Genomic DNA, 56,545 nt, shown 5'->3' with positions numbered 1-56,545 from the left:
TCGGCAGTTCGAGACTGCCACGGCTCATTACAATTGAATATTATTATGCGCATAATATTTATATGCCGACTTAGCTCAGCTGGCAGAGCACCTGTCTTGTAAACAGGGGGTCGGAAGTTCGAATCTTCTAGTCGGCATTTTTGCGGAAGTAGTTCAGTGGTAGAACATCACCTTGCCATGGTGGGGGTCGCGGGTTCGAATCCCGTCTTCCGCTTGTTATGCCGGGGTGGCGGAATTGGCAGACGCACAGGACTTAAAATCCTGCGGTCAGTGATGACCGTACCGGTTCGATCCCGGTCCTCGGCATATTATGCACCCATAGCGCAATTGGATAGAGTGTCTGACTACGAATCAGAAGGTTGTAGGTTCGACTCCTACTGGGTGCATTGTTTTAACGGGAAGTAGCTCAGCTTGGTAGAGCACCTGGTTTGGGACCAGGGGGTCGCAGGTTCGAATCCTGTCTTCCCGATTGGTAGATTTATGACTATCATATTTTCATCGCGGTGTAGCTCAGCTGGCTAGAGCGTCCGGTTCATACCCGGGAGGTCGAGGGTTCGATCCCCCCTGCCGCGATTATAGGTCTTGGACCTTTAGCTCAGTTGGTTAGAGCAAACGGCTCATAACCGTTCGGTCGTAGGTTCGAGTCCTACAAGGTCCATCGACTCATTTTATATTTTTTTATACAGCTTTTATGGAGGATTACCCAAGTGGCTGAAGGGGGCGGTCTTGAAAACCGCTAGGTGGGTCAAACCACGCGAGAGTTCGAATCTCTCATCCTCCTTATTATCGCGGGATGGAGCAGTCTGGTAGCTCGTCGGGCTCATAACCCGAAGGTCGTTGGTTCAAACCCAGCTCCCGCAATTTTGGTCCGTTGGTCCAGTTGGTTAGGACGCCTGCCTGTCACGCAGGAGATCACGAGTTCGAGTCTCGTACGGACCGGTTTGGCTCGGTAGCTCAGTCGGTAGAGCAATGCATTGAAGCTGCATGTGTCGGCAGTTCGATTCTGTCCCGCGCCACTTAATTTAATAGATCATGCGGGTGTAGTTTAGTGGTAAAACCACAGCCTTCCAAGCTGTTGTCGCGAGTCCGATTCTCGTCACCCGCTTTTTCACAAATGGGCCTATAGCTCAGCTGGTTAGAGCGCACGCCTGATAAGCGTGAGGTCGATGGTTCGAGTCCATTTAGGCCCATAATTTTGGAGAAGTACTCAAGTGGCTGAAGAGGCGCCCCTGCTAAGGGTGTAGGTCGCGTAAGCGGCGCGAGAGTTCGAATCTCTCCTTCTCCGTTTTAAATGACCCGTTGGTCAAGTGGTTAAGACACCGCCCTTTCACGGCGGTAACATGGGTTCAAATCCCGTACGGGTCATTCAAACAATGATTTCTTTCTTATATTATCGCGGGATGGAGCAGTCTGGTAGCTCGTCGGGCTCATAACCCGAAGGTCGTTGGTTCAAACCCAGCTCCCGCAATTTTGGTCCGTTGGTCTAGCTGGTTAGGACGCCTGCCTGTCACGCAGGAGATCACGAGTTCGAGTCTCGTACGGACCGGTGGATATCGACAGTATGCAAGCTAATTGATAGCTTGTTTTTTTTATATCTTCATTTATAGCGGTCGGGATTGACCAATTCATTCGAATGAATTAGAAATGAAAACCGCTATGCTAACGAATTATGTATAAATGCATTCGTTAGCATAGCGGTAATGGATAAGCCTTTAGTGAGTTTCTTTTTCCTTGGCCGGAGTGTAGTAAGCTTCATGTGAATAAAAGTTTGGCGAATCACGGTACTCTTTTGGAATAAAATCATCTGAACTGTTTTTCCAGAGCTCGTAATCTGAATAAGCATTCCAAGTTCCTAAAATGATGCGTTGACTAATATCTTTGTGATAATTCAACGAATACATTGAGTGCATACCATCAGGGAGCCCATTGGTACGAAGTCGATTGATTCGGGCGTCGAAGACTTTTTGCTCTTCAAAATTTAAGTCGAGCGTTGAAAAACTAATGAACCCATTCCAATTATCAGTTCCGGCATGGCTCAAAATATCATAGTAAACAGGGGATTTAAAAACCGTTTCCTGACCAGAATGATCAAGTAACATAAATTCACCTTGCTGACTTAATGCTTGGTATAACACCAGGTCACGTTCAGGATGAGCAGCTTTTATTTCTGATAAAATCTTTTCATCACCAAATGTAATGACGATCTGTTCTTTCATATGACCCACCTCCTATATACAAACTTATTATACTTTTTTTCATTAAGAGAACCAAACATTTACTTTTTAGTATTAGTAAATTATACTTTAGACAAAATAAGAGGAGGCAACGTTTTGGAGCTAACAGTTATTGGGTATTTAGGCGGTTATCCGGCACACGGTAACGCAACCAGTAGTTATTTATTGCAGTCTGGCGACTTTAATTTGTTAATTGATTGTGGCAGCGGAGCATTGTTAAGTTTGGAAGAAGTCATTGACCCACTCAAGCTTAATGGCTTAATTTTAACCCACTATCATCATGATCACACAGCTGACGTTGGCGTTCTGCAGTACTATTGGCAATTACATGAAAAACGTTACACAGAGCCTGTACTGCCCATTTATGGGCATCGACTCGACAAGGCAAACTTTGCCGGACTTGATTGGCCAAATTCCACCAAGGCAGTTGCATACGATCCCGAGAAATCCCTAAGTGTCGGGCCATTTGAAATCAGCTTGCTCAAAACACAGCATCCGGTTCCGGCATTTGCACTGCGCATCAAGGAACGGGATACTGGCAAAATCTTAGTCTTTACGGCGGATACGAAATATTTTCCAGAGCTGACTGATTTTGTGAAAGGGGCAGACCTCTTAATGACCGACACGAACTTCTTTGCCGACAAGACCGGTCAAAAATGGCACATGACTTCAACTGAGTCGGGGAAACTCGCTCATGATGGTGGGGTTCATCAACTACTGCTGACCCACTTGCCTGCGGATGGGGATTTGCGGCAACTCAAAGATGAAGCCCAGCATAGTGCGGGCGAGGACCTTCCTGTTATGGTCGCCCAGCAACACCTGACAATCAATATTTAGTTTAAATGTGATGAAAGTTAGCAGAATGTTAGTCCATTCTGTGAATCTTATGATTTTTATAACTATTTCCGATATAATCAAGTCATCAAAGATTATTAGGAGGTAGCAATCATGACTGTAAACTTACTTACAACACCCAGCTGTACTTCTTGTCGCAAAGCAAAGAAATGGCTCGTCGATCACAAGGTAGACTTTGTAGAACGAAATCTTTTTGCAAATCCGCTTTCTGAAACCGAGCTGAAAGAAATCTTTATGTTATCTGAAGGTGGAACTGACGATGTGATTTCGACACGCTCATACCTCTACGACCAATATAAGCCTCAGATTCACTCGATGACGATAGGTGAGGTCATCTCACTACTGGCTGCCCATCCTGAGTTAATTCGTCGGCCGATTCTCATGGATTCCAAACGGATTGAGTTTGGCTACAATGAAGATGAAATTCGCTGCTTCATGCCACGGGGAACCCGTAAGTGTGAACTCGAAAAAATGGTTCGCAGGGCCTTATGAGCTTGAAATCTTAATTGCTTGTTAATATCCATCTTTAGCCGTATTATTTACTTAGACAATAATATGATACAATGTTATTATTAATTACCCTCAGATATTGAAAGGGGTGGCTAAATATGGAAATGGAACGAATTAACGAGAATACAATTCGTGTACTGATTGGTAATGACGATCTTGATAAGCGTGGGATTACCGTTTTAGATTTACTTGGTAATCACAAGCAGATCGAAAGCTTCTTCTATAGTATTCTGGAAGAGGTTGACAAGGATCACCAATTTCAAAATAACGATGCCGTCACTTTCCAAGTTCTTCCAAACCAAAATGGATTGGAATTATTTATCAGTAAGGATGTTGATATGTCCGATAACGACATGTTTGATTCAGGTAGTGGGGATCATTCCGACCAGCCTGAAAAGCGTGATCGCGTTTCTAAATATATCGAAGAACATACCGGTAATAATCAACCACAACATGTAAGTGATAAGAAGACAAACGATGAGTTTGGTCATCAGAAGCGAACCGTTATCCTTGAGTTCGACCAACTGGATGACTTCACCTCATTAGCGAAGGCATTACGATTGGAAAATGGAACATCTGATTTGTACCTGTATGAAGGTAAGTATTACCTGAAATTGCAGCTTTACAGCAACGACCCGGTTGATATGGTCGTCAGTGATGAAGTTGCAATTGCCAACGAATATGGTAAGAAAACCACTGTTACTGAGGAAGTTCTTAACGAGTACGGCCAACAGTTAATGGAAAATAGCGCGTTGGAACTCAGCAGGTATTACTTTAAGTAAATTGAATGTCATTTCATGAGCTTACAACAAAAGGAGCAGCCGATTTTGGCTGCTCCTTTTAGTGTGGCTTCTTTTTATTGGAATGCCCGTCCTCTGATTGTGGTTTGGTAGTAGGTCTTTGGATGATCAGTTTCTTGTGAGCGAAACCCCGACGTATTTGCGACAATGTATAATGGGCGTCGTCTTGATGCATCGAAGATCCGGTACAAATATGACCCAATTGTTCCAACGGCCAGCAAGGTGATGCCAACCATTAAGAAGACTGCGAACACCGCAAAGCGAATCGTATTCATTGTTGTCAACAATGAGGTAATCAGGTAGCCGATTCCAAAAATGATTGAAAAGCTCCCGACCCAGTTCGCAATTTGAAGCGGGAAGGATGAAAATGAGGTGATGCCATCCATTGCCAGTCGGATCATTTTCCGCAGCGGATACTTGGTTGTTCCAGCGACGCGTTCCTGTCGCTCATAAGTGACGTCGGTTTGCTTGAAGCCGACCCAGCTGACCATGCCGCGGACAAACGGGTCTGGTTCATTCATCCGCTTGAGTTGGTTGACAACTTTAACGTCCATGAGCCGAAAGTCGCCGGTGTCGACAGGAATGTGAACACTTGTGATGTGCTTTAAGGTCCGGTAGAAGGCCGCGGCCGTTATTTTCTTAAATAGGCTTTCACCATCGCGCGAGATCCGTTTTCCGTATACGACGTCATAGCCGTCATGCCATTTTTTGATCATGTCGACGATGACCTCAGGAGGATCCTGCAAATCAGCATCCATCACAACGACTGCATCGCCGTTGGTGTAACGAATTCCGGCAGTAATTGCCAACTGATGGCCAAAGTTTCTTGAAAATTGAACCAGCTTGATGTTTGAGTACTGTGCCTGTTGCTGTTGAATCAAGTCCGCGCTCTTATCCTTTGAACCATCGTCCACAAAGATAAGTTCAAAATTTTGCGGCTGATTAGAAATGAACTTTTCAAGTGTGTCAATCGTACTCGTAATGCCGTCTTCCTCATTAAAAACGGGAAGAACGATTGAAATTAATTCGTCTTTGTTAGTCATTTGAAAGCCTCCTTTTATTTATAAATTGATGAAAGGTCATAGAGAACACCGGATGAGCCCATTCCGCCCATTCCGCCGCCCATACCACCTGGTTGCTGCATGGTCGTTTGTTTCTTCTTGGTGGTCCTAGTGCTTGGCTTTGCCGTTGGTTTCATCTTGGAATTCTTCTTGCCAGGGGTTGGCTTTGCACCATTGCCGCTTGGTTTCTGCTTGCCAGTTGGGGCAGTTGGCTTTTGACCCATTGTCTTAGATTTGCCCGTTGGGGTTCCTTGACCCATTCCGGCAGCCGAAGCTCTTGAACTCGAGCTTTGATATAAGCTTGATTTCACCTTTGTGGCGTGTTTCTTAATCCAATTAATGATCGCCGTATTACCTGATTTGCCAGAGTAATAGAAGTACTTTAATTCACCGTTTTTGACAAGCTTTTTAAACTGGGTCAACGTGATCGCCGGGTCGGTTCCGTTAAAGCCACCCATGGCCATGACGGCCTTCCCAGTTTTAATGATATACGGAGCGGCAGTTGTTGAATCACTGGTTGCAAACAGGTATTTGGCATTTCCTTGATGTTTTTCAAGGTAACTTAACAGTTTCTTGTTGACTGAACTGTTTCCCATACCGCCACCACCGCCAGGCATGCCACTACTGGATGATTCAAGCAGGGAAGGGCCTGCGGTTGGAATCATTGCCGACTCAGCCGCAATTGTCGGGGTTAACGACCACCAGGTTGGCGCAGCCATGATTGAAAGCAGCCCCCCAACCAGCAATGCTTGAAGCGCCCGACCACGTGGAATCACGATCAGGCCAATGGAAAAGCCAATCGCCGCAATCAAAATGATCCAGGTCAACCATGGATAGTAACTGTAAACATACCAGGATTGAAGTGCTGCTGTTGCTGTAATCGCAAGCGGAAGCAGGTAAAATTTCCAGTTCGTTCTCAGACTATTTTTGAACAGGCCAATTAAAGCAGTTAGCCCGGTTCCAAATAACGCTGCAATTGGCGGTGCCAGCATAATCATGTAGTAGGGATGAAAGAAGCTGGCAATGCTGAAGAATCCATAAACGGGGATCAGCCAACTTGTCCAAAGAATCAGTTGCTTTTGCTTAGTGGTTAAGTAGAACCAGCGACGTCGTTTATCGCGGAAGTAAGCCAGACCACCGATTAAGCCAAAGAGGGCAAATGGTAACAGCCAACTGACTTGTGGTCCCAATGCGGACTGGAACAACCTAAACGGTCCGATTGTGCCGATATTGAAAGCACCACCGCCACCGCCGCCGGCACCCATTTTACCTGGGCCACCTTTTTTACTACCACCAGGCGCTTGCATTTGCTTACCGCCAGCGGCGCCCTTCTTGGTTCCTTGTTTCATACCGGTAGGCGCTTTGCCGCCGGTTGGCATGCCGCCGCCCTTTTTGTTTTGGGTCTTACTGTTCATTCCGGCACCAAACGTTCCGCCGGTTCCAGTTGTTTGTCCAAGTAGGCGTTCACTTCCGTTATACCCAAACGCTAATTCCAGCAGGGAGTTGGTTTCTGAACCACCAACATATGGTCGGCTGCTTGCCGGGGTCATATCAACCGAAATTGGATAGGCTAAGGTGAAAACGAGAAGCGAAACGGTTGCAAAAATCAGTTTCTTAATTTTTTTCTTCCAAGATTCATTTGCGGCCAACCAGTAGAATAAGTACATCGCAGGCAGAATCATGAAGGCCTGAAGCATTTTGACGTTAAAGGCAATTCCGATCAGACCAAAACTGACCAGTAGTGGCCAAATTCGGCGACTTCCGATGGACTTTTCCAAGAAGAAAAGGCCTAACATTAGGAAGAAAACTAAAGTTGCGTCCATATTATTCGTTCGGGAATCCGCCACAACGATTGGCGTGATGGTCAGCGCCAATGCACTTAAGCGACCGGCATTTTTGCCGAAGTATGGCTGAATAATGCGATACATTAAGTAAACAGAACCGACACCGAAGAGGACGGATGGTAATACGATACTCCAGCCATGAAGGCCAAAAATTTTGGCACTGATGGCCATGAACCATAGTGCGACTGGCGGCTTATCAACCGTGATGTAGCCGGCTGGATCAAAACTGCCGTACCAGAAATTGTGAAAACTCATGGTCATACTTTTGATAGCTGCGGTATAAAATGCGTTGGCCGATCCGGCCTTCCAAGTTGCCCACCCGTAAAGAAACAGGGCGGCGATTAAGATGATTCCGAGGATCCAATCGAATTTGCCTCGACTTTTTGTTTCATCATTTCGGGTATTGCTTATATATTGACTATTGGCTGCCATATCGGCGGACCTCCTTTATGTGACGTTGATTGAATACCCAAAATTTTGATAACAAGAAATTGGTGGGTACGGTGATGATTAAACTGACTAGGGGAATGAGATGTGGATTCATCAGTGACCAGTTGCTGGCAAAGTGGGCGAATAAGACGCTGATCACCCAAGTGAACAGGTAGGTCGCATAGTATTTCCAGACAACGGATTTCAATGACGATCCGGTTTGAAAGACCCAATGGTTGTTCAGGGTCAGCCCCAGAAGTGAGGTGACACCATAGCCAACGCCCATCGCAAAGGTTGCGTTGGTCGGGTTGAGCAAGACTAAGTAAATGACATACGTTAAAATCGTGTTTAACAACCCGATGATGCCAAATTTAAATAATTGCTTTGTAAATTTGATGTGAGTCACTCCTTTCTTAAGCATTGAGATGAGTTTATCTTTTCAAGCATAAAACAAGCTTAAAAGATTTGGTTTATGATAAATTCCCCAAATTTTAGTTGACGATTGCCCCAAAAAACATTAATTTAATGGCAATAGATAAATCAACCACAAGGAGAATTTTGAATGAAAGAACTTCATATACTAATAATTGAAGATGATGAAGATTTGGCCAAGAGCCTGGAATTGTTCTTAGGTGAGATCGCGCAAACAACCGTTTCCTACGACGGTTTCGAAGGACAAATGCTTGGCCAGGAAGGCATTTATGATCTGGTCGTGCTGGATTTGATGCTGCCACAGGTGAACGGTTACGATGTTTTGAAGCATTGGCGGACCGAGGATCATTTGAGTATGCCGGTGTTAATTTTAACGGCTAAAGATACCTTGGATGATAAAGTGCACGGATTTGAGCTCGGCGCCGATGACTATCTGACAAAGCCGTTTCACCGTGAGGAGTTGTTGATGCGGGTCAAAGCACTACTCAAGCGCAGCGGCCGTCTGGGAGACGACAACACGCTGACAGTCGGGCCGTTTACCGTTAACCTCAGTAACCGGGTGGTCAATGTGGAAGGCAAGGAACTTGCCCTCAATGGTAAGGAATTTGACTTACTGGTCTACTTTGTCCAAAATCCCGACACAATCATTACCAAGGACCAGATTTTTGATCGTTTATGGGGATTTGAATCAGAGACGGCGATTTCTGTCGTTGAAGTTTATATGAGTAATTTACGGAAAAAGCTGAAGCAGGCAACGTCCCTTCAGCCAATTAAGACGTTAAGAAACGTTGGTTACATGTTTGAAACGGAGGCCCTTGATGAAAAAGCGTGATCCTCAGACAAAACAGCAACTCTCGCTGTTCGTGAAAGAGTTGATTGGTTTTGCCTTGCTGTTTGCGGTACTTGGGATTGTCATTAACTTTTTCTTTCATCAATCGATTTATAAAAATATTGATCAAGGATTAATGACCCAAAAGCAAAATGTGTTAAGCAACCGAAAGGCACCGCAATTTCGAACCGGCGGGAGCTCCAGCAGCTCACAAACGCCGCCATCTCCCAATCCGAGTGGCGACACACCGTTTAGAACCAATATTTTAGTGTTTAATCAAAAGGGGCAAATCATCAATGCACAGATGCTTGGCAACCGAATCTATAACCTGTTTATCAACACTGAGCTGGATAAAAGTGAGGTGAATAAGGTTCGTGAAGTGACCTTGATGTCGACGGATAATACCCTGCACTACTTTAGGACGTTATTGATCAAGGTTCCAAAATCCAATTCCAATCCAATCTACGCTGGAAATTATGTCTTGATTTTGGAGAATATTGATACCGATTTATTAGCAGTTAATAGTTTTAGACGATCGCTGTTAATAACATTGTTGTTCTTTTGGATTATCGCGATTGGGGTTGCTTATTACCTATCGCGATCGAGCATGAAGCCGATTATGGACGCCTGGAAACGCCAGCGACAATTTAGTGCCAACGCCGCTCATGAGCTGCGGACACCTCTGACCGTAATTCAAAATCAGATGGAGTATATGCTGACGAAGCCAAAGACCAAGGTGGTGGATCAGGTTGACGCAATTTCAACGACTCTGGATGAAGTTCGCCACTTGCAGACACTCACCAATCGTTTATTAATGTTGGCGCGGTCGGATGCCGGCAAAATTGAAATTCGGAAGCAAGAAGTTGATGTTAAGCCGTGGTTTGAACACGTTTTAAAACCCTATGATGATATTGCGGCTAGCCAGCACAAATCGCTGAATACCGTGTTAAAAGCAGACGGTAAGGGCCGATTTGATGAAGATCTGATTCGTCAACTATTGATTATTTTGTTGGACAACGCCATCAAATATACGCCGAAAGGGGGCACGGTCACGGTTGTCACCTTACTCAACCGCGACAAGCTCACCATTGAAGTCCGCGATACCGGAACTGGGATTCCTGACGCGGATAAGAAGCGCGTTTTTGACCGGTTCTACCGATCGGATAAATCACGAAATTCCAAAACTGGCGGTAACGGGCTGGGTTTGGCAATTGCCAAGTGGATTGTTAACCAGCATGCCGGCACGATTACTGTCAAGGACAACCATCCCAAAGGAACCGTATTTACAGTTGGGTTTAAAGTGTCTTAGGAAGCTCGACTATCATCAAAATCAAAGAAAGGCCCCGGTGAGCAAAACGTGCGTTTCGCTTACCGGGGCCTTTTTGTGGTTAATCATTAATGTTGATCCTGACGTGCGGCTTTCTTAATGCCGGGAAATAGGTCGTATAGATATTTTAACGGTTCGACTTTACCAACTTTATCGGTATAAATCACCTGGGTCACGTTATCGTAGGTCAAGGTAATCAGCGATGCACCATCCTCGTCCTTAACGACGTAATAGCGGATTCCCAACTGGATTGCGTGGAAAATTAATTCCTGGGCATCATATGAAGTGTTACCCATGGCGGGAAGCAACGTTGGGGCTTCAAGCCGTTTTTGACGCCATTGTTTAGCAACCCGCGTTCCAAATTCCATTAGACTGCCATTCTTGATGTGTGGCAGTAACATTGCCGAAGCTGTTAATTCCGGGTGGGTAATAACCTCACTAAAGTCATCAAGTGCTTGGAGTTGTTCTGAATGGGCATGAAGTGATTTGGCCATCTCAATCAGCTGATTAAAAATCTCGATGCCTTCCTTCATTTTGAAGGTTGGTTGATCCGGATTCTCCAGTGCAACTTGATTATTATCGGCAAACGACTGCTTTAAGTCATCGGTAATATTGTCATGATCAACAGGTGTGACCAAGAGGTACATTAAGAAGAATTTTAAAAAGTACATTGCGTGTCGGCTGATGCCATTCGGGGTGAAAGGCGTGTTGTCCAAAACGCGAAATTCCAGGTACGAAATGCCTTTGGTCCGGTAATTTTTGATTTCTTCTTGGCCCCGCAGCCGAACTGGGCCGTAAAATTCTGCCGTCGAGTAAAGCCGGTGGTCGGCAATCGACGCCGTAATTTGGTCAATGTAGTGATCCAAACTACTATAAATCGTGGCGTCGACTTGGTCCTCGGGTTCATTAACATAACCGTAAATGCTGTTTCGAATGCTGCGGACCGGATGGGGTAATTTTTGAGCGTCTTCGTCGGAGAAAAAGCCCTTTTCAGCGATTGGACTGGCACCAAATAAGTAGGTTAACAGCCAACGATGAAGGACAAAATTTTGCGCCAACTGGAAATAAAGGGCGTTCTTGAAGTCGACGAGCGTTGTGAACTGGTCTTGATAATGCATGTAGAGCCGATTAATGACTGGCTCGGGAATGCTGAAGTTGACGTGAACGCCGGTGATAATTTTGCGGGCGACGCCGTATTTTTTCGTCAAATAATCGCGATAATCGGCATATGCCGGTCGGCCGAAGTGCTGCTTGATGAACGTCTTATCATCGATATTCATTGCCGGTGGCATGCTTAACGGCCAGAATGCCTCTGATTTATGGATTGAACGGGCCAAAACGGTTTGAAGGGTGTCAAGCTGATCCAACACCCCACCAATGTTGGGATTAGGATCGGTAATCAGTTCGCTCATTGATTCGGAGAAATCGGATTGAAAATAGGGATGATACCGTCTCGAACCCAGGTGCTTCGGATACGGCAGCTGACTCAATTGGCCATGTTGATCAATGCGGTGTTCTTCAATCTCGATACCGATCAAGCTGTGATAAAGCTGTTCGGCCACATGTTCTTCTTGGATGTATTTTAATAAGTTTTTCAGCATATTATTCTCCCAGCCGGCAATATTTACTCATAATTATAAACAAAAATGGGCGAATTGGTAGTATTACCGTCGGCCGGTAAAAAAACGTAACCATTATTTTAACTTCTGGAAACAAACGAACACTTTTTGCGTATGTATATACTAGAAGGTGATGAAATGCTTATTGCAATGGCGGACAGCCAATTAGTTAACGCAACCGAGTTGATTAGACAAAAAACAATCCCAAAACAACTGGTTTGCCCCTGTTGTCAACAACCGGTCATCTATAAACACGGGGACCGTCGGATCGCTCATTTTAGCCACAAATCCAATGCAATTTGTGCGGGCTTTAGCGAAGGTGAAAGCCAAGCCCATTTAAAAGGTAAGCTGGCGTTCAAACAGCAATTGGAAAAGATGGGGCAGGCCGCTGTGTTGGAATATCATTTACCGACCATCGAACAACGGGCGGACGTGCTATTGCCGGATCAGCAACTGATTCTGGAGTACCAATGCAGCCCGATCTCGTATAGCGACATTTCAAGAAGAACGTCGAACTACAAGTCACTTGGCTACGATGTGTTATGGATTCTTGGTGATCGTCATTTGAATGCGGTCAACCGCTTGGATGGCGTTGCCAAGTTCGCCCGTTTTCAGCCGCGACTTGGATTCTTTATTGTTTACTATTCTGCCGATCGACGACAGTTGAAGCTCCATTACCACATTCAAGAAGTTGCTGGAAAAGTGGTCAGCAGCGTTCAGTTTTTCAAAAGTCTGTCCGACCTTAAACGTTTTATGGACGCCCATGAAACACCAAAGCAGCCGGTTAGTTCTCCCTTTCAAGCACGTCAATCGATGCTCAATCAGCTTCAACGAATCCATAGAAGCAACGTGTTACAGAACCCCACTTATCGCGATATGGTTACGGCTTGCTACGAACAAGGCAAACTGTTTATTGGCTGTCCCTTAATTTGCCACGGTAAATGGGGAGAGGGGATGCCAATCTTTAAACGAACCATTTTATGCTGGCGGGTATGGGTCGTCCTTCAGCTTTTTTCAGCCAGTCCGGCAGAGATTTCCAATCAGCGGCTCAATCAAATCTTTGTTGAATCCGTTCAGCAATTTGGTCAGCAGTTTGCCCAAGTTGACGATTACGTCCGTTTCTTTCAGATGGAATTCAAGAGCTTCATTTTCAGTCTCCGTGCAAACGGTTATCTCCGTCACACCATTTCTGGAATTCGAATCGTTCAATCACCAACTTGGTTTGAAAGCTATGATCAAAAAAGACGCATTATGATGACCATGAGGCCGGAGGTGTGCTAACCTGTTATTAACGATTTGTTTGAAGGAGGACACTATGGCTAAAACACAAGAATTACCATTGAGAAATGAGGTTCCGGAAGCCTTGACCTGGGACCTGACAACAGTCTATGCGAGCGATGAAGCGTTTGAAAGTGACTTTTCCGATGTCAAAGCCGGGGCTGAAAAGTTTGCCAAGCTATCCGGCACGATTGCAAACAACGCAGCGGCCTTACTGAAAGCCACTGACGATTTGATGGCACTCAGTCGTAAGCTGGAAAAAGTTTATGTCTACGCCCAACTAAAGAATGATCAAGACACCAGTGTTGATCGATATCAGGCCATGTATTCGCGTTCGGAGGCTTTGGCCGCTCAATTTGGCGCGGCGACCTCGTGGTTTGAGCCTGAACTACTCAAAATTTCGGATTCCAAGATGCAGGAATTTTATCAAGCCGAACCCAAATTAACTGCTTATCAGCGTTTCTTCGACCAGACGTTTGAGCGGCGACAACACATTTTGGAAAACAACGTTGAAGCCGTCCTGGCCGGTGCCGGAGATATTTTCTCGTCTGGAGAAAAAACCTTTGGGATTCTTGACAACACTGACTTGTCATTTCCATCCGTGACCGACGAAAACGGCAATCAGGTCAAATTATCTCAAGGCGTTTACAGCATTTTGCTTGAGTCAACGAATCCGGCGGTTCGAAAAGAAGCCTTTCAAAAATTGTATCAAGTATACCGCCAGTTTCAACACACCCTGGCAGCTACTTTGACCACCAACGTCAAGAATCACAATTTTAAGGCCAACGTTCGTCATTATAATAGCGCGTTGGAGGCGGCTTTGTCGGAAAACGAAGTGCCAACGGCTGTTTATGACAACTTAATTCAGGGTGTTAACCGTCATTTGGACCTTTTGCATCGATACGTGGCCTTACGAAAGCGAATCTTAGGGCTTGATGAGCTGCACATGTATGATATGTATACGTCACTGGTCGGCAAAAAGTCGCCCAAATACACCTTTGAACAGTCCAAGGCAATCGCTTTGGAGGCTTTGCAGGTGATGGGGCCCGATTATGTTAAACACGTTCACGAGGCCTTTGACGGCCGCTGGATTGATGTCGTCGAAAACCAGTTTAAACGAAGTGGCGGCTATTCATCCGGAACGTACGATACTAATCCCTTTATCTTACTGAATTGGAAGGATAATCTCGATAACTTGTACACCTTGATTCATGAAACCGGGCACAGTATGCACAGTTATTATTCACACCACAATCAGCCGTATCAATACGGAGATTATTCAATCTTTGTGGCAGAGATTGCGTCGACAACCAATGAAAATATTTTGACTGATTATCTCTTGAACAAATTTAAAGACGATGATGAGATGAAGAAGTTCATTTTGAATTATTACCTTGACGGTTTTAAGGGCACCGTTTTCCGTCAGACACAATTTGCAGAATTCGAACAGTTTATTCATGAGCAAGATGCCAAAGGACAGCCGTTAACGGCAAGTTTCATGGATCAGGCTTACCGTGATTTAAACGCCAAGTACTATGGTGACGCGGTTATTTCTGATGACGAGATCAGCTTGGAATGGGCACGAATCCCGCATTTTTACTATAACTTTTACGTCTATCAGTACGCGACCGGGTTTGCGGCAGCGTCAACGTTGGCCGATGGGATTGTGAATGGCGGTCAGGAAAATGTTGACCGTTATCTAACTTACTTGAAGTCCGGAAGCTCCGACACGCCAACTAACGTGATGAAAAAAGCCGGGGTTGACATGACACAACCTGATTATCTTGAAAAAGCGTTTATCATTTTTGAAGAACGCTTGAATGAGTTTGAAGCACTATACGAAAAATAACATTTTGAACACAACAAAAGGGGCCTGCGACAAAACGGATGTTTTGCCAACAGGTCCCTTTGTTGTCTGAGAGAACACAATGGTCTGACAGAATTTAAAGTTGGAAATTAGATTTAGGATACGGAATCGTTGATGGATGTGCTGATTTCTGACTGATCCGTTCGAAATGTTCAGCTGAGCTAATGCTCTTGGCACAAAAGCCAAACAGTGAGTTGTAATCAAAATCTTTAATGAGAATGCCACTTTTATCAACTGCCGAATTAAATAAAACAGTGGTTAGCGGTGTTTGAACGTTCATTTCGTGGGCAACCCGCTGATCACTGCGAAACATTTTTTCAGCGAGTTGTGAACGACGATCTTCCTTGAACATGTCGAGATCCAGGCCATTTCGTTCTGCGAGCTTATACACCAATTCGTCGGTGTAAGGTTCCTCATTGACTAATAATTCTTTTTGTAAATCCATAAGGAAATGGCGGCCAAACTTTTTACCTTGGAATGAAGCGGCCTTGAAATCGAGAATGGTGTCATAAGGCAGATTATGGTCGAGATGGCTGAGTTTTTGGTTCAATGAAAAATCGCGAAGAATCTGGATGTTGAGCATGGAAACGAAGCGTACGCTAATCTGTTTGTTTAATTTTTGTGAAATGCGTTCAATCGTTTTTTCGGCGTCATAGCAATGTCGATTAAGTGGATCAACGAATAAATAAATCTCAAGTACCATTATTGCCCCTCCGTTATGCAACCGACAACTTAATTAATATACTAATTATTTTCTCCATTAAGAATAACAAATTTTCCGATAAAAACAACAATTTTGCCTGAAGTGCGCACGATTCATTTAGAAAGGGGGCTGATTATGGTAAAATTAAGTCTGATTGATTTTTATGATTTGGATAGAATTGTGCGCACAGCCGCACAAAGATTGGAAGTGGTAGCTTGGTTGACGATTGGGATGACTTTTTAATTCCTTACAAACAAGCTGTTGATGAATTAAAAGTAAAATTGCGTGGTATTCGTGCGCAGTTCTTAAAAATTGATGGTCGAAGTCCAATTGAATTTGTGACTGGCCGTGTCAAGCCGGTTGACAGCATCAAAGAAAAAATGGTCCGACGACACATTCAAGAGGATCGGCTGGAAGAAGACATGGAAGATATTGCCGGTCTTCGGATTATGTGCCAGTTTGTTGAAGATATTTATCAAGTTGTTGACCTTTTGCGGAAGCGAACCGATATCAACATCCTTGAAGAACGCGACTACGTTCATAACAAAAAGCCGAGTGGATACCGTTCTTACCACATTATTTTCGAGTACCCGGTTCAAATGCTGGATGGTGAAAAAGTGATTTTGGCGGAGATTCAGGTACGAACATTGGCCATGAACTTTTGGGCCACTGTAGAGCACTCCTTGAATTACAAATACAAGGGAGAATTTCCCGATGATTTAAAGGCCCGCTTGGAACGGTCAGCTGAAGCCGCCTTTCATCTTGACGAAGAAATGTCAGAGATTAGAGACGAACTTCAAGAAACTAAAAAGCAAGACCGGAAGACAGATGTGAGGAAGTCGTCTGATGAAGATAGCCATTTACAGTAATCTTGGAGAGTCGTCCAACATTGTGGCGACGTCACTCAAGAAGAAAATTGAAGAATCGCCCGATTTGAGTATCGATGGGCTGAACCCCGAAATTGTGATTTCAGTTGGTGGGGATGGGACGTTGTTGTCTGCATTTCATCACTATCAAGATATCAGTGACCGGATTCGGCTGGTCGGCATTCATACAGGTCACCTTGGGTTTTACACCGATTGGCGTGATTATGAGGTTTCAGAACTCGTTGACAGCTTGGAGCATGATGACGGTCAAAGCGTGACCTATCCATTGTTGGATATTAAGGTCAATTATGTTAATGGTGGCCGCGCGGACATGGGACTCGCACTCAACGAATCGACGTTGAAACAAATTTCCGGTTCAATGGTTGCGGATGTTTATATCAAAGATACGTTATTTGAAAGCTTTCGTGGCGATGGTTTGTGCGTTTCGACCCCAAGTGGTTCGACCGCCTATAACAAGTCGGTTGGCGGAGCGATCATTAATCCAACTTTGAATGCGATTCAAATGGCTGAAATATCGTCGATTAACAACCGGGTCTTCCGGACACTTGGCTCACCACTGATTATTTCACCGGATGAGTGGGTCAAAATTGTGCCAAAAAGTTCGAATCGAACCATCCTAACCTGTGATCATCAGGTGATTTCAAGCGAACCGGTTGAGTCGGTCGAGTACCGTATTTCTAAACGGCGAATTGCATTTGCCCAGTATCGTCACACACAGTTCTGGCGCCGGGTAAGCAATTCATTTATTGGTAAGGTTAATTTAGATGACTGAATTTATATGGAAATATAACGGGTCTGCACCAATTAAAGTGCGGACCTTTATTATGGGGCATGGCATTACGAGAACCCTGTTGAAAAAAATTAAGTATCATGGCGGCCAAACCCTGGTCAACGGCGAACCATCATTGGTCAATCGGCTGCTTGATGCCGGTGATGTTGTGAAAGTGGTGCTTCCTAAAGAACCGGAAAACGATCATGTCAGCGTCTCCAACGTACCAATCGAGATTGTTTATGAGGATCCCAACTTTCTGGTGGTCAATAAGCCGGCTGGGGTGGCTTCGGTCCCGTCACACAATTATTCGGATGATTCATTGGTCAACCGCGTGAAAGGCTATTATCTGCGGCAACACTATGCCAATCAAAAGATTCATATTGTGACCCGACTGGACAAAGATACCAGCGGTCTGGTGATTTTTGCCAAGCATCACTTTGCCCACTCTGTTTTGGATAAGCAGCTTAAGGACAGGACGATTCAAAAGACCTATCTGGCGATTGTGGCCGGACGAATTTCATCGCCACATTTTGAAATTTATTTGCCGATCGGGCGCGTTGAAGGTTCATTTGTTAAACGCCAGGTCATCGACTCCGGCAAGCTTTCGGTAACCGAGGCGTGGACAGTCTGCCGACTGGCGAAGCAAACCCTCCTGCGGGTCCGTCTGCATACCGGAAGGACCCACCAGATTCGCGTTCATATGCGTGAAATCGGCCATCCACTTATTGGCGATTGGCTGTATAATCCAGATGATCATTCACTGCCCAGGCAAGCCTTGCATTGCGCTGAACTGACGTTTTATGATCCGTTTGGCGATCAGGAGATTCATTGTCAAGCGCCCTTGCCGGCGGACATGAAATCCTATATCAGCTTGAATAAACGTTGATTTTAACTGGTCTGTCTGTTCTGTCATGAAGCTTCCAGCAACTTTTCCTTTGGGTTTGAAGTGGGGGCTTATTTGAAATTTGGCTGTGATATAATGAACTGCGTTTGTGGAGGGGTTTAAGTGAAAAAAATTGAGTTTGGAAAAGCATTTATAACGGATCATTTGGCACTATTTCGCTGTCCGATGTGTCAATTACCTTTTGACACGGTTGAGGGCTATTCGCTGATTTGCCCACAACATCACAGCTTTGATCTCTCTAAAAAAGGCACGCTGTTTTTCTTAACCAAGCAGGCCAACAACGAATACGATAAGGGGATGCTGGAATCTCGCCACCGGATCCTACAGGCGGGGTTATTCGACCCAATCGTGGCTGCTATCAGTCATCATTTGGGTGATCGACCAGAAACAATTTTGGACGTTGGCTGCGGGGAAGCGACGCCCCTAACCCGTTTATTAGCCTTAAGAGAACCACACGATACCGCGATTGGGTTTGATATCTCAAAGGATGGGATTAACTTGGCTACCCAACAGCCGGTCGACGCCTTTTTCTGCGTGGCTGATTTAGCCAGGCTGCCTTTTAATGACGCGACTTTTTCAGCGGTGATTGATTTATTTTCGCCTTCCGCATATGGTGAGTTTAATCGGGTGATTCAACCCGGTGGCAAGTTGATCAAAGTAATTCCAAATAGCGGCTATCTCCACGAACTTCGAGAAGCATTATTTGGGGTGGGACAGAAGAATAGCTCATACTCCAACGAAAAGGTTTATGAGTTATTCTTGAAACATTACCCAAATGCGACAATTAACGAGCTTACATACACATTTTCAATTCCCGAGGGGTACCAACGTGACATGATGATCATGACGCCGCTTCACTGGGGAAAAGACCGGCAGGACAACGCGAACGACTTGGTTAATCAACTTGAGTCGATCACAGTTGACGTGTCGGTTATGGTCGCAAATTTTTAAATTATTTGGAGGAAAACATGACGAATCATATTGTACTATTTGAACCACTGATGCCTGCGAATACGGGCAATATTGCCAGGACTTGTGCCGGAACCGACACGGTTTTAGACTTAATTGAACCGTTGGGGTTTAGCATTGATGATAAGCATTTAAAACGTGCCGGGCTCGATTATTGGAATAAGGTTCAGATTAATTACCACCAGAACCTTCTGGCATTTTTGAAAACCGTCAAGGATCCCAAAAACTTGTTTTTGGTTTCTAAATTTGCCAATCAAGACTATACCGACCCTGACTATTCCGATCCTAATCAGGATTATTACTTGTTATTTGGGAAGGAAACGACCGGCCTTCCGGAACCGTTTATGCGCAAGAATCCCGAAAAGGCTATCAGAATTCCGCAAGATGATGACAATATCCGTGCGTTGAATCTGTCAAACACCTGTGCAATTGTGATTTATGAAGTACTGAGGCAGCAGGGATTTAACCATCTGGAACGGACACATCACTATGAACACGATAAATTAAAATAAGTTTGTTTGACTCTTAACGAAAGGAGGAACCTTTGGATGAAACGCAAGACAACATCGAAAAAGCCCGCTGCTAAACGCGGCAGGCCTCGTAAGTCAACTCGTAAACCAGCCAGTAAAAGCGGTTTTTTGGATAAATATTCTTGGAATATTGTTGGTGGAATTGCCGCAATCTTTGCATTGCTCGGGTTGTTTCAAGCCGGCATTGTCGGGAAATTTATGATCAATGTGACCAGAATCTTTGTCGGCGGCCTGTACCCGCTTGGACTACTAGTTGTTGTCATTTTTGGCCTTGTCCTTGCCGGCTTTTCCCGGCTGCCTAAAATTCCGCTGAGATACACCCTTGGGACTTTACTGGTCTTAATTGGTGTCTTAGTGTGGTTAACATTGATTGAATACGTTCAAGCAGCCCAACCCGTTGACTTTATGAGCTTTAATTGGCAGAAGTTGACCGATGACATGGCCTCGGCCAATACGGACTCCAATATTGGCGGGGGAATTTTGGCCACGGCACTTTTTTATGTCAGCCACTTGTTATTTGGAAAGATTGGCACCGGAATCGTCGCCAGTTTAGTCATCCTGTGTGGGGGCTTTGTTCTTTTCAACATTTCATTTTCAAAAATCTTCGTTGGCGTTCGACAAGCATTAATGTTTTTGAAAGCTCAGGCTGCCAAGGTAAATAAGAAACCGGCTGTAAAGCCTCGAGATTGGCCGCAGACAAACGCAAACCAGCAGCCGGTAGGTAATCCTACCCCAACATCTCAAACGCCTGAAAATGCCGAAAACGAGCCAAATCAGCTATCTTCGTCTACGATTACGATTTCCGGGATGCCCGTTTCTGAAAATGTCAAAAAAACAGCTGAGGAAAAGCCTGAAAAGCCGGCATCAAAAGAAGATAACGATGTCAAAGATACCGGCGATGTTGACCTGGTTGACGTTAAGGAAGATGATTCCTATAAATTACCCAGTCCGTCGTTGTTGACTCAAATTCAACAGGATGATCAATCCGGCGAGCTAAAATCAATTGATCATAACGCCCAAGTGCTGCAAAAGACGCTTGATAGCTTTGGTGTTAAGGCAGAAATTAAGCACGTCAGCTTGGGACCCTCTGTGACCAAGTACGAACTACATCCGGATATTGGCGTTAAGGTCAGTCGAATTGTGAATTTAGCCGATGATATTGCTTTGGCCCTGGCTGCTAAAGACATCCGGATTGAAGCACCAATTCCAGGGAAATCACTGATTGGGATCGAAGTGCCGAACCGAAAGATTGCGACGGTTTCATTTCGTGACGTGGTTGAGCATCAGCCAAACAACCACGGTCACATTCTTCAAGTGCCACTTGGAAAAGACGTGAATGGCAATGTGATCGCCGCTGACTTGACCAAGATGCCCCATTTACTGATTGCCGGGTCAACCGGTAGTGGTAAATCGGTTGCGATCAATGGCATTATCACGAGTATTTTGCTTCACGCCAAACCCAGTCAGGTCAAATTGATGCTGATTGATCCTAAAAAAGTGGAACTTGGTGTCTATAATGGGATTCCGCATTTGTTGAGTCCGGTGGTTTCCGAGCCGAAGAAGGCTGCCCGAGCACTGCAAAAGGTAGTTTCCGAAATGGAAAACCGTTATGAGCTATTTGCCAAATTTGGTCAGCGAAAGATTAGTACCTACAATGACTTTGTCGCCAAGAATAATCGTGAAAACGAGACGAAAATTCAGCCGATGCCATATATCGTCGTTATCGTCGATGAATTGGCTGACCTTATGATGACGGTTTCCAACGATGTTGAAGCTGCGATTATCCGTTTGGCACAGATGGGCCGAGCTGCCGGCATCCATATGATTTTAGCAACTCAGCGTCCTTCCGTGGATGTCATTACCGGGTTGATTAAAGCAAACGTGCCATCAAGAATTGCCTTTGCGGTTTCCAGTGGCATTGATTCCAGAACGATTATTGATACCAATGGGGCCGAAAAGCTCTTGGGACGTGGGGACATGTTGTTTTTGCCGATCGATTCCAACACACCGATTCGAGTTCAGGGCGCATTTATTTCGGATAAGGACGTTTCTCGGGTGGTGAAATTTATTACTGATCAACAGTCGGCAGATTATGATGAGTCAATGATGGTCAGTGATGAAGAAATAAAAGAAGAGGACCAAGAAGATTCCGAGGATGATTTATTCTCAGATGCCCTTGATTTTGTGGTCGACCAACAAAAGGCCAGTACCTCACTACTTCAACGACACTTCAGAATTGGTTATAATCGGGCTGCCCGCTTAATCGATGATCTGGAAAAGCGCGGCTACATTGGGCCACAGGATGGCAGCCGGCCGCGACAAGTGTATAAGGAAAAACAAGAGTAATCATGGTGTTTTAACCAAAGTTGTAACTTGGACACAAAAAAAGCCCGGACAGTAAAGACTGCCCAGGCCTAATCCTCAATCCATACGGATTAAATAAATGTCATGATTGCTGAGATGACCAGTGAACTGATCGTTGCAATAATCATGAGCCATACGAAAACCAATGTAATTTTTTGAAATCTCGTTCTTTTTTTACGCGCCAATGTTTGCACCACTTTCTCTTGTATTCCATACACAGTTTAACTATCATTATCGTTCAATGCAATATGTTTTGTCAAAATCAGGAGGCCCGATCATGCATATTTCTCCTTGGATGACTAATACGGCAACATTTCTTTTTCAATTATTGATTCTGTTTATCGTTGCCGGCTTCTTAGTTATTTTAAGAAAAAACCAATATTTTCGATCAAAAGTTGCCATCAAGCCGCTGGACTTCTGGCCGCCAATTTTGTTGTACTTCATTCATGAAATCAGCAAAGAGGGGTTATCGGGGTCATTTATTCCCGAAGTGGTGATTGTCTGGCTTGGGCTTACCTTAATTGTTTTGATTTGGCAAATTTTTTCCAACCCAAAATTAACGTACAAAAAATTTTTTGTGACCTTTTGGCGCTTCAGCGATCTATTCTTATTCTTCTGTTGGATCGTCGTTGGCTTGTTCGTTATTTTTCAAGCCGTTTAACAAAATAAGCACAATCGTCGAACCGAAGTGGTGAATCACCACTTTGGTTCTTTTTTTGTCTGCATAAAGGTGAAATCCACCACTCTTGATGTCGGGGCAACAATCCCCGTTCTGACGGCATTTCAATTCTGATCTCAACCAGTTTATAACAAAATTTTTACAAAAATTGAGGATGCGTGGTTGATAGTGGTGAATTGTGGTAGAATGTGATTGCAAGCTGAAATTAGGGGTGATGACGACATGTTCATGGGTGAATATCAACACAATATCGATGCCAAAGGTCGTATCATCATCCCCGCAAAGTTCCGCCAGGATCTTGGCGACAAACTTGTCGTCACTCGCGGAATGGATGGATGCCTTTTCGGGTATCCAATGACTGAATGGGAAAAAGTACAGGGCAAGATTGACACGCTTCCCATTAACAAAAAAGACGCGCGTTATTTTACGCGGTTCTTCTTCTCAGCCGCAGTTGAATGTGAATTTGACCGGCAGGGAAGAATTAACATTCCAAACACATTGCGTGATTACGCGAAGATCGAAAAGAAATGTGTTGTTGTCGGCGTTTCCAATCGTTTTGAAATTTGGAGCGACGACCGCTGGAACGACTTTACGAATGATGCTGAAGAAAACTTTAATGACATTGCTGAAAATATGATTGATTTTTAGACAGGACATTTTAACAAACGGGGGGTGATTGAATGGCTGACTTTAAGCATGTAACGGTACTACTGAACGAAGCGGTTGATGGATTAAACATCGACCCGAACGGAACGTATGTGGATGCCACACTTGGTGGTGGGGGACACACCACTAAAATATTAAAGCAACTCACCGGCGGCCATCTATATTCCTTTGATCAAGATGAGGAAGCCATTGATTACAACCAAAAGCACCTCTCGAAGTACCTTGAGGATGGGAAATTAACCCTGGTTCACGATAACTTCCGCAACCTAAAAGAAGCATTGAGCAGTCTGGGAGTTACCGAGATTAATGGAATCGTGTACGACCTTGGCGTTTCTTCTCCCCAATTTGACGAAGCTGGAAGGGGCTTTAGTTATCGCTTTGACGCCCGACTTGATATGCGAATGGACCAAGATAATCCAGTCGATGCCTGGAAGGTCGTTAACGAATGGCCATATGAAAAATTGGTCCGAATCTTTTACCGTTATGGGGAAGAAAAATTTTCTAAATCAATTGCCAGACGGATTGAAGCAGTTAGAAAAGACCATCCCATTGACACCACTTCTGATTTAGTTGAGGTGATTAAGGAGGGAATTCCCGCAGCAGCAAGGCGTCACGGTGGCCACCCCGCCAAAAAAGTGTTCCAAGCAATTCGGATTGCCGTTAATGACGAGCTTTCTGCATTGGAAGATTCTTTGGAACAGGCGCTTGATTTGTTAAAAGTTAGTGGGAGAATTAGTGTTATAACGTTTCAATCATTGGAAGACCGGCTTGTTAAGACAATGTTTAAAGAAAAAACGTCCTTGCCGGATCTGCCACCTAATTTACCAATCATTCCTGAGGGAATTAAACCGAAATTTAAAAGTATTACTCGAAAACCAATTATTCCAACTGCAGAAGAGCTGAAAGACAATCACCGGTCACATAGTGCGAAGCTGCGGATAATTGAACGCATTAAAATTTAGAATAAAGGAAGAGTACATATTATGGCCCAAAATAATTTAGCACGGAATTTGACAGAAGAACCACAACCGTCTGTTTCTGAACCCGAAAAAGTTCAAATCAAACGGGTGAGCATTGGAAAAGCACTCAAGTTGTCATCGTTTGAAAAGCTGTTAATTGTTTGTGGAAGTGCAATGCTAACTGTGTTAATGTTAGTAGTTGTATCATCCAAGATTGCATTATCAAACTCACAACATGAGCTGCAGCATCTGGACAATCAAATTGTCAATGTTCGCAATAATAATACGAACCTGAAACAACAAATCGGGGAACTGCAAAGTAGTACCCGCTTAGATAAAATTGCGCACAAGAGTGGCATGTCGCTTTCGAACGCAAACATAAGGAATGTTACTAAATGAAAGATTCATCGGATCGTTCTGCTGAAAAACTGAATGCCCGTAAAAGCCGGAAAATTGTTGGAATTAGTCTCTTCCTTGCATTTTTCCTGCTTTTTGCATTTTTAGGTACTCGCCTGCTGGTGATTGCAGTTGGCAAGAACGTCAAAAACGTTAATTTAAATGACCGTGCTGAAAAGCTCTATACCCAAACCCAGACCCTCAAAGCCAGACGAGGATCTATTTATGATGCAAACGGAAACCCGATTGCTGAAGATACCAGTACATATTCGTTATACGCAGTTTTGGATAAGAGTCAGCGTAGCTTGACAGGTAAGCCACTTTACGTTGTTAACAAAAATAAGACTGCCAGTGTTCTTGCAAAATATCTACCAATCACGAAGAAAAAAGCGTTGAAGATCCTTTCACCTAAAAATAAGCATCCCTTCCAAGTTGAATTTGGAAGCGCCGGAACGAACATTTCATTATTAACTAAGAAAAAAATTGAGGCAAAAAAATTGCCTGGTATTGATTTTGTGCAAAAACAGGCCAGATTATACCCCAACGGTGTTTTTTCGTCTAATTTAATCGGGGTTGCGGTTTCGGAAACCAACAAAAAGACCGGGGCATCGAATTTAGTTGGCCAAATGGGCATTGAACAAGCGTTCAATAAGACGCTATCCGGGCGTAACGGCTATAAAGACGCTCAATATGATGTTTATGGCTATAAACTCCCAGGTAAACGACAAAAAGAAAAACCCGCCAAAAACGGGGACAATATTTACACCACAATTGATTCACGCATTCAAACGTTACTGGAAAGTGAAATGAACTCGGTACAGTCTCAGGTTCACCCGGCAGGGATGAATGCGGTTTTGATGGATGCCAAAACCGGCAAGATTGTCGCTGCTTCCCAACGGCCAACGTTTAACGCCGCGACATTGAACGGGATTGGATCTGCATGGACCAATACGTTAACGGCTGACACTTATGAACCCGGTTCAACGATGAAGATTTTTACGATGTCTGCATCCATTGACTCTGGCCACTATAACGGGAATGATACCTACGAATCAGGACGTTACTCCATCGATGGCAAGATCGTTCCAGACTGGAACCCGAGCGGCTGGGGGTATATCACCTACAATAAAGGGTTTGCACTTTCAAGTAACGTCGCCATGGCTCATTTGGAGCAGCAGATGGGACCCAAGACTTGGAAAAAATATATTAAACGATTTGGGTTCTTGAAGTCTACAAACAGCGGCTTACCGGGCGAACTGTCAGGAAAGCTGCAATTCACTTATCCAATTGAGCAGGCTGATTCGGCATTTGGTCAAGGAATTGAAGTCACCACCATGCAGATGATGCAGGCGTTAACTGCCGTTTCAAATAATGGTACAATGATGAAGCCATACTTTATTTCTAAAGTGACGAATTCAACCAATAAAAAGACCGTTAAGAAGTATGGCAAGCAGGTGGTTGGCCATCCGATCAGCGCCAAAACGGCCAAAGCAGTTAGAAAACACATGCAAGACGTTGTTTACAAGAGTTACGGAATCGGAGCTGATTACAAAATTAAGGGGTACCGGGTTGCTGCTAAAACAGGAACTGCCCAAGTCAGCAATGGCTCCGGCGGGTATGCGTCCGGAGATGACAGTTACTTGTACTCAGTTGCTGGAATGGTCCCCGCAAACAATCCACGTTACGTGATGTTTATCACTATGAAGCAGCCGAAGCTAACCGGAACCAAAACGGCTACTCAACTCTTGGCAGAGATCTTTAAGCCTGTGATCACACGTGCTTTGCAAAATTCTAATGCGAAGCAAACAACCGTTAAACGGACAATGCCATCAGTTGCCTATCAGACCACAACTTATGCTAAACGGATTTTAAATGAAAAGGGCCTTAACGTGGTCACCATTGGTAGTGGTGATACGGTCTTGAAGCAATCACCGAGTGCTGGTAAATCGGTTAGTGAACAAAAACGGGTCTTTATTTTGACTTCCAAGGGCTGGAAAATGCCACGAATTATTGGCTGGTCTAAAAACGATGTTGAAGAATTCTGTTCGCTCACCGGACTCAAGCTTGAATCGACCGGGAAGGGCTATGCCGACAGTCAAAGTATCAGTTTTGAGAAATCAATTTCATCAGGGGACACGCTAAAAGTAAATTTTGAATAGGTAAGGATGGTAAAAAAGAACTATGGGTAATTGGATAACTCCTTTATTAAGCGCATTTTTGATAACGGCATTGTTCATGCCAAGCCTGATTAAATATTTCCGGCGACGGCATGAGGGCCAAATGATCCGAGACGAGGGGCCAAAGTGGCATGAGAAAAAGTCTGGCACGCCCACGATGGGTGGCAGCTTATTCATTGTTGCAATTGTGATTACCAGCCTCGTCTATGGTTGGTTTGAACACATGCTTAACCCGACATTACTGATTTTGCTGTTTGTCCTGGTTGCTTACGGACTGATTGGGATGTGGGATGACAGCATCAAATTGTTCAAACGACGAAATCTTGGACTGAGAGCTTGGCAAAAACTCTTGGGTCAAATTGTGGCTGCCTTGGTTTTCTCGGCAGTATACATACATGAAGGCTTTCCAATGGCGATTAAAATCCCATTTGGCGGGGATCTTCATCTGGGCTACTGGTATATTTTATTCATCGTCTTTTGGCTGGTTGGCTTCACCAACGCAGTCAATTTAACGGACGGATTGGACGGATTAGTTGCCGGCCTGGGAATCATTTCCTTTGCGGCATATGGTATTATTGCCATGATGCAACGGCAAAACGAGGTGGGTGTTTTTTGTTTCGCAGTTGTAGGTGGACTGTTGGGATTCTTCATTTACAACCACAAGCCCGCAAAGATTTTCATGGGGGACATGGGGTCTCTGGCACTTGGCGGCGCACTTGCCTGTGTGTCAGTGCTGGTGCACCACGAATTCTCACTGTTAATTATTGGAATTATTTACGTTTGTGAGACTGCCAGCGTGATGATTCAAGTAGCATCCTTTAAAACAACTGGCAAGCGGGTCTTCTTAATGACACCTATTCATCATCATTTCGAGATGAAAGGTTGGTCGGAATGGAAGGTGGACACCGTCTTCTGGTCGATTGCGCTTGTCGCATCCGCTATTAGTATCCTGACAATTATTTAGAGGTTGGAACAAAACGGCTGGTTTTGATCCAGCCTATTTGACCATTCAAGTAATTAAAAACGAGGAAAAACAATGAAAACAATTAATGATTATCGAAATAAAAAAGTACTGGTTCTAGGTGCAGGTAAAAGCGGTACGCATGCCGCCGAACTTCTTAAGGAACTTGGGGCAACGGTTGTTTTAAGCGATTCCAAGCCAAGTTCAGAGCTGCCGGAAATCGAAGAGTTGGCCGATGCCGGAATTCAAACGATTACCGGAAAACAGGACCCCGCTATTTTAGACGACGGATTTGATATCATGATCAAAAATCCGGGTATTCCATACGACAACGCGGTGGTGGCCGCAGCAGTTAACCATCATTTGCCGATCATCACCGAGGTTGAATTGGCGTCTCAGATAACGGATGCGGAGATTATTGGGGTGACGGGAAGCAACGGGAAAACAACGACCGTCACCATGATTACCGAAATCTTAAACCAGGAACGGAAAAGTGGTCGGGCATACGCCGCGGGCAACATTGGTATTTCAGCCACAGAAACGGCTAAGAAGGCATCAGCAGATGACACGATTGTAATGGAACTTTCAAGTTTTATGCTGCTGGGGATTAAAACACTGCACCCCCACGTTGCGGTCCTAACCAATATTTTTTCGAATCATTTGGATTATCACAAGACTCGGGAAAACTATGTTAACGCAAAAATGCGAATTACCATGAACCAAACGCCTGATGATTTCTTCGTTGTTAATTTCGATTCAGAAGAGTGGCGACAATTGAGTCATCGAAGCGCGGCCAAGGTTGTGCCGTTTGCCCGCACTTCTGAAATTGACAAGGGGGCCTACGAAAAAAACGGTAAGCTCTATTACAATGACGAGTTCATCATGAACGCAGACGACATTAAAGTCCCTGGAAAGCAAAACGTCGAAAATGCCCTGGCTGCAATTGCTTGTGCCAAAGTATTGGGCAAGTCCAACCTGGCAATCACCAACGTTTTAGAGACGTTTACCGGCGTTCGTCACAGACTTCAGTTTGTTCTTGAGGCAAATGGCCGTAAATTCTATAACGATTCCAAGGCTACCGACATTGAAGCCACTCAAATGGCACTTGAAGGATTTGACAAGCCGGTGGTGCTTTTAGCCGGTGGACTGGATCGGGGTTATACGTTTGATAAGTTGATCCCACAGTTTAAGGACCACGTTAAGGCAGCAGTATTGTTTGGGGAAACGGCGGATCTGCTGGAAGCCTCACTTCAAAAAGCAGGAATCACCGACATTCAAAAGGTCGACAATCTGGACCAAGCCGTTCCTGCGGCCTATTCGTTTAGTGATGAGGGAGACATTATCCTGTTATCACCGGCTAATGCCAGTTGGGATCAGTTCAAAACCTTTGAAGAACGTGGTGACCGTTACATTCAAGATGTTGAGCAGTTAACGCATAAAGAGGAGGGCCAACAATGAGATTAATTATTTCCGGAGGCGGCACCGGGGGCCACATTTACCCGGCGCTGGCAATCATTGAGGATTTAATGAAGCAAGAACCCGACTCAAAGGTCCTCTACGTCGGATCGAAGCGGGGACTTGAAAGTTCCATTGTGCCTGAACAGGGAATTGATTTCATTGCTTTGGAAATTCAAGGGTTCAAGCGGTCGCTTTCATTTGAAAATTTTAAGACCGTTGCCCTTTTTTTGAAGAGTGTCCGTGAATCCAAAAAGATTATTAAAGATTTCAAGCCCGATGTTGTCATCGGAACGGGTGGTTACGTTTCGGGAGCGGTGGTCTATGCGGCAGCCAAGGCCCACATCCCAACGATGATTCATGAGCAAAACAGCGCGGTGGGGCTGACCAACAAATTTTTAAGCCGCTACGTTGATAAAATTGCGATTGGCTTTCAAGAAGCGGCGGCGCAGTTTCCAAAGGAAAAAGTCGTTTTCGCGGGAAATCCGCGTGCACAACAAGTTGCCAATATGAAGAGTACTTTCAACTGGTCGGACATTGGTCTTCAAGACGATCAACCAACGGTCCTGATATTTGGGGGTAGTCAAGGTGCGCCCGCAATTAATAAAGCCGTCATCGGTGCGATTAATGAATTTAACAAACGAACGTATCAAGTGGTATTTGTCACTGGCCAAAAACGCTATCAAAACGTCATTGATTTGCTCGATAAGACGCGGATCAGCAGTAACATCAAAATTTTGCCGTACATAAAAAATATGCCTCAGGTGCTGCCAAAAGTTTCACTGATTGTTGGCCGCTCTGGCGCAACCAGCATTGCTGAAATTACGGCGTTGGGGATTCCCGCAGTTTTGATCCCTAGTCCATATGTAACGGCTGATCATCAAACTAAAAATACCATGAGCTTGGTATCCCGCGGAGCAGCATTAATGATTAAACAAGACGACCTGAATTCTAAAAGTTTGCTAAAAGCCGTCGATCAATTGATGCATGATTCAGATGCCCGTGAGAAAATGGCAGAGAATTCAAAAAAGCTTGGCGTCGTCGATTCAGCCGATGAAATTTTGAATTTGGCCCGAACGCTTATACATTAAAAGTTATCGGGGGGAGGTAACTCGTGGGAACGCAAAAGCAAAGTCAACAGGATCAGGGCCACTTGTTTCGGGACTTTCAAATTCGAAACGTCAAGAAAATGTGGCCCTTGGTTACCTTACTGATCGTGATTTTAATGGTGATGATCTTCATGATTTCATCTTATAGTCGGGTGAAAAGTGTGACGGTTTCGGGAAACGAAATTGTCAGTGACCAACAGATTAAGGGCTTTTCTCCGGTTAAAAAGGGGACGTCCTTGTTTGCGGTTTGGGGAAAAACTGATAAGTTGGCCAAGTCACTGAAGGATCGCAGTATGCGGATGCAGTCCGTCAAGATGAAACTGGTTCATTTTAACCAGGTCAAGATTGCCGTTGAAGAGTATCCAACAATTGGGTATCTTTATGTCAGCGGAGGTTATCAGCCGATCCTAAAAAGTGGTGTCATCATTAAGGGGAAGGTACTGAATCCCAAAGCTGGTTTTCCGGTGCTGAAGGGCTTCAAGAATCCTAAGAAACTCAGACGAACCATTAAACAGTACAGAAAGATTAGTCCACCGGTTCGCGCGGTGATTAACACGATCAGTTACTCACCAACCAAGAGCAATCCGGATCGGATTTATCTGCAGATGAGTGATGGCAATAAAGTTTATGCGTCAATCAGTAGTTTTGGTGACAAAATGGACTACTATCCAAGCATCAGTTCCAAGCTGAAAGTCAAAAGTGTCGTCAATTTGGAAGTGGGCGCTTATTCGTATCCCATCACCAAAAAGCAATCAGCAACAAATACGACTACCACGCACGCGCATTAGTGCTAATTAATCTTTTTCGGTGGTTATGATTGTGTTAAACTTATGATATGTTCAGAAAATATTCTAGATGTGGAGGTTCCTTACATATATGGATAATTCGGGTTTATATGTGGGACTTGATATAGGAACTACCTCAATAAAAGTAATTGTTGCAGAAAAAGTAAAAGGGCAATTGAACGTTATTGGTGTGGGAAATCAGCCTTCTAATGGGTTGAGCCGTGGGGTGATCGTGGATATCGATCAAGCTGCCGACGCAATTCGGAGTGCTGTAAATCAAGCTCAAGAAAAAGCAAGTATTGAGATTAAAGACGTTATCGTAAGTGTTCCAGCGAACATGTTACGGATTGAACCATGTAATGGGCTCATTACATTAGATGACCAGTCTCGAGAGATAACTGAAGAAGATGTTAGAAACGTTGCGGCATCAGCTTTAGGGACAAGTTTACCTCAAGAGCGGGAAATTATTGATATCCAGCCGGAAGAATTCATCGTCGATGGGTTTGACGGCATCAAAGACCCTCGGGGGATGGTCGGCGTTCGCCTTGAAATGCGCGGAAAGCTCATTAGTGGCTCAAAGGGCATTATGCACAATTTACAAAAAGCCGTTACCAAAGCCGGCTTGAACATTGTTTCAACCGTCTTAACCCCTCTGGCCGAGAGCCACGTTGTGTTAAATGACGGTGAACAAGACTTTGGGACGATCATCGTGGACTTGGGTGGTGGACAAACAACTGCCTCGGTTATCCACGACCATCAGTTAAAATACGCGACAACCGATCCTGAAGGCGGAACGTTTATTACCAAAGACATTTCAATTGTTTTGAATACGTCCATGAACAATGCAGAAAAAATTAAGCGTGATTATGGTTACGCTGATTCTCTGCAGGCTTCTGCTGATAATGAATTTCCGGTTGAAGTTGTTGGTCAATCAGAACCGACTTACATTGACGAACGGTACCTCGCTGAGATTATTGAAGCTCGTTTGAGCCAAATATTCGATCGGATTAAGGATCGCTTAAATCAGATTCAAGCGCTTGATTTACCGGGCGGAATTGTTTTGACTGGCGGGGTTGCCGCACTTCCAGGAATTGCCGAATTAGCCGCTGACCAATTCAACACTAATGTCAGGGTCTATATTCCTGATCAGATGGGCTTAAGACACCCATCGTTTACAGCTGCACTTTCATTGGTATCATATTTTGCCGATTTGGCAGACGTTGATATGATTGTTCGATCAGCCGTTGGTGCGACATTAACCAAGGCGCCAAAGCTTAGCCAACCTGAACAGGTTCAAACACCGGTATCAGGGAAAGCCAAGAAAACTAAGAAACCAGCACAAAAGAAAAAACGCGGTGAAGGAATCAAGAATTTCTTTAGTGATTTCTTTGATTAAGCACTTAAACGGAGGTATAAGACAATTATGGAATATTCATTAGATTCCACCGATAACCACGGTGCAAACATAAAAGTCATTGGTGTCGGTGGCGGGGGAAGTAATGCTGTTAACACAATGATTAACTCAGACGTAAAGGGTGTCGAATTTATCGTCGCCAACACCGATGTGCAGGCATTGGCAACTTCCAAAGCTGAAACTCGGATTCAACTTGGACCCAAGCTCACCCGCGGGTTGGGCGCAGGCTCCAATCCAGATATTGGTGCCAAAGCAGCCGAGGAAAGTGAAGAAGCACTGACTGAAGCCCTTGAAGGTGCCGACATGGTTTTCGTGACTGCCGGAATGGGCGGTGGTACTGGTAACGGTGCCGCACCAATCGTCGCTAAGATTGCCAAGGATCAAGGCGCACTTACCGTCGGTGTTGTGACGCGACCATTCAGTTTTGAAGGTCCAAGACGAGCAAAGTATGCCGATGAAGGGGTTGCCCAATTAAAGGAAAACGTTGATACATTAATCGTTATCTCTAACAACCGATTACTTGAAATGGTTGATAAGAAGACGCCGATGATGGATGCCTTTAAGGAAGCCGATAATGTGTTACGTCAGGGTGTTCAAGGAATCTCAGATTTGATTACCAGCCCTGGATACGTTAACTTGGACTTTGCCGACGTTAAGACCACAATGCAAGACCAAGGTTCTGCATTGATGGGTGTCGGAACTGCCAATGGCGAAAATCGGACTGCTGAAGCAACTAAGAAAGCGATTTCCTCACCGTTATTGGAAGTTTCAATTGATGGTGCAGAACAGGTCCTTCTTAACATTACCGGTGGCCCAGATCTGTCATTGTTTGAAGCACAAGATGCATCAGACATTGTCTCACAAGCTGCTACTAGCGACGTTAACATCATTTTTGGAACCTCAATTGACGAATCTTTGGGTGATGAAGTTCGGGTGACCGTGATCGCCACTGGAATTGACAAGAAGAAGGCGGAACAAGGCCGTTTGGCTTCACGACGCACGAGAAGTGCCCGTCCACAGCCAACTGCGCGTCCCCACACTGATCGCCAAACTCAAGATAATGATAATCAACAAGATAACTCAAAGAGTGATCCACTTGGTAATTGGGACATTAGAAAAGAACCAGCCGCAACCCGTCCCGCAGCTCAAGACGAGTTCAGCGATGTTGAGAAGAAGGATTTCGATCCATTCCAGCCAGATGTTAATTCTGATGACACCAAAGTAGATACCAGTGATGACTCTCAAGACGACATTCCACCATTCTTCAAGCACCGTCGTCGAGGCAAGTAACCTGATTGACCGGTGCGGATTGTTTGGTGCATGTGAAAGGAAACGAAATGCCAAAATTTAATTTAGCTAATTTTTTTGGGATGGATACCGAAGACCAACCAGAAAATCAAATCGAAAAGCCGGCTGATAATGTCGTACTTATGAATAGACAGGAACCAGAATCAAGCAGTATTATTGTGTTTGAACCGATTAACTATACGGATGTCGACGAGATTGCCCAAAAGCTTTTGGAAGATAGCGCCGTTATCATTAAGCTTGATAAGCTGGATGTTAATTCGGCTTCGCGGATGGTTGATTTTTTAAATGGCGTTTTATTTGCCATTCATGGGTCAATCAACCGTTTGGGTAAGAATATCTTCATTTGTTCGCCCAAAAAATTTCAAGTTACTCAGTAAATTTCATTAGAATAAGGAGCAACCTAATTGGCAACATTTATAATTTACGCAGTCTGGTTAATTAACAAGGCGATCAGCATCTATATGCTGGCCATCGTTGTTTATGCTTTGATGAGTTGGTTTCCAAATGCATATGGAACCGCATTTGGTCGCTTTTTAGCGCGAATTGTTGAACCATTTGAAAGCTTGTTTAACTTTGCAACTATCGGCATGATTAGTTTGGCCCCAATTGTTGCACTGGCTGTCTTATCGTTCGTTCAAATGGGGGTCAGTTATTTGGGACAGTTGTTGGTTGGCTATTGAAATTTGTGACCGGAACTGTTTTAGAAACTGTTTGAGATCTTTAAAAGCGCCTCAATAGAACTGAAATAAAGGCTAAGGTCATCATCGTGGCGCTCGTATGTAACTGCCTTTCGCAATTTTTCCACAGTCGTCGACATTTTTCTACCCAACTAAAGGAGCGTTCAACTAGCCAACGTTGTGGCAACACTTCAAACTTGTGTAATTCATTACGCTTGGCGACCTGAACGGTTGCTTTTAAGTTTGTTTTAACATCAATGGCGAAGTTGGTACCGGTATAACCGCCATCAACTAAGACACTGCGGACATTTTTCAAATGTTCGGCGTGAAGGGCTAACATTGCACTGGCCCCGTCTCGATCAGAAACATTTGCTCGTGTGATGTGAATGGCCTGCGGAAAGCCATTGATATCAACTGCCAGATGACGCTTAATCCCCGAGATCTTCTTACCAGCATCGTAACCTTTGTTTTCAGCGGTGGCAGTATTTTTAACGCTTTGAGCATCCACGATAATAAAGGAAGTTAACGCCGAACGATCTTGTTGAGATCGTAAGGTAAAGACAATTTTTTTAAAGCTTGGTCTAATAATGACGGCTCCGTTGGAGCCGACTGCTGGGACCACAAGCGAAAGTAAGTATAAACCGTTTGCCATTTAGGAAAGTCATGTGGCAGGGCTCGCCACTGGGAGCCGTTTTTCAATATGTATAAAATCGCACAAAAGACGTCATATAAATCAACTTGGCGGGGCTTTGTTCGTTGATGAAAGTTTTCTAATTCGGGACGAATCACTTCAAACTGCTGACGGGTGATATTACTAGGATAATTAGGCATGATAACTTCCTTTTTTGCAAAAGTATATCAAAGTTTAAACTAGATCTCAAACAGTTTCTTATAACTGTGTGGTCACATCGATTGATGACGCGCATCAAAGCACACGAGGGGGAAACATCTTGGTAGACTCGAATGTTTCGCAACATTACCGTTCAAACGAATTGCCTTTTTTAGAGTCGATTGACAGTTTGAGCGCTAAGGTTGCCAATGAATACCGTCCGATCCTGACTAACTTTTTGAATCCCAGGCAGCTCTATATTCTTGAGACAATTGTGAACCGTTATGAGGGCGTATCATTTCAAACATTTGGTGGCTTTGCTTCTGCAGAAATGAAGCGGGCGGTCGCCTTCCCGGATTATTTCACACCTGGGACGGACGACTACAACATCACGACGTTTCAAATTGATTACCCGAGTAAATTCGCAACACTTTCTCATGGTCAAATTCTGGGCTCAATCATGGGTTCTGGAATTGACCGGGACGTGATTGGCGATATTGTGACTGACGGTTTTAATTGGCAGTTCATGTGTGAATCTGAGATGGCTGATTATGTCCAAGATCAAGTCGATCGAATTGGTAAGATTAAGGTGAAACTCAAGCGAATTGGCCCTGAGCAGATCATCATTCCAGTTGACGAGGGAGAAGAGCTCACAACAACAGTGGCTTCGCTTCGGGTTGACGCCTTGGTGAGCGAAGGCTTTCATATTTCGCGGCACCATGCCAAGGAACTGGTTGAAGGCGGCATGATCAAGGTTAATTGGGAGGACGCAAACCGCCCTGATCTTGAGACCTCCATTCAAGATATCATTTCTGTTCGCGGCTTTGGTCGAATTTCTATCACAGATATTGCTGGGACAACCAAAAAGGGTAAAATTCGAATTGGCATTAAAGTGTACAATCGAAATAAATAGGAGGATTGATTCAATATGGTATTAAGTCCACAAGATATTCATAACAAAGAATTTTCAACAAAATTACGCGGGTATAATGTTGACGAGGTCAATGATTTCTTGGACCAAGTTATCAAAGATTATCAGATAATTTTACAGGAAAACAAAGATTTGGGTTCTCAACTGAGTGAATCAAAAGATAAGCTCTCTTACTTTAATGATTTAAAAGATTCTTTGAATCAATCTATCCTGGTTGCCCAAGAAGCTGCCGACAAGGTTAAAACCAATTCGAAGAAGGAAGCTGAAATCACTAGTCGTGAAGCCCAAAAGAAAGCTGACGACATTTTGAACGCTGCCAGTGAAAAGGCCAATGCGATTCTTGAAGAAGCTTCCAAACGTGCCAAGAAGTTGGCTATTGAGACTGACGATTTAAAGAAAAATACCAGAGTATTCCGTCAACGGCTGCAAGTGATGCTGGAAAGTCAACTTGAAGTTATCAAAGGCTCTGACTGGGATCGGTTGGTTGAAGAAAAGCCAACAACGACTTACGAAGATATTGAAAAAGTTGTTGGAAGCCTTGACAAGCTTGCGAATCCAGATGTAGAATCTGAAACTAAACAGAGTAATGGTGTCGACTTGGTTGAAGACACACCGGCCGTTAATGATTCAGACGAAACGGTGGTCATTTTCCCTGATGGCAGCACAAAAAATGAATAATTAATCGATTAGAGACCAGAAAGTTATTGGCTGAACTAAAAGCGAGCTAAAGATGGTGAAAGTTTAGCAGTCCCCAACCAATAAATCGATCACCTCTAGTACATACATCGGTTATCTAAAGAGATAGAATTGTAAAATTCTAAAATTGGGTGGTACCACGAAGACTTCGTCCCTTGTGACGGGGTCTTTTTTTGTTGATAAGCAACGGGCACTAGTGGACGGAACACGGATTACCGTCAGTCTCGTCCGCAAAGGGGTTCCTTAGCAAAATTAACAGCAAGTCAACTCATGTTCAGTCACCTCGGCACCATACTCTGTAATCCAACCAAATGAAAGGAAGTTCAGCAATGCGAGTTAAAGATACGTTAAACTTAGGCAAAACAAAGTTCAAAATGCGTGGTAATCTGCCCGTTAAAGAAGTCGAACGTCAAAAGGCGTGGGACGACAATCACGTGTACCAATTAAGACAAAAATTAAATGAGGGCAAGCCCACATTTGTGCTTCATGATGGCCCGCCATACGCCAATGGTGACATTCACATGGGTCACGCATTGAATAAAATTTCAAAAGACATTATTGTACGATATAAATCCATGACTGGTTTCCGCTCCCCATACGTTCCCGGCTGGGATACACATGGCTTACCAATTGAGCAGAAATTAACCCAGGCTGGTTATGATCGTAAGAAGATGTCAACGAATGAATTCCGTAAGCTCTGTCGGGATTATGCGTTGAAACAAGTTGAACGTCAAAAAGCTGAATTTAAGCGTTTAGGGGTTTCCGGTGATTGGGACGACCCATACCTGACATTGAAGCCTGAATTTGAAGCCCAAGAGGTCCGCGTTTTTGGCGCCTTTGCAAAACGCGGCTTAATTTATAAAGGTAAAAAGCCGGTTTACTGGTCATGGTCATCTGAATCAGCCTTGGCTGAAGCTGAAGTTGAGTATCATGATATTACGTCACCGACGGCCTTTTATGGTGAGCACGTTGTCGATGGTAAAGGCGTTCTTGATGACGATACCTACATGGTTGTTTGGACCACGACGCCATGGACGATCCCAGCTTCTGAAGGAATTACAGTTGATGCCGGTTTCGACTATTCAGTCGTTCAACCAGAAGGTGAAACCCGCAAGTTTGTGATTGCTACCGAACTGGTGAATAAGGTCAGTGAATTAATTGGCTGGACCAACGTTAAAACACTGAAGACAGTTAAGGGCCAAGAACTTGAAGGGGTTTTAGCTGAGCATCCATTTGATCATAGTCGAAAATTATTAACGATGTTGGGCGATTTCGTCGACCTTGAAGAAGGTACCGGATTAGTCCATACCGCTCCTGGATATGGTGAAGATGACTTTAACATTGGCCGCAAATACGGTTTGGATATTTTTGCGCCGGTCGACGATAAAGGCTATCTCACTAAAGAATCCGGAGAAGATTTTGCCGGTGTCTTCTATGATGACGCCAACCAGATTGCCCTCGACAAATTAAAGGCTGACAATCTGTTACTTCACTACATGCCATTGAAGCATAGTTACCCATTTGATTGGCGGACCAAAAAGCCGATCATCTTCCGGGCAACACCACAGTGGTTTGCTTCAGTTGACAAAATTAAAGACGAAATTTTGAAATCCTTGGACGACGTTGAATTCTTCCCTGATTGGGGTAAGGTTCGCCTGGCCAACATGATCAAAAATCGTGGCGATTGGGTTATCTCCCGTCAACGGGTTTGGGGCGTGCCGCTTCCAATCTTCTATGGCGAAGACGGCGAAGCAATTATCACCGAAGAAACGGTTAATCACGTTGCAGACTTATTCGAAAAGTATGGCTCAGACGTTTGGTTTGAACGAGAGGCCAAAGATCTGCTTCCCGATGGTTTTACCAGTGAGCACTCACCAAATGGTCAGTTCACCAAGGAAAATGACATCATGGATGTTTGGTTCGATTCCGGTTCATCACACCAGGGTGTCTTGGCCGAACGAGATGAATTAACTTATCCCGCTGACATGTACCTCGAAGGATCAGATCAGTATCGTGGCTGGTTTAACTCAAGCTTGATTACCAGTGTTGCCGTCTCTGGAAAAGCACCTTATAAGCAGGTTGTCTCTCAAGGATTCACCCTTGATGGTGAAGGCCACAAGATGAGTAAATCACTTGGCAACACAATCGCACCGATCGATGTCATCAAAAAAATGGGTGCCGAGATTGTCCGCCTGTGGGTCACTTCTGTTGATACTTCGGCTGATGTCCGTGTCAGCACCGAAAACTTTGTTAAGGTTTCTGATTCTTACAAGAAGATTCGAAACACCATGCGGTTCCTGTTGGCCAACACCGCGGACTTTGATCCTGAGAAGAACACGGTGGCCTTTGATGATTTGGACTCACAAGACCAATACATGTCCGTTCTGTTCAATCAGTTCCTTGCCGCAGCTAGAAGTGATATGGAAAAATATGACTTCTTGGATTGGAATAAGCGTGTGACTGAATTTATCACCAACGATCTTTCGGCATTCTATTTGGATATTGCCAAAGACATTGTTTATATTGACAAGCAGGACGGTCACAAGCGTCGTTCAATGCAAACGGTGATGTACGAAATGACCGTTGGGTTAACGAAGTTGTTGACGCCGGTATTGCCACATACGACTGAAGAAATTTGGGGCTTCTTAAAAGAACCCGAAGACTTCGTTCAACTCACCGATATTCCAGAACCCAAGCAGTTTGAAAACGGGTCTGAGTTATTGGCAAATTGGCGTAAGTTCCGCAGCTATCGTGACGATGTGCTCAAGGTGCTTGAAGAAGCCCGGGATGCCAAGAAGATCGGTAAGTCTTCAGAAGCTGCTTTGACAATTTACGCAACCAGTGAAGTTTCCGACCTGCTCAACAGTCTGCACACTGATTTGGCAACGGTCTTGATGGTTTCTCAATTAACCTTGAAGGATTTTGCCGATGCTTCTGACGACAGCACCAAGTTTGACAGTGACGGCCTGGCATTATTAGTTGAGCCGGCAGTTGGCAAGACTTGCGAAAGATGTCGTTTGGTTCGACAAGACGTTGGTGCCGACAGCGACTACCCAACTTTCTGCAAGTCCTGTGCAGAAATTGTCCGCGACCAATTCCCAGAAACTGCAACTGAAGGTTTCGAAGAAAAGTAGTCGTGACAACGTTTCATTTAAGATTAATCAAATTATGTTTTAAAATTCATCAATAACCATTAAAATGGGATTATGGCGAAACTGTGTTTTGTCAGGATCCCATTTTATTTTGGAGAAGACACACGGTTTTACGACATTTCAAGGTTCACTAGGAGGGACTACTTTGCTTAAAGGAAAAATTAAAAGTTATAATCCGCAAAATGCATTTGGTTTCATTACCCAAGATAGCGGTGAAGAGGATCTCTTCTTCTTCAAAAACGCCTTTCCGGATGATCAATATGGCAAAATTCAAATTGATGCGCCCGTTGAATACGTTGTCGTTCAGGGGCAAAAAGGACCGCAGGCAGCCAAGGCGCAAGTGGTCGACGAATAACCGTCACAATTGCATTGACCGGATTTTATTTGTAAAATGATTCTATTAACTAAAAAAGGTGAGAGACTTGGATTTTGAAGAACGCGTGATTGGCAGTGAACAGATTTATGACGGCGCCATTATCAACGTTGAAAAGCAAACGGTGAAGCTTCCTGACGGACAGACCGCTTTTCGAGAAATTGTCCACCACTCCGGTGCCGTGGGGATTTTGGCGTTGACCAAAGACAACAAGATTATCTTGGAAAAGCAGTGGCGGGCGCCCGTGAAAAAGACCACCATTGAGATTCCAGCCGGCAAGGTTGACTCGCGTGACGCTAATTTTCACGATACCGTCATTCGTGAACTGAACGAGGAAATCCGCTACGTTCCGCAAACGGTTAAAGAACTATACGGCTTTTACTCCTCAGTCGGCTTTTCCGATGAATACATGAAGCTGTATTTGGCCGAGAACTTGGAACCGGTCAAAGACCAATTGCCGCGAGACAAAGGCGAGTTTCTTGAAATACTTGAAAAGACAATGGACGAAGCTGTGCAAATGATTGCGGACGGTGAAATCCAAGACGCTAAAACCATTACTGCCATTCAATATTGGCAGCTCATGCAAAAGTAGGTGACCATTTAATTGGCGTTCGATGATAAAGATAAAGGGTCAAAACCACTGACCCGAGAACAGTACCGCAAACTAAAATTACAGCAGCAAGAAGACTTCGAAGCCCGCGACAAACGGCGGGTCCAAGTTGAACGTGAGTATGCAAAAAGACATCAACAAGCAGCACCAGAACCCCAAATCGAACCGCAGCCAACCAGCCGCACCCGTGATGCTGGTGAGGTGACGGCAGACTTTAAGACGCCCCGGTGGCGAAAAATCAACCGGCGGCTGAACGTGACGATTGCGATTCTGATCAGCTTAATGGTCGTTGTCTTTTTGGTACTATTTTTTGTAAATTAAGGAGACCAATTGATGACTTACGGAATTATTTGTGCAATGGACGAAGAATTAGCCATTTTAAAAGAGGCACTTTCAAACGAACAGACCACCCATTATGGGGATGCCGACTATTTTCTTGGCAAAATTAATAATCAAAGCCTGGTATTGGTTCAATCAGGAATCGGTAAAGTTCAAGCCGGGATTACGACCTCAACTTTGATTAACGAATTTCACGTGGATGCCGTGATTAACTCCGGTTCTGCCGGTGGGATTGGGACCGGGTTATCGGTTGGCGACATCGTGGTGGCGACCGAAACGGCTTATCACGACGTGGACGTGACGACTTCGGGTTACAAAATGGGGCAGCTGCCTGGTTTTCCAGCCCGATTCCCAGCTTCATCAGAGCTTGGGGACAAAATTATCAAGGCTGCTCAAGCCAGTGGCGTGAATGCTCATCGCGGCTTGATTGTCTCCGGTGACCAATTTATTGCCGATACCAAACGGATTGCTGAAATTAAACAGAACTTCCCGGATGCACTGTGTTCCGAGATGGAAGGCGCAGCAGTCGGCCAAGTTGCCTACCAAAACAAGGTGCCTTATACCGTTATCCGGGCAATGTCTGATGTCGGTGATGAAGATGCGGAGGTTAGTTTCGATAAATTTATTATTACGGCCGGTAAAAAATCCGGTCAAATGTTGATTGACCTCTTTAAGAACGAATGAATGAGGAAGTGTGACCTATGAAAGAGACATATTTTGATAATGCCGCAACCACGCCTGTTTCTGATGAAGTGTACGCTGAGTTGATGGACAAATATAAAAACGTTTATGGCAATGCATCCACACTTTATGGTCTTGGTCGTGAGTCAAAGGCGGTCATGGAAGACGCGCGGGATGTGATTGCCAAGAGTATTAACGCCGATCCTGATGAGATTATTTTCACCAGTGGGGGGTCTGAAAGTGATAATACTGCAATCACCCAGACGGCAATGGCCAGAAAATCACTGGGAAACCACATCATCACCACAGCCATTGAGCACGAAGCCGTTTTAAGGCCCTGTGAGGCACTTGAAAAGCAGGGCTTTCGAGTTACCTATCTGCCCGTTGATGAGTACGGAAACATCTCTTTAGACGATTTTAAGGCAGCATTAGACGATGACACAATCTTAGTGTCGATTATGACTGGTAATAATGAAGTTGGGTCGGTCATGCCAATTCATGAAATCGGTGAGATTTTAAAGGATCACCAAGCCTGGTTCCACACAGATGCCGTTCAAGCATATGGCTTGTTGGATCTGGATGTGCAACGCGACCATATTGATTTACTGTCAACATCCGCCCACAAGATTAACGGTCCTAAAATGATCGGGTTTCTCTATCGGCGGACGGGTGTTAATTTCCCAAGCTTAATTAAGGGCGGGGATCAGGAAGAAAAGCGCCGCGCAGGAACGGAAAATGTTCCAGCCATCGCTGGTTTTGCCAAGGCGGTTGAAACAATTACCGCTGAAGAAAAGGCCCATCGGCAAGCAAAATATCTCCAGTTCAAGCGCACTATTTTTGATAAATTAACTGAAAACGGGGTTGAATTCCGTGTCAATGGTCGGATTACTGAAGACAACCTGAACCATGTTTTCAATATTTGGCTGAAAGGTATTTCAACGTATGTCATGCAGACCAACCTGGATTTGGCGGGGATTGCCGTTTCCGGCGGTTCGGCATGTACAGCCGGCAGCATTGAGCCATCGCATGTGTTGGTGGCCATGTTTGGCAAAGACAGCCCGAGAATTGGCGAATCGATTCGAATCAGCTTCGGACGGTATAATACAAGTGAGGACGTTGACAAATTAGTTGATGCAATTACAAAAATTGTTAACAGAGTTAAAAATAAGGGGGTAAAGATGTAATGGCATTTGCAAAAACAGGTAAGGTAAATGGTGATGATCAAGTTTACGAGTTAAGGGATAACGTGAAGCGGTTTACATTAAGAGATTTAGGCTTCGTCGAGGGAAAAACCGGCGTCTTTTCATTGGAAAAGTCACTGGATCCAACGTCGCCTTATAATGCCAACTACAAGTTTAAAATGAAGGTCAACAAGGACCTCGACGGCTTTAGAATGGCGATTACCACTGGAAGCGGCCTAGAAAAGGTCAATATCTTTAATAATCCGGATACACAAGCCAGTGTCGATCAATTCCAGTTTATTATTAATGACTTGATTGATAGAGATGTGATTAAAAGACAAGTGTGATAAGAACCAGGTCGTCACGCGGCGTCAGTTGAAAGGTTCGGCGACAAACGTTGAGTTTGTCACCGAACCTTTTTTGATTTGTGCAGCGGAAGACCGGATTGTGCGACAAGGAGCTGCTTGAGTTCAGGGTTCGGCAATCCTTAACCGGCTTAGTTTGTGATTCCAGATTTCGCTTCAAATTTTTTCAACCTACCATTGACACCCCAGGGTAAGTGCGATAAATTAGATATTAATTAAGATATGATGATAAACGGATAAGTGATGATCACATGAACATGCTCAGTACCGGGTTCGTTTGATGATTTCTTACATATCTGAATTGTGAAAACTTACTTAGTTACGCGCTTATCACCTACCTTGATGCAACTTTTAAGGAGGACACATATACATGGCAAAACAAAAATTAGAGGACTTAGACTGGAAGAACTTAGGATTTGAATATCGTGATTTACCGTACAGCTACAACGAAGAATTCAAGGATGGCAAGTGGCAAAACGGCGGTTTGACCACCGATTCAAGCTTAACGTTCAACGAAGCGGCCGAAGAACTTCATTATGGCCAGGAAGTTTTTGAAGGAATGAAAGCTTACCGGACCAAGGATGGCAGTATTAACCTGTTCCGTCCGGATATGAATGCCAAGCGGTTAAACAATTCTGCAGAACGTTTAGTCATGGAAAAATATCCCGAAGATAAATTCGTTGAAGCCGTTAAAGAAGTCGTTAAAGCAAACGCTGACTTTGTCCCACCATATGGTTCCGGCGGTTCACTTTACATCCGGCCCTTCATGGTAGGAACTGAACCAGTTGTTGGCGTTGCGCCATCATCAACTTATACCTTCCACATTTATGCGACCCCAGTTGGTGCTTACATTAAGGGGCTGCATCCAATGCCATACATGGTCAGTCACTACGACCGTGCTGCTTATGCCGGTACCGGTCAAGCTAAGACCGCCGGCAACTATGCAGGAAGTTTATTAGCAGCCAAGGAAGCTAAGGAAAAGGGCTTTGCAGGTGAGCTTTACCTTGATCCTCGCGAGCATAAATACATCGATGAATTCGGTGGTGCCAACTTCTACGCAATCGGCAAAGACGGCAAGTTCTACACGCCAAAGTCCGATTCAATTTTGCCTTCCATCACTAAGAAATCGATTCTTCAAATTGCCAAAGACTTAGGGCTTGATCCAACGGAAACCCACATTGACGTCAACGACTTGGATCAATTTACTGAAGCCGGTGCAATGGGAACTGCCGCCGTTATTTCACCGGTTGGTTCATTGACCCACGACGGTAAGAAGCACGTCTTCTATAGCGAAACCGAACCGGGCCCCGTGACACAAAAGCTTTACGACACGTTATTTGGTATCCAATCAGGTGACGTTGAAGATAAGTACAGCTGGGTTGTTCCAGTTGAATAATCCGTTATAAAATTAAAGGTAAGCGGCCACTCTACTCAGGAGTGGGCAGCTTGCCTTTTAATTTTGACTTCAAGAAGCAATTGACATTTGGGTGTCAATTCATTAGAATATGAGAAATTGGTTAGACCGATTGAGATGCTGACATCAACCTAACCCCCCAGGAGGAGAAATTTATGGCAAAAGCACAACCGGCTTCAGAAATTGATTGGACAAACTTAGGCTTTGATTACATGGACTTACCTTATCGTTTCTTGGCACACTACCAAGATGGCAAATGGGACGACGGTGAGCTAACAGAAGATGGTACGCTACATATCAGTGAGGGCTCGACTGGTCTTCATTACGGTCAAGCCGACTTTGAAGGCTTAAAGGCTTATCGGACCAAAGACGGCAGTATTAACTTGTTTCGTCCGGATCAAAACGCCAAACGGATGCAACGTTCTTGTGCACGGCTGTTAATGCCGGCATTTCCAGAGGATAAGTTCATTGCTGCCGTTAAACAAGTTGTTGCGGCAAACGCCGACTATGTGCCACCATACGGCACTGGTGGCACCCTTTATTTACGGCCATTGATGATCGGTGTCGGTGGCAATATCGGTGTTCATCCAGCCCAAGAATATATTTTCACGATTTTTGCGATGCCCGTGGGCGCTTACTATAAGGGCGGCTTAAAGCCAACCAACTTCACCACATCTTACTATGATCGGGCAGCACCTCATGGAACCGGTCAAAGTAAAGTCGGCGGCAATTACGGCGGTAGTTTGTTACCAGGTGATGAAGCCCATAAAGCAGGTTATTCGGATGTGATCTATTTGGATCCGGCGACGCACACCAAGATTGAAGAAGCCGGTTCAGCGAACTTCTTTGGTATTACCCAGGATAATGAATTTGTGACCCCTAAATCCGATTCGATTTTACCAAGTATCACCAAATACTCATTGTTATATTTGGCAGAGAATCGACTGGGATTGAAGCCGGTTGAAGGAGATGTCTTCATTGACGACCTGGATCGCTTCAAAGAAGCCGGTGCCATGGGAACTGCAGCTGTCATTGCACCAATCGGCGGCATTGAGTATAAGGACCAGTTGCACGTCTTTTATAGTGAGACCGAGGTTGGCCCAATAACCCGCAAGTTATACGATGAATTAACTGGAATTCAATTCGGAGACGTTGAAGCGCCTGAGGGATGGATCCAAAAAGTTGAAGTTTAATCATCATCTCACAGCCGTTCTGATCATTGTTGATTGGGCGGCTGTTTTGCCAAACAAATCAAAGGAGGAATCAATTTGTTGAAACGAGAGGGCCATTCACACACCGAATTTTGTCCCCACGGCAGCGGTGACGACGTTGAATTGATGATTCAAAAGGCAATCAAATTAGGCTTTCAAGAATACAGCATTACCGAGCACGCCCCGTTGCCCAAACAATTTGCCCAGCGGTACGCCGGCCAGAAAACAGGACTGACTGAAGCCGCGATGGCCGCAGGCGACCTTGACGCCTATTTTGAAAAAGCCAACCGGATGAAGGCAAAATATGCGGACCAAATTAAAATTCGGATTGGGTTTGAGGTTGACTACCTGCCGGACTTCACTGATTGGACGCGTGAGTTTCTAGATCAATACGGGCCACAAACGTCCGACAGTATCTTATCCGTTCACTTTATGAAGGGAAAAGATGGAAGATACTGGTGTGTGGATGACACCCCCGCCGATTTTCAAGAAGGGCTGCTCAGTCAGGCAGCTGATTCTCAGGCGCTTTATCACCAATATTTTCAAGCGGTTTTGGATTCATTGCAGGCAGACTTAGGGGACTACGCGCCGAATCGAATTGGCCACATGACGCTTATCAAAAAGTTTCAGGATTATTTTCAACTGGATGCCAATTTCTCATCTGAAAATTTCCAATTAATTGCCGAAATTTTGAAAACGGTCAAAAAACAACGGCGTGAACTTGATTTAAACGCCGCCGGATTATACAAACCGTATTGCAATGAGCAGTATCCATCATTATCAATTATTAAAATGGCAAATGAATTAAAAATTCCCTGGGTTTATGGCAGCGACGCCCATAGCATCGCCGAAGTCGGTCATGGCTATCACGGTGTCATCTCATTAATTGAGTAAAGCGCCTTGACTTTTAGAATATTCGGGGTATCATATGAAACTAAATCAAGTAAAAATTAATATAATAAAGTTTTGATTAGAAAAAGTAACCAGTGTTGATTTTAAAGAGAGTCCCGTGGCTGAGAAGGGGTGAGTTGAGCTGGCGAACACACATCTATGAACTAATCGGCTGAATCAAGTAGGCCGGTTCGCATGTTTAGCGTTATCAGGGTTACCATATCTGTTATCAGAGGATGACTAGATATTGGCAACGTAAGGCCGGCTACTGTGAGGCAGCGGCAAATTGGGGTGGAACCACGACATTTAAGGCGTCCTCGAAGACTGAATACAGTTTTCGGGGACTTTTTTTTATTCAAGAAATTGGGAAGTGACGGTATGAAAAATAAAAATTTACCAAGCGGAACCCGCGATGAACTCGGAGTTCAAGCTGAAGTTAAGGAATCAATTGAAAATAAATTATTTAAGAATTTCAGAAACCGCGGATTTCGGAAATTAACGACACCGGTTTTGGAATACTCAGATGTTTTCCAGCCGTTGAATGCAGACAACTATCGACCTTATCAACTGTTGGATGATCAGGGGGAACCGTTAGTATTAAGGCCGGATCTAACGTTGCCGGTTGCCCGGGTGATGGCGACGACCGGCGTTGATCTGCCAGTCAAATGGTACTACGGTGGCGACGTCTTCCGGGTCAAAAAACAGTTATCCGGAAGCTACAACCAGCTGACCCAAGCCGGCATTGAAATTGTCGGTTACCGGGGATTGAAAGCGGATTGGGAATGCTTGGACGTTGCGTTGTCCGGCTGTCGGGAAATGGCGATCAAAAACGTCACCGTTGAACTGAGTCACGCCAAATTTGTGGCCGTGGTTGTCGACCAACTGGGGCTTCCGGAAGCCACCGGTGATAGTCTCAAACAGGCGCTGTTTAATAAAGATTTAAGCAAGTTTGACAGTTTGATTGCCCCGCTAAAACAAAGCGACTTCGGCGACTTTCTCCAGGAATGGCCGTGGTTGTTTGGTGATTTTGACCAAGTGATGGAAGTCGTTGACCGTTTACCCGAGATTCCAGCGTTACAGCCGATCATCAGTGACCTTCAGTCAACGGCCCAATTCATTAATGAAATGTACCCCGATGACACGGTCACCGTTGACCTCAGTATTCCTTCTCCTCAGCAGTACTACACCGGCATGGCGTTTCGAGGCTTTACCGAGCAGTCAGCCGACTACCTGTTTAGCGGCGGTCGCTATGACGACTTACTGACAAATTTTCAAAAGGTCAAGACTTCCGCGGTGGGCGTTGCTTTCGACGTTGATTCGTTGGTTGAACGCACCGCACTTCCTGCAGACACACCGCAGTCTTTGATTTTCTTCAACGATGACCAGTGGGAAGCCGCCGTTGAAACGTTGGCCAAAACACCAAATTCAACCCTCTGTCTGACAAACGACCGTGAAGCTGCCAAACGACTGGCAGCAAGCAACGGCAGTCAACTGATTGATTTAACAAAGCAGGTGAAATAATGAAACGATTAAAAATCGCCTTAACTAAAGGCCGTACCGAACAGCAGGTAGTTCCGCTACTAGAAGCGAGTGGCATCAATTGTGACGGTATTCGAAACAAACAACGGCGATTGATCTTTGATGAAGATCCCCGTTACGAAATTATTTTGGTGAAGGGACCGGACGTCTTGACCTACCTCAACAACGGATCGGTTCAAATTGGGATTGTTGGCAGCGACATTCTTGATGAGCAACAGAATTCCCAGTACGCCATGCTTGACCTGAGCGTTGGCAAATGCCGGTTCGTTCTGGCATCGACTTCTGATTTTGACCCTCAGGCTCACCGGCGAAAGATTATCGCGACCAAGTATCCCAACATCACCAAGCGTTATTTTCAAGGGATTGGTGAGGATGTTGAAATCATTAAAATTGAAGGCTCGGTTGAACTGGCGCCGCTGATTGGCTTGGCGGATGCGATCGTCGACATTGTCGAAACCGGAAATACCCTTAGAGAAAATCATCTTCAAGTCTATGCACGGCTTCAGCCGGTCAACACCAAGTTGGTCGTCAACCGATTGGCACTTCGCCAGTATCAGCCACAGATCAAGCAACTCATCACGAATTTACAGCGCGCCGACCAACAATCAGGACAATCTAATTTAATCAAGGAGTGACCAATATGAGACAGGCAACGATTTCCAGAAATACAAACGAAACTCAGGTTGACTTATCACTGAACTTGGACGACTATTCAAAAATTCAAATTGACACTGGGATTGGCTTTTTTAACCATATGCTCGACGCGTTTGCCCGCCATGGCCGCTTCGGCTTGGTCGTGAAAGCCAAAGGTGATTTGGATGTGGATCCGCACCATACAACCGAAGACGTTGGCATTGCGCTGGGGATGGCGTTAAAACAAGCCCTTGGTGACAAAGCCGGCATTGAGCGGTTCGGTTCCGCACTAATTCCGCTGGACGAAACCTTGAGTCGGGTAGTGATTGACCTGTCAGGGCGTTCGTATCTGGTATTCAAAGCAGAATTCGATAACGACCACCTTGGTGGCTACGATACCGAAGTAACCGAAGATTTCTTCCAAGCGCTTGCGTTTAATGCCGAGCTGAATTTACACGCCGAAGTGCTGTACGGCAGAAACACCCACCACAAAATCGAAACGCTGTTTAAGGCGTTGGGAAGGGCACTGCGAGCCGCCGTCAGCTTAAATCCTGAGATAAAGGGGATTCCGTCAACCAAGGGGGTTATCTAATGATTGTTGTGATTGATTACGACACCGGAAACACGCGAAACGTAAAAAAAGCGTTGGATTATCTGGGAGTTGAAAGTGTTTTAAGTGCGGATCCGGGACAAATTTTAAGTGCAGACGGCCTGATTTTACCAGGCGTGGGTGCGTTTAAAAAAGCCATGTTGTCATTAAAAGAACGTGGCCTGGTGACGGTGATTCAAGAAGCCGCCAGTTCCAAAATTCCGATTCTCGGCATTTGCCTGGGGATGCAGGTTTTATTTGAAACAAGTGACGAGTTTGGCCAAACTGACGGCCTAGGCCTGATTCCAGGGCGAGTCGTTGCAATTCCCGATAATTTGGGCGTTAAGGTTCCCCATATGGGATGGGATCAAAATCAAGTCACGCAAGCAGACCCGTTGGCAGACGTATTTGATAACCAGTTCAGCTACTTCGTTCATTCCTACTATGCCAAAACGGATTCGGCTAATATCCTCGCCACCGTTGATTACGGGGTAAGCATCCCCAGTATTGTCCGTAAAGAAAATGTGATCGGCATGCAATTTCACCCCGAAAAAAGTGGAACGGTTGGACTTGCAGGCTTAACGAAATTTAAGGAGTTGGTTGAAAATGCAGATTATTCCCGCAATTGATTTGAAAAATCAGCAAAGCGTCCGCCTGTATCAAGGGGACTTCAAACAAACAACCGTCATCAGTCAATCTCCGGTTGAACAAGCCGTCAGCATTGAACAGGCGGGACTGACCAACCTTCATTTAGTCGATTTGGATGGGGCCAAGTCCGGCCGACCAGTCAATCGGACAATCATTGAGCAGATTTGTGAGCAAACCGACCTCAAGGTTGAAGTTGGCGGCGGGATTCGCTCAATGTCTCAGATTAATGCCTACCTGACGTCCGGCGTTGACCGGGTCATCCTGGGGTCAGCCGCATTGAACGACCCCAAGCTGGTTCAATCGGCGATTAACCAGTTTGGTGCCGATCAGATTGTCGTTGGAATTGATGGCAAAAATGGCCAGGTCGCCGTCTCCGGTTGGCTGGAACAAAGCCAGGTGGAAATGGCTTCGCTGATGGCCTCGATGGCTGCGTTTGGAGTTGAGACCTTTATTGTCACCGACATTTCCCGTGACGGCACCATGTCGGGCCCCAACACGGCGCAATTAAGCCAGTTACAAGTGAAATTTCCAGAAGTCACCGTCATTGCTTCGGGCGGTATTCGAAACGTGGCGGATTTACAACAACTTGAAGCGGCCGGCATTAAAGCCGCAATTGTCGGCAAGGCCATGGCCACTGGAGACTTACCCTTACAAACATTAGCGGAGGTGAACGCCCGTGTTGGCTAAACGAATTATTCCCTGCCTGGACGTTGATCACGGCAGAGTTAAAAAAGGCGTCAACTTTGTCAATTTGCAAGATGTCGGTGACCCCACCGAAATTGCGGCTGCTTATCAAAAGCAGGGGGCTGATGAATTGGTCTTTTTGGATATCACCGCAACCAACGAGAAACGAAAAGCGATTGTGGCAACGATTGAAGAAGTCGCCAGTCAGGTTTTTATGCCCCTGACCGTTGGCGGCGGGATTCACAACGTTGACGATATGCAGAATTTACTCAAGGCAGGCGCCGACAAGACGGCAGTTAATTCCGCGGCGGTCAGTGATCCAGACCTCATTACCCAAGGGGCAGAAAAATTTGGCGCCCAATGTGTTGTTTTAGCCATTGATGCCAAATGGAATCCTGTTCGACAAGGCTACGATGTTTACGTTAACGGCGGCCGCAAGCAAACTGATTTGGATGCGATCGAGTGGGCCAAAGAAGGCGTCCGGCGCGGTGCGGGTGAACTCCTAGTCACCAGCATGGATAAGGACGGCACCAAAAGCGGCTACGACATTGCCTTGTACCAGCAGTTAACGGCCGCCGTCAACGTTCCGGTTATCGCTTCCGGTGGCTGTGGCCAAATCAATGATTTTTCGGAAGTCTTTGCCAAAACAGATGTCGATGGGGCGCTGGCAGCGTCAGTTTTTCATTTTGGCGAACTGACAATTCCACAAGTCAAACAGGATTTAAGAACAAAAGGGGTGATCGTACGTTAACACCAAATTTTGAAAAGTACCCGGATGGATTAGTGCCGACGATTGTCATTGATGATCGGACCAAACAGGTTTTGATGATGGCTTATGTTAATGAAGAAAGTTTTAATTTGAGCCTCAAAACCAGACAAACCTGGTTTTGGTCAGGAAGTCGAAAAGAGCTGTGGCACAAGGGGGCAACCAGCGGTAACACCCAACAGATTGTCTCAATTGACATTGACTGTGATGAAGACACGTTATTAATGAAGGTCATCCCGGCTGGCCCGGCTTGTCATACTGGGCACACCAGCTGCTTTTACCGAACAATTTTACCTGTTGCAAACGAGGAGGAATAGTATGCAAGATTTAGACGAATTATACCAATTAATTTTAGAGCGGAAAAATAACCCCGAGAAAGGCTCATACACGGATTATTTGTTTACCAAGGGCCTCGATAAGATTTTGAAGAAAATCGGTGAGGAGGCCACTGAGGTGGTGGTTGCCGCAAAGAACCCATCCGATCCGGACTTTATTTTGGAAGTGGCCGATTTGGCCTACCACGTTGAGGTGTTGATGGCGGAACGCGGCATTACCCCTGATCAGATTAAGCAGGAGTTAGCCAGCCGTGAAGGCAAGAAGAGCATCACCCGGGACCGTAAACAAATTAAGGAGTGGTGAGGATGGTCAAAGAAGCCGTTAAACACTTAAAGCCCTACATTCCGGAGTTGACGTTGGCTCAATTGAAAGAAAAGGTGGGCTTAAAGCAGCTGGTCCGACTATCGGCCAACGAAAATGCGTTTGGGACGTCACCTGATGTGGCCAAGGCGTTGGACAAGTGGCACTATGAAGACGCCAACCTTTATCCGGATAGCAATGCTGCTGAACTCCGGTCGATCATTGCTTCGCAGTTTGATATCAGTGAGCAGCAGCTGATTTTTGGCAACGGCCTGGACGAGATCATTGAATTATTATGCCGGGTCATTTTGAAACCGGGTGACGAAGTTCTGGATCCGGAGCCAACGTTTTCAGAATACGCCTTGCACTCCCAAATTGAGGGGGCGACGTTAAAATCGGTCGCGCTGGATGAATCCGGCCGGATTGATTTAAACGCGTTGGCAAATGAAATCACTGACAAAACCAGCATGATTTGGCTCTGTAATCCTAATAATCCGACCGGCACGTTCTTGGGTCCAAACCTGATCCAGTCCTTTTTAGAAAACGTTCCTGAAACAGTGACGGTGATTGTCGATGAAGCCTATATTGATTTTACCGGCAACGCACATGATTCTGTGATCGGGTTGACGCATCAGTTCCGTAATTTGGTGGTGCTTCGGACTTTTTCCAAAGCGTACGGCCTGGCCAACTTCCGGGTTGGCTTTGCGGTTTGTTCGGAACCGTTAATCGGCTACCTGCAAGCGGTTCGGCTGCCTTACAATTTGAGCACTTTTGCAGAAATTGCCGCCACGGCTGCTTTTAAGGACCAATCGTTTGTTCAGTCAACAGTCAAACAGGTTATTTCTGAGCGCCAAAAATGGGAGCACTTCTTGATTAAAGCGGGACTGCCATTTTATGATTCGGCCACGAACTTCATTTTCTTTCAGGTTAAAGGTGGGGATGCAGATGAACTTCATCAATATTTGTTGGCACACGGTTATTTACTTCGGAACGGTTTACGCCAGGACTGGCTGCGCGTTACCATCGGCAAGCCGGAAGACAACCAAGCTGTTCAAAGCCTGATTGAAGAATTTCTTGGCAGCTAATTTCTACTTACAATAAGTAGCATTCATTTCAAGAATGCGTTATTATTAAATTTACTGGAAATTACGACCTTCAACTCGTGGATTCTCCAGAATCTAATTGAAATGATGGTGGTTTTATGCAAGACAACAGTCAAATTCGGGTTGTTGTTGGTATGAGCGGAGGGGTCGACTCATCTGTCGTCGCTTACCTGCTCAAACAACAAGGATACGATGTGATTGGCGTTTTCATGAAGAACTGGGATGATACTGATGAAAACGGCGTATGTACTGCAACCGAAGACTATAAAGACGTTGCTAAAGTCGCTAACAGGATCGGCATCCCATATTATTCTGTTAACTTTGAAAAGGAGTACTGGGACCGTGTGTTCACGTATTTCTTGGACGAGTACAAAAAGGGCAGAACACCCGATCCTGACGTGATTTGTAATAAGGAAATCAAGTTTAAGGCATTTTTGGACTACGCCTTGGAATTGGGTGCCGATTACATTGCGACCGGACACTATGCGCAATTGACCCGAGACGAAGATGGTCACAACCATCTGTTGCGGGCATCCGATGGCAACAAGGACCAAACTTATTTCTTGAGCCAGCTTTCAGCTGATCAGCTTGATCGAGTCATGTTTCCAATTGGCAATATGGTCAAGCCGGACGTCCGAAAGATTGCCAAAGAAGCTGGATTGGCGACCGCCGATAAGAAAGATTCTGTTGGGATTTGTTTTATTGGTGAGAAGAATTTCAAGAACTTCTTGGGCCACTATCTACCAGCAACACCTGGCAAGATGATGACCGTTGACGGTGAAGTCAAGGGCCAACACGACGGCTTGATGTACTACACGATCGGCCAACGAAAGGGTCTTGGAATCGGTGGCGATGGGATTGATAATCAGCCATGGTTCGTTGTCGGCAAAGATTTGAAGAAGAATATTTTATACGTGGGCAAGGGTTACCATAATCCACTGTTATACGCTGATTACCTTGAGGCATCAGATATTCATTGGGTCAACACCCTTGACCGCGGCAAAGACTTCCACTGCACCGCTAAGTTCCGCTATCGCCAAAAGGACACCGGCGTGACGGTTCACATCAGTGATGATGGCACATCGGTTCGCGTTGACTTTGACGCACCGGTTCGTGCCATTACACCCGGTCAAGCAGTTGTCTTTTATGACGGTGACGAGTGCTTGGGTTCTGCGATTATTGACGCTGCTTATAAGCAGGCCAAGGAATTGCAGTATGTATAATGAAAAAAGTTGACGATTGCGTCAACTTTTTTATTTTGGGTTGGGTTATTTTTCGATAACATCTCGCACCAACGACTTTGGAAACAATTCATGAAAGCCAAATTTATTAAGAAATTTATTTTCAGTTTTGAAATCATGGCCCTTTCCTGTCATAATGTAAGAAGCTAAAACCGTTTGGGAGGAAAGAAAATTGACTAAACTGTACTTTGTTAGACACGGTAAAACGGAATGGAATCTTGAAAGCCGCTATCAAGGTGCTGGCGGGGATTCACCGCTGCTTCCCCAAAGCTATGCCGAAATGGAAGCATTAGGAAAATATTTTCAAAAAGTCACGTTTGCCCATATTTATTCAAGCCCCATCAAACGGGCGCGAGTGACGGCTGCCCGAATTAATCGCAAACTTAAGAAGCACGCCAACATTTCACTTCTTTCAAGACTGGAAGAATTCCACCTTGGAAAAATGGAAGGCCAAAAGTTTGACGACGTGAAGCGGACCTACCCCAAGCAATTCGAAGATTTTCGCAATCATCCGGATTTGTATCAGCCGGGTGAAATTGGTGGTGAAAGCTACCAAGACGTCATTAATCGGATGACGCCGGCAATCACTGCCATTGTCAACCGTTATCCAGACGACAACGTGATGATCGTCTCTCATGGCGCCGCATTGAATGCGGAAATCAATGCGTTGCTGGGAGTCCCGTTACCGGACCTGAGAAAGCGTGGCGGTTTGGCCAACACCAGCACCACGATTTTGCAGAGTAACGACCAGGGGAAAACCTATCAGTTGTTAGACTGGAATGATACCAGCTATTTAAATAAAAAATTGGACCCAACAGATTTGGTCTAGGTGAGCATATGGCAAATAATAATTCTGATAAAATTAAAAAGTTACAAGAAAAAAATCAAGAGAATCAACGTATTTATACTAAGAAACGTGAGGCTGAAGAAGCAAAGGCCAAGGCGGCTATTCATGAGCTGGTCAAAAAAGTTGATCAGGATCCGGATAATTACCACAATTACTATGATTTAGCGACTTTTCTGGTTGAAGCAAAGGATTATGAACAGGCCGAAGAACTTTTAATGAAGGCACTCGGCTTATTTGATAAGGCCACGCAAGACGTTCAGGATACTTTGAAGTTTGGCCTCGGAAATGTCTATTATGCGGCGGCAGAATACGATAAGGCCATTAAGATTTTTCAAGAAATTGCCGATAAGAAGCTTCAAGGCGAAGCTTATATTATGTTAGCCCAA

58 protein-coding genes, 17 tRNA genes and 1 other annotated feature (1 of these 76 running past the window's edge) are annotated in these 56,545 nt (G+C 44.9%); of the genes, 67 read left to right on the top strand and 8 right to left on the bottom strand.

The window, feature by feature from the left end; all coding sequences use genetic code 11:
- Window positions 1-64 precede the first annotated feature (64 nt).
- The 17 genes from FC51_RS08175 to FC51_RS08095 all read left to right on the top strand — a co-directional run bounded on the left by FC51_RS08175 (window position 65) and on the right by FC51_RS08095 (window position 1,546).
- Window positions 65-137, top strand: a tRNA-Thr gene (locus FC51_RS08175).
- 5 nt (window positions 138-142) lie between these two features.
- Window positions 143-214, top strand: a tRNA-Gly gene (locus tag FC51_RS08170).
- A gap of 6 nt (window positions 215-220) precedes the next feature.
- Window positions 221-306: transfer RNA gene (locus FC51_RS08165), tRNA-Leu, on the top strand.
- 6 nt (window positions 307-312) lie between these two features.
- Window positions 313-386, top strand: a tRNA-Arg gene (locus tag FC51_RS08160).
- Between the two features lie 9 nt (window positions 387-395).
- A tRNA-Pro gene (locus FC51_RS08155) sits at window positions 396-469 on the top strand.
- A 30-nt stretch (window positions 470-499) separates the two neighbouring features.
- Window positions 500-573 (top strand) — tRNA-Met (locus tag FC51_RS08150).
- An 11-nt stretch (window positions 574-584) separates the two neighbouring features.
- Window positions 585-658 (top strand) — tRNA-Ile (locus FC51_RS08145).
- A gap of 35 nt (window positions 659-693) precedes the next feature.
- Window positions 694-781 (top strand) — tRNA-Ser (locus tag FC51_RS08140).
- Between the two features lie 6 nt (window positions 782-787).
- Window positions 788-861, top strand: a tRNA-Met gene (locus FC51_RS08135).
- A 4-nt stretch (window positions 862-865) separates the two neighbouring features.
- Window positions 866-939, top strand: a tRNA-Asp gene (locus FC51_RS08130).
- A 4-nt stretch (window positions 940-943) separates the two neighbouring features.
- Window positions 944-1,016 (top strand) — tRNA-Phe (locus tag FC51_RS08125).
- An 18-nt stretch (window positions 1,017-1,034) separates the two neighbouring features.
- Window positions 1,035-1,105: transfer RNA gene (locus tag FC51_RS08120), tRNA-Gly, on the top strand.
- Between the two features lie 11 nt (window positions 1,106-1,116).
- Window positions 1,117-1,190, top strand: a tRNA-Ile gene (locus FC51_RS08115).
- A 7-nt stretch (window positions 1,191-1,197) separates the two neighbouring features.
- Window positions 1,198-1,285, top strand: a tRNA-Ser gene (locus FC51_RS08110).
- An 8-nt stretch (window positions 1,286-1,293) separates the two neighbouring features.
- A tRNA-Glu gene (locus FC51_RS08105) sits at window positions 1,294-1,365 on the top strand.
- A 29-nt stretch (window positions 1,366-1,394) separates the two neighbouring features.
- Window positions 1,395-1,468: transfer RNA gene (locus FC51_RS08100), tRNA-Met, on the top strand.
- Window positions 1,469-1,472: 4 nt separating this feature from the next.
- Window positions 1,473-1,546, top strand: a tRNA-Asp gene (locus tag FC51_RS08095).
- Between the two features lie 166 nt (window positions 1,547-1,712).
- On the opposite strand, the gene FC51_RS08090 is transcribed toward FC51_RS08095, so the two are convergent.
- The gene (locus FC51_RS08090; RefSeq protein WP_057910833.1) at window positions 1,713-2,216 is read right to left on the bottom strand and encodes a hypothetical protein; all 504 of its coding nucleotides are present in this window, start codon (window positions 2,214-2,216) and stop codon (window positions 1,713-1,715) included.
- 114 nt (window positions 2,217-2,330) lie between these two features.
- On the opposite strand from FC51_RS08090, the gene FC51_RS08085 reads away from it, so the two are divergent.
- The 3 genes from FC51_RS08085 (at window position 2,331) to FC51_RS08075 (ending at window position 4,381) form a co-directional block, all read left to right on the top strand.
- Window positions 2,331-3,071, top strand: coding sequence for an MBL fold metallo-hydrolase (locus tag FC51_RS08085; RefSeq protein WP_057910834.1), 741 nt, complete (start codon window positions 2,331-2,333; stop codon window positions 3,069-3,071).
- A gap of 111 nt (window positions 3,072-3,182) precedes the next feature.
- The gene (spx, locus tag FC51_RS08080) at window positions 3,183-3,581 is read left to right on the top strand and encodes a transcriptional regulator Spx (protein WP_057910835.1); all 399 of its coding nucleotides are present in this window, start codon (window positions 3,183-3,185) and stop codon (window positions 3,579-3,581) included.
- A gap of 116 nt (window positions 3,582-3,697) precedes the next feature.
- Window positions 3,698-4,381 (top strand): adaptor protein MecA, encoded by a 684-nt coding sequence (locus FC51_RS08075; protein WP_057910836.1) that lies wholly within the window; start codon window positions 3,698-3,700, stop codon window positions 4,379-4,381.
- Between the two features lie 74 nt (window positions 4,382-4,455).
- Here the strand turns inward: FC51_RS08075 and FC51_RS08070 are convergent, their stop codons facing one another.
- Genes FC51_RS08070 through FC51_RS08060 form a run of 3 tightly spaced genes read right to left on the bottom strand, consistent with a single transcriptional unit; the run spans window position 4,456 to window position 8,154 of the window.
- Window positions 4,456-5,442 carry a glycosyltransferase family 2 protein gene (locus FC51_RS08070; protein ID WP_057910837.1) on the bottom strand — a complete coding sequence of 329 codons (987 nt, stop codon included), beginning with the start codon at window positions 5,440-5,442 and terminating at the stop codon, window positions 4,456-4,458.
- 14 nt (window positions 5,443-5,456) lie between these two features.
- Window positions 5,457-7,736: a glycosyltransferase family 39 protein gene (locus FC51_RS08065; protein ID WP_057910838.1), complete on the bottom strand. Its 2,280-nt coding sequence runs from the start codon at window positions 7,734-7,736 to the stop codon at window positions 5,457-5,459.
- Complete coding sequence (locus FC51_RS08060) at window positions 7,723-8,154, bottom strand: GtrA family protein (protein WP_075141086.1); 432 nt, start codon at window positions 8,152-8,154, stop codon at window positions 7,723-7,725. Before FC51_RS08060 ends, FC51_RS08065 begins: the two co-directional genes overlap by 14 nt.
- Window positions 8,155-8,295: 141 nt before the next feature.
- On the opposite strand from FC51_RS08060, the gene FC51_RS08055 reads away from it, so the two are divergent.
- Together FC51_RS08055 and FC51_RS08050 are read left to right on the top strand one after the other, a co-directional pair.
- Window positions 8,296-8,997 carry a response regulator transcription factor gene (locus FC51_RS08055; protein WP_057910839.1) on the top strand — a complete coding sequence of 234 codons (702 nt, stop codon included), beginning with the start codon at window positions 8,296-8,298 and terminating at the stop codon, window positions 8,995-8,997.
- The gene (locus tag FC51_RS08050; protein ID WP_057910840.1) at window positions 8,984-10,303 is read left to right on the top strand and encodes a sensor histidine kinase; all 1,320 of its coding nucleotides are present in this window, start codon (window positions 8,984-8,986) and stop codon (window positions 10,301-10,303) included. The genes FC51_RS08055 and FC51_RS08050 overlap by 14 nt, the downstream gene beginning before the upstream one ends.
- 86 nt (window positions 10,304-10,389) lie before the next feature.
- On the opposite strand, the gene FC51_RS08045 is transcribed toward FC51_RS08050, so the two are convergent.
- Window positions 10,390-11,922 carry a gamma-glutamylcysteine synthetase gene (locus tag FC51_RS08045; RefSeq protein WP_057910841.1) on the bottom strand — a complete coding sequence of 511 codons (1,533 nt, stop codon included), beginning with the start codon at window positions 11,920-11,922 and terminating at the stop codon, window positions 10,390-10,392.
- Between the two features lie 156 nt (window positions 11,923-12,078).
- Here FC51_RS08045 and FC51_RS08040 point away from each other — a divergent pair, with 156 nt between their 5' ends.
- Both FC51_RS08040 and pepF read left to right on the top strand, forming a co-directional pair.
- The gene (locus tag FC51_RS08040) at window positions 12,079-13,221 is read left to right on the top strand and encodes a competence protein CoiA (RefSeq protein ID WP_057910842.1); all 1,143 of its coding nucleotides are present in this window, start codon (window positions 12,079-12,081) and stop codon (window positions 13,219-13,221) included.
- A gap of 34 nt (window positions 13,222-13,255) precedes the next feature.
- Window positions 13,256-15,067: an oligoendopeptidase F gene (gene pepF, locus FC51_RS08035; RefSeq protein WP_057910843.1), complete on the top strand. Its 1,812-nt coding sequence runs from the start codon at window positions 13,256-13,258 to the stop codon at window positions 15,065-15,067.
- A 94-nt stretch (window positions 15,068-15,161) separates the two neighbouring features.
- Here pepF and FC51_RS08030 read toward each other — a convergent pair whose 3' ends face one another.
- A complete protein-coding gene (locus FC51_RS08030; protein ID WP_057910844.1) occupies window positions 15,162-15,788 on the bottom strand; it encodes a DsbA family protein in 627 nt (208 codons plus the stop codon).
- Between the two features lie 215 nt (window positions 15,789-16,003).
- On the opposite strand from FC51_RS08030, the gene yjbM reads away from it, so the two are divergent.
- From yjbM to FC51_RS08000, 6 genes are all read left to right on the top strand, one after another.
- Complete coding sequence (gene yjbM, locus FC51_RS08025) at window positions 16,004-16,657, top strand: GTP diphosphokinase (RefSeq protein WP_057910845.1); 654 nt, start codon at window positions 16,004-16,006, stop codon at window positions 16,655-16,657.
- Window positions 16,635-17,447: an NAD kinase gene (locus tag FC51_RS08020; protein ID WP_057910846.1), complete on the top strand. Its 813-nt coding sequence runs from the start codon at window positions 16,635-16,637 to the stop codon at window positions 17,445-17,447. Before yjbM ends, FC51_RS08020 begins: the two co-directional genes overlap by 23 nt.
- Window positions 17,440-18,333 carry an RluA family pseudouridine synthase gene (locus FC51_RS08015; protein ID WP_057910847.1) on the top strand — a complete coding sequence of 298 codons (894 nt, stop codon included), beginning with the start codon at window positions 17,440-17,442 and terminating at the stop codon, window positions 18,331-18,333. Before FC51_RS08020 ends, FC51_RS08015 begins: the two co-directional genes overlap by 8 nt.
- A 120-nt stretch (window positions 18,334-18,453) precedes the next feature.
- Window positions 18,454-19,302 carry a methyltransferase domain-containing protein gene (locus FC51_RS08010; RefSeq protein ID WP_057910848.1) on the top strand — a complete coding sequence of 283 codons (849 nt, stop codon included), beginning with the start codon at window positions 18,454-18,456 and terminating at the stop codon, window positions 19,300-19,302.
- A 17-nt stretch (window positions 19,303-19,319) separates the two neighbouring features.
- Window positions 19,320-19,832, top strand: a complete 513-nt coding sequence (locus FC51_RS08005; protein WP_057910849.1) for a tRNA (cytidine(34)-2'-O)-methyltransferase — start codon at window positions 19,320-19,322, stop codon at window positions 19,830-19,832.
- Window positions 19,833-19,868: 36 nt separating this feature from the next.
- On the top strand, window positions 19,869-22,196 hold the full coding sequence (locus FC51_RS08000) for an FtsK/SpoIIIE family DNA translocase (protein ID WP_057910850.1): 2,328 nt from the start codon (window positions 19,869-19,871) through the stop codon (window positions 22,194-22,196).
- Between the two features lie 89 nt (window positions 22,197-22,285).
- Here FC51_RS08000 and FC51_RS12120 read toward each other — a convergent pair whose 3' ends face one another.
- The gene (locus FC51_RS12120) at window positions 22,286-22,408 is read right to left on the bottom strand and encodes a DUF4044 domain-containing protein (protein WP_314322335.1); all 123 of its coding nucleotides are present in this window, start codon (window positions 22,406-22,408) and stop codon (window positions 22,286-22,288) included.
- Between the two features lie 83 nt (window positions 22,409-22,491).
- On the opposite strand from FC51_RS12120, the gene FC51_RS07995 reads away from it, so the two are divergent.
- The 13 genes from FC51_RS07995 to FC51_RS07935 all read left to right on the top strand — a co-directional run bounded on the left by FC51_RS07995 (window position 22,492) and on the right by FC51_RS07935 (window position 34,803).
- Window positions 22,492-22,875 carry a DUF3397 domain-containing protein gene (locus tag FC51_RS07995; RefSeq protein ID WP_057910851.1) on the top strand — a complete coding sequence of 128 codons (384 nt, stop codon included), beginning with the start codon at window positions 22,492-22,494 and terminating at the stop codon, window positions 22,873-22,875.
- Between the two features lie 240 nt (window positions 22,876-23,115).
- Window positions 23,116-23,541 (top strand): division/cell wall cluster transcriptional repressor MraZ, encoded by a 426-nt coding sequence (gene mraZ, locus FC51_RS07990; protein ID WP_057910852.1) that lies wholly within the window; start codon window positions 23,116-23,118, stop codon window positions 23,539-23,541.
- Between the two features lie 32 nt (window positions 23,542-23,573).
- The gene (rsmH, locus tag FC51_RS07985) at window positions 23,574-24,521 is read left to right on the top strand and encodes a 16S rRNA (cytosine(1402)-N(4))-methyltransferase RsmH (protein ID WP_057910853.1); all 948 of its coding nucleotides are present in this window, start codon (window positions 23,574-23,576) and stop codon (window positions 24,519-24,521) included.
- A gap of 21 nt (window positions 24,522-24,542) precedes the next feature.
- Window positions 24,543-24,917 carry a cell division protein FtsL gene (gene ftsL / locus FC51_RS07980; protein ID WP_057910854.1) on the top strand — a complete coding sequence of 125 codons (375 nt, stop codon included), beginning with the start codon at window positions 24,543-24,545 and terminating at the stop codon, window positions 24,915-24,917.
- Entirely contained in the window at window positions 24,914-27,073 is a 2,160-nt protein-coding gene (locus FC51_RS07975; RefSeq protein WP_057910855.1) for a penicillin-binding transpeptidase domain-containing protein, read from the top strand. Before ftsL ends, FC51_RS07975 begins: the two co-directional genes overlap by 4 nt.
- Before the next feature lie 22 nt (window positions 27,074-27,095).
- Entirely contained in the window at window positions 27,096-28,055 is a 960-nt protein-coding gene (mraY, locus tag FC51_RS07970; protein WP_057910856.1) for a phospho-N-acetylmuramoyl-pentapeptide-transferase, read from the top strand.
- A gap of 72 nt (window positions 28,056-28,127) precedes the next feature.
- On the top strand, window positions 28,128-29,510 hold the full coding sequence (gene murD, locus FC51_RS07965; protein ID WP_057910857.1) for a UDP-N-acetylmuramoyl-L-alanine--D-glutamate ligase: 1,383 nt from the start codon (window positions 28,128-28,130) through the stop codon (window positions 29,508-29,510).
- Window positions 29,507-30,598, top strand: coding sequence for an undecaprenyldiphospho-muramoylpentapeptide beta-N-acetylglucosaminyltransferase (gene murG, locus FC51_RS07960; protein WP_057910858.1), 1,092 nt, complete (start codon window positions 29,507-29,509; stop codon window positions 30,596-30,598). The genes murD and murG overlap by 4 nt, the downstream gene beginning before the upstream one ends.
- Before the next feature lie 23 nt (window positions 30,599-30,621).
- Window positions 30,622-31,404: a cell division protein FtsQ/DivIB gene (locus tag FC51_RS07955; RefSeq protein WP_057910859.1), complete on the top strand. Its 783-nt coding sequence runs from the start codon at window positions 30,622-30,624 to the stop codon at window positions 31,402-31,404.
- 88 nt (window positions 31,405-31,492) lie between these two features.
- Window positions 31,493-32,797, top strand: coding sequence for a cell division protein FtsA (gene ftsA / locus FC51_RS07950; protein WP_225355045.1), 1,305 nt, complete (start codon window positions 31,493-31,495; stop codon window positions 32,795-32,797).
- A 27-nt stretch (window positions 32,798-32,824) separates the two neighbouring features.
- Window positions 32,825-34,105, top strand: a complete 1,281-nt coding sequence (gene ftsZ, locus FC51_RS07945) for a cell division protein FtsZ (RefSeq protein ID WP_057910861.1) — start codon at window positions 32,825-32,827, stop codon at window positions 34,103-34,105.
- 47 nt (window positions 34,106-34,152) lie between these two features.
- Window positions 34,153-34,500 carry a cell division protein SepF gene (locus tag FC51_RS07940; RefSeq protein ID WP_057910864.1) on the top strand — a complete coding sequence of 116 codons (348 nt, stop codon included), beginning with the start codon at window positions 34,153-34,155 and terminating at the stop codon, window positions 34,498-34,500.
- Between the two features lie 27 nt (window positions 34,501-34,527).
- A complete protein-coding gene (locus FC51_RS07935) occupies window positions 34,528-34,803 on the top strand; it encodes a YggT family protein (RefSeq protein ID WP_225355044.1) in 276 nt (91 codons plus the stop codon).
- A 40-nt stretch (window positions 34,804-34,843) separates the two neighbouring features.
- On the opposite strand, the gene FC51_RS07930 is transcribed toward FC51_RS07935, so the two are convergent.
- Window positions 34,844-35,634, bottom strand: a protein-coding gene (locus FC51_RS07930) for an IS5 family transposase (protein ID WP_141672280.1) whose coding sequence is annotated in 2 segments (ribosomal slippage) — window positions 34,844-35,358 and window positions 35,358-35,634 — 792 coding nt in all. Because the reading frame shifts where the segments join, the coding sequence is not laid out codon by codon here.
- Window positions 35,635-35,750: 116 nt separating this feature from the next.
- Between FC51_RS07930 and FC51_RS07925 the strand changes: the two genes are divergently transcribed.
- From FC51_RS07925 to FC51_RS07810, 24 genes are all read left to right on the top strand, one after another.
- Window positions 35,751-36,542: a YlmH family RNA-binding protein gene (locus FC51_RS07925; RefSeq protein WP_081037515.1), complete on the top strand. Its 792-nt coding sequence runs from the start codon at window positions 35,751-35,753 to the stop codon at window positions 36,540-36,542.
- Between the two features lie 15 nt (window positions 36,543-36,557).
- Window positions 36,558-37,238, top strand: coding sequence for a DivIVA domain-containing protein (locus tag FC51_RS07920; protein ID WP_057909506.1), 681 nt, complete (start codon window positions 36,558-36,560; stop codon window positions 37,236-37,238).
- Window positions 37,239-37,585: 347 nt separating this feature from the next.
- Window positions 37,586-40,390, top strand: coding sequence for an isoleucine--tRNA ligase (ileS, locus tag FC51_RS07915; protein WP_057909507.1), 2,805 nt, complete (start codon window positions 37,586-37,588; stop codon window positions 40,388-40,390).
- A 163-nt stretch (window positions 40,391-40,553) separates the two neighbouring features.
- The gene (locus FC51_RS07910; protein WP_057909508.1) at window positions 40,554-40,763 is read left to right on the top strand and encodes a cold-shock protein; all 210 of its coding nucleotides are present in this window, start codon (window positions 40,554-40,556) and stop codon (window positions 40,761-40,763) included.
- Between the two features lie 67 nt (window positions 40,764-40,830).
- Window positions 40,831-41,373, top strand: a complete 543-nt coding sequence (locus FC51_RS07905; protein ID WP_057909509.1) for an NUDIX hydrolase — start codon at window positions 40,831-40,833, stop codon at window positions 41,371-41,373.
- Window positions 41,374-41,385: 12 nt separating this feature from the next.
- Window positions 41,386-41,712: a hypothetical protein gene (locus FC51_RS07900; RefSeq protein ID WP_057909510.1), complete on the top strand. Its 327-nt coding sequence runs from the start codon at window positions 41,386-41,388 to the stop codon at window positions 41,710-41,712.
- A 12-nt stretch (window positions 41,713-41,724) separates the two neighbouring features.
- Window positions 41,725-42,414: a 5'-methylthioadenosine/adenosylhomocysteine nucleosidase gene (locus FC51_RS07895; RefSeq protein ID WP_057911258.1), complete on the top strand. Its 690-nt coding sequence runs from the start codon at window positions 41,725-41,727 to the stop codon at window positions 42,412-42,414.
- A gap of 17 nt (window positions 42,415-42,431) precedes the next feature.
- Entirely contained in the window at window positions 42,432-43,595 is a 1,164-nt protein-coding gene (locus FC51_RS07890; RefSeq protein WP_057909512.1) for a cysteine desulfurase family protein, read from the top strand.
- A complete protein-coding gene (locus FC51_RS07885; RefSeq protein ID WP_057909513.1) occupies window positions 43,595-43,939 on the top strand; it encodes a DUF1831 domain-containing protein in 345 nt (114 codons plus the stop codon). Before FC51_RS07890 ends, FC51_RS07885 begins: the two co-directional genes overlap by 1 nt.
- A gap of 388 nt (window positions 43,940-44,327) precedes the next feature.
- Complete coding sequence (locus FC51_RS07880; RefSeq protein ID WP_057909514.1) at window positions 44,328-45,353, top strand: branched-chain amino acid aminotransferase; 1,026 nt, start codon at window positions 44,328-44,330, stop codon at window positions 45,351-45,353.
- 173 nt (window positions 45,354-45,526) lie between these two features.
- On the top strand, window positions 45,527-46,564 hold the full coding sequence (locus FC51_RS07875; RefSeq protein ID WP_057909515.1) for a branched-chain amino acid aminotransferase: 1,038 nt from the start codon (window positions 45,527-45,529) through the stop codon (window positions 46,562-46,564).
- A 78-nt stretch (window positions 46,565-46,642) separates the two neighbouring features.
- Window positions 46,643-47,476, top strand: coding sequence for a histidinol-phosphatase HisJ (hisJ, locus tag FC51_RS07870; protein ID WP_057909578.1), 834 nt, complete (start codon window positions 46,643-46,645; stop codon window positions 47,474-47,476).
- 63 nt (window positions 47,477-47,539) lie between these two features.
- Window positions 47,540-47,795 (top strand) — a binding site (T-box leader).
- Window positions 47,796-47,851: 56 nt separating this feature from the next.
- Complete coding sequence (locus FC51_RS07865) at window positions 47,852-48,994, top strand: ATP phosphoribosyltransferase regulatory subunit (RefSeq protein WP_057909516.1); 1,143 nt, start codon at window positions 47,852-47,854, stop codon at window positions 48,992-48,994.
- Window positions 48,994-49,647 carry an ATP phosphoribosyltransferase gene (gene hisG, locus FC51_RS07860; protein WP_057909517.1) on the top strand — a complete coding sequence of 218 codons (654 nt, stop codon included), beginning with the start codon at window positions 48,994-48,996 and terminating at the stop codon, window positions 49,645-49,647. Before FC51_RS07865 ends, hisG begins: the two co-directional genes overlap by 1 nt.
- 5 nt (window positions 49,648-49,652) lie before the next feature.
- Window positions 49,653-50,237: an imidazoleglycerol-phosphate dehydratase HisB gene (gene hisB / locus FC51_RS07855; RefSeq protein WP_057909518.1), complete on the top strand. Its 585-nt coding sequence runs from the start codon at window positions 49,653-49,655 to the stop codon at window positions 50,235-50,237.
- Window positions 50,237-50,863: an imidazole glycerol phosphate synthase subunit HisH gene (gene hisH / locus FC51_RS07850; RefSeq protein ID WP_057909519.1), complete on the top strand. Its 627-nt coding sequence runs from the start codon at window positions 50,237-50,239 to the stop codon at window positions 50,861-50,863. The genes hisB and hisH overlap by 1 nt, the downstream gene beginning before the upstream one ends.
- Window positions 50,841-51,569 (top strand): 1-(5-phosphoribosyl)-5-[(5-phosphoribosylamino)methylideneamino]imidazole-4-carboxamide isomerase, encoded by a 729-nt coding sequence (gene hisA / locus FC51_RS07845; RefSeq protein ID WP_057909520.1) that lies wholly within the window; start codon window positions 50,841-50,843, stop codon window positions 51,567-51,569. Before hisH ends, hisA begins: the two co-directional genes overlap by 23 nt.
- A complete protein-coding gene (gene hisF / locus FC51_RS07840) occupies window positions 51,559-52,317 on the top strand; it encodes an imidazole glycerol phosphate synthase subunit HisF (RefSeq protein WP_057909521.1) in 759 nt (252 codons plus the stop codon). Before hisA ends, hisF begins: the two co-directional genes overlap by 11 nt.
- 32 nt (window positions 52,318-52,349) lie before the next feature.
- Window positions 52,350-52,649, top strand: a complete 300-nt coding sequence (gene hisI, locus FC51_RS07835) for a phosphoribosyl-AMP cyclohydrolase (protein ID WP_081038407.1) — start codon at window positions 52,350-52,352, stop codon at window positions 52,647-52,649.
- Window position 52,650: 1 nt separating this feature from the next.
- A complete protein-coding gene (hisE, locus tag FC51_RS07830) occupies window positions 52,651-52,971 on the top strand; it encodes a phosphoribosyl-ATP diphosphatase (protein ID WP_057909522.1) in 321 nt (106 codons plus the stop codon).
- Window positions 52,972-52,973: 2 nt separating this feature from the next.
- Window positions 52,974-54,053 carry a histidinol-phosphate transaminase gene (gene hisC / locus FC51_RS07825; protein WP_057909523.1) on the top strand — a complete coding sequence of 360 codons (1,080 nt, stop codon included), beginning with the start codon at window positions 52,974-52,976 and terminating at the stop codon, window positions 54,051-54,053.
- 116 nt (window positions 54,054-54,169) lie between these two features.
- The gene (mnmA, locus tag FC51_RS07820; RefSeq protein ID WP_057911257.1) at window positions 54,170-55,294 is read left to right on the top strand and encodes a tRNA 2-thiouridine(34) synthase MnmA; all 1,125 of its coding nucleotides are present in this window, start codon (window positions 54,170-54,172) and stop codon (window positions 55,292-55,294) included.
- A gap of 190 nt (window positions 55,295-55,484) precedes the next feature.
- Window positions 55,485-56,141 (top strand): histidine phosphatase family protein, encoded by a 657-nt coding sequence (locus tag FC51_RS07815; RefSeq protein WP_057909525.1) that lies wholly within the window; start codon window positions 55,485-55,487, stop codon window positions 56,139-56,141.
- Window positions 56,142-56,149: 8 nt separating this feature from the next.
- A protein-coding gene (locus tag FC51_RS07810; protein WP_057909526.1) for a tetratricopeptide repeat protein crosses the window boundary here: on the top strand, window positions 56,150-56,545 show its 5' portion. Its footprint extends 348 nt past the window's final position; 396 of the gene's 744 nt are visible here — the first part of the coding sequence; its start codon is at window positions 56,150-56,152; the stop codon falls past the right edge of the window.

The organism is Lentilactobacillus parabuchneri DSM 5707 = NBRC 107865 (assembly GCF_001435315.1).
Lineage (GTDB): Bacteria > Bacillota > Bacilli > Lactobacillales > Lactobacillaceae > Lentilactobacillus > Lentilactobacillus parabuchneri.
The sequence above is the reverse complement of the archived record's forward strand: the minus strand, read 5'-3'. Positions and strand labels throughout refer to the sequence as shown.

Coding starts and splice junctions, on each gene's coding strand:
- ileS (WP_057909507.1), top strand. CDS start 37,586: ATGCGAGTTAAAGATACGTTAAACTTAGGCAAAACAAAGTTCAAAATG.
- FC51_RS07975 (WP_057910855.1), top strand. CDS start 24,914: ATGAAAGATTCATCGGATCGTTCTGCTGAAAAACTGAATGCCCGTAAA.
- FC51_RS07885 (WP_057909513.1), top strand. CDS start 43,595: ATGGCATTTGCAAAAACAGGTAAGGTAAATGGTGATGATCAAGTTTAC.
- FC51_RS07940 (WP_057910864.1), top strand. CDS start 34,153: ATGCCAAAATTTAATTTAGCTAATTTTTTTGGGATGGATACCGAAGAC.
- FC51_RS07995 (WP_057910851.1), top strand. CDS start 22,492: ATGCATATTTCTCCTTGGATGACTAATACGGCAACATTTCTTTTTCAA.
- FC51_RS08050 (WP_057910840.1), top strand. CDS start 8,984: ATGAAAAAGCGTGATCCTCAGACAAAACAGCAACTCTCGCTGTTCGTG.
- FC51_RS08065 (WP_057910838.1), bottom strand. CDS start 7,736: ATGGCAGCCAATAGTCAATATATAAGCAATACCCGAAATGATGAAACA.
- murD (WP_057910857.1), top strand. CDS start 28,128: ATGAAAACAATTAATGATTATCGAAATAAAAAAGTACTGGTTCTAGGT.
- FC51_RS08020 (WP_057910846.1), top strand. CDS start 16,635: ATGAAGATAGCCATTTACAGTAATCTTGGAGAGTCGTCCAACATTGTG.
- FC51_RS07895 (WP_057911258.1), top strand. CDS start 41,725: ATGACTTACGGAATTATTTGTGCAATGGACGAAGAATTAGCCATTTTA.
- hisB (WP_057909518.1), top strand. CDS start 49,653: ATGAGACAGGCAACGATTTCCAGAAATACAAACGAAACTCAGGTTGAC.
- FC51_RS07920 (WP_057909506.1), top strand. CDS start 36,558: ATGGTATTAAGTCCACAAGATATTCATAACAAAGAATTTTCAACAAAA.
- ftsZ (WP_057910861.1), top strand. CDS start 32,825: ATGGAATATTCATTAGATTCCACCGATAACCACGGTGCAAACATAAAA.
- mraY (WP_057910856.1), top strand. CDS start 27,096: ATGGGTAATTGGATAACTCCTTTATTAAGCGCATTTTTGATAACGGCA.
- FC51_RS08075 (WP_057910836.1), top strand. CDS start 3,698: ATGGAAATGGAACGAATTAACGAGAATACAATTCGTGTACTGATTGGT.
- FC51_RS08090 (WP_057910833.1), bottom strand. CDS start 2,216: ATGAAAGAACAGATCGTCATTACATTTGGTGATGAAAAGATTTTATCA.
- FC51_RS07880 (WP_057909514.1), top strand. CDS start 44,328: ATGGCAAAACAAAAATTAGAGGACTTAGACTGGAAGAACTTAGGATTT.
- pepF (WP_057910843.1), top strand. CDS start 13,256: ATGGCTAAAACACAAGAATTACCATTGAGAAATGAGGTTCCGGAAGCC.
- hisA (WP_057909520.1), top strand. CDS start 50,841: ATGCAGATTATTCCCGCAATTGATTTGAAAAATCAGCAAAGCGTCCGC.
- FC51_RS08055 (WP_057910839.1), top strand. CDS start 8,296: ATGAAAGAACTTCATATACTAATAATTGAAGATGATGAAGATTTGGCC.
- FC51_RS08000 (WP_057910850.1), top strand. CDS start 19,869: ATGAAACGCAAGACAACATCGAAAAAGCCCGCTGCTAAACGCGGCAGG.
- rsmH (WP_057910853.1), top strand. CDS start 23,574: ATGGCTGACTTTAAGCATGTAACGGTACTACTGAACGAAGCGGTTGAT.
- FC51_RS07890 (WP_057909512.1), top strand. CDS start 42,432: ATGAAAGAGACATATTTTGATAATGCCGCAACCACGCCTGTTTCTGAT.
- FC51_RS07875 (WP_057909515.1), top strand. CDS start 45,527: ATGGCAAAAGCACAACCGGCTTCAGAAATTGATTGGACAAACTTAGGC.
- hisH (WP_057909519.1), top strand. CDS start 50,237: ATGATTGTTGTGATTGATTACGACACCGGAAACACGCGAAACGTAAAA.
- FC51_RS08040 (WP_057910842.1), top strand. CDS start 12,079: ATGCTTATTGCAATGGCGGACAGCCAATTAGTTAACGCAACCGAGTTG.
- hisC (WP_057909523.1), top strand. CDS start 52,974: ATGGTCAAAGAAGCCGTTAAACACTTAAAGCCCTACATTCCGGAGTTG.
- FC51_RS08015 (WP_057910847.1), top strand. CDS start 17,440: ATGACTGAATTTATATGGAAATATAACGGGTCTGCACCAATTAAAGTG.
- murG (WP_057910858.1), top strand. CDS start 29,507: ATGAGATTAATTATTTCCGGAGGCGGCACCGGGGGCCACATTTACCCG.
- mnmA (WP_057911257.1), top strand. CDS start 54,170: ATGCAAGACAACAGTCAAATTCGGGTTGTTGTTGGTATGAGCGGAGGG.
- ftsL (WP_057910854.1), top strand. CDS start 24,543: ATGGCCCAAAATAATTTAGCACGGAATTTGACAGAAGAACCACAACCG.
- FC51_RS08060 (WP_075141086.1), bottom strand. CDS start 8,154: ATGCTTAAGAAAGGAGTGACTCACATCAAATTTACAAAGCAATTATTT.
- hisG (WP_057909517.1), top strand. CDS start 48,994: ATGAAACGATTAAAAATCGCCTTAACTAAAGGCCGTACCGAACAGCAG.
- FC51_RS07865 (WP_057909516.1), top strand. CDS start 47,852: ATGAAAAATAAAAATTTACCAAGCGGAACCCGCGATGAACTCGGAGTT.
- mraZ (WP_057910852.1), top strand. CDS start 23,116: ATGTTCATGGGTGAATATCAACACAATATCGATGCCAAAGGTCGTATC.
- FC51_RS08030 (WP_057910844.1), bottom strand. CDS start 15,788: ATGGTACTTGAGATTTATTTATTCGTTGATCCACTTAATCGACATTGC.
- FC51_RS08070 (WP_057910837.1), bottom strand. CDS start 5,442: ATGACTAACAAAGACGAATTAATTTCAATCGTTCTTCCCGTTTTTAAT.
- ftsA (WP_225355045.1), top strand. CDS start 31,493: ATGGATAATTCGGGTTTATATGTGGGACTTGATATAGGAACTACCTCA.
- FC51_RS08045 (WP_057910841.1), bottom strand. CDS start 11,922: ATGCTGAAAAACTTATTAAAATACATCCAAGAAGAACATGTGGCCGAA.
- spx (WP_057910835.1), top strand. CDS start 3,183: ATGACTGTAAACTTACTTACAACACCCAGCTGTACTTCTTGTCGCAAA.
- hisE (WP_057909522.1), top strand. CDS start 52,651: ATGCAAGATTTAGACGAATTATACCAATTAATTTTAGAGCGGAAAAAT.
- FC51_RS08005 (WP_057910849.1), top strand. CDS start 19,320: ATGACGAATCATATTGTACTATTTGAACCACTGATGCCTGCGAATACG.